The following is a 57,671-nucleotide window of genomic DNA, read 5'->3' as shown; positions in this document are numbered from 1 at the left end:
CGCCGTCCATCCTGTCTGCCGACCTCGCCTGCCTCGGCGACGACGTCGCCGCGGTGATCGCTGCGGGTGCCGACTGGGTGCATTTCGACGTGATGGACAACCATTACGTGCCCAACCTCACCTTCGGCCCGGCGATCTGCGAGTCGCTGAAGAAGTACGGCATCAAGGCGACGATTGACGTACACCTGATGATCGAGCCGGTGGATGCGCTGGCACAGCTCTTTGCCAAGGCCGGCGCCGACGTGATCACCTTTCATCCGGAAGCCACGCGTCACGTGGACCGCAGCCTGCAGGCGATCCGCGACGCCGGCTGCAAAGCCGGGCTGGTGTTCAACCCGGCGACGCCGCTGGATGCGCTGACCTACGTGCTCGACAAGGTCGATGTGGTGCTGCTGATGTCGGTCAATCCGGGTTTTGGCGGGCAGAGCTTTCTGCCGTCGGCCTTGAAGAAACTGGCCGAGGCCCGCGCGCTGTTGGACCGCCATCGCGCCGAGACCGGCCGCGAGGTGCGGCTGGAGATCGACGGCGGGGTCAAGACCGACAATATCCGCGCGATCGCCGCCGCGGGTGCCGACACCTTTGTGGCCGGTTCCGCCATTTTTGGCGCCCCCGACTACGCGGCTACAATTGCGACCATGCGCGAACAGATCGCGCTGGCATGAAAAGCCGGGAGACGGGAGACGTGAGACGGGAGACGCAGACGGAGCAGTGGTGGCGATGGCCCTTCCTCGCCCTGCGTCGCTTTTCCGTCTCCCTTCTCCCTTCTCCCGTCTCCCATGTCCGATAACAACAACGCGTACAACCGCGTCGCGCTCACCCGCGAACTCCCCGCCGACCTGCTGACACCCGTCGGCACCTATCTTTCGCTCGGCAACCGGCCGTACAGCTACTTGCTGGAATCGGTGCTGGGTGGCGAGCGCTGGGGCCGCTATTCCTTCATTGGTCTGCCTGCGCGCGAAGTGGTTCGCATCCTGGGCGAGCAGGTCACGGTGACGGTGGACGGCAAGACCGTGCTGACCTTGAAAACCACCGATCCGATGGGCTGGCTGCGCTCTCATACCCGGCGCATCCGCGTCCAGCCCAACCCGGCGCTGCCGCGGTTTTCCGGGGGCTACGTGGGCTATTTCGGCTACGACTGCGTGCGTTATTTCGAGCCGCGGCTCAAGGCCGACAAGCCCGATCCGCTGGGCACGCCGGATGTGCTGCTGATGCAGTCCGACGAACTGGCGGTGTTCGATTCGCTGCGCGCTACCGTGACGCTGGTCGTGCACGCCGATCCGTCGTCCAAGACCGATCTGGCGCGAGCGCAGGCGCGGCTGGACGTGATCGAGCAGATGCTGGCGCAACCCGAACCACCCGCGGTTGGCGCCACCACGTCGAAGGCGAAGGCGCCTGATTTCGTGTCCAGCTTTGGCGAGGCTGCGTTCAAGCACGGCGTGGAACGCATCAAGGATTACATCGCCGCTGGCGACGTCATGCAGGTGGTGCCCTCGCAGCGCCTGAGCGCGCCGTTCACCGCCGAGCCGCTGGCGCTGTATCGCGCGCTGCGCCGGCTCAATCCTTCGCCCTATCTCTACTGCCTGCACCTGGACGATCACCATGTGGTGGGCTCGTCGCCGGAGATCCTGGTGCGGGTGGAGAACGGCGAAGTCACCGTGCGGCCCATGGCTGGCACGCGCACGCGCGGCGCCACGGTCGAACAGGATCAGGCGCTGGAAGCCGAGTTGCTGGCCGACCCCAAGGAGCTCGCCGAGCACCTGATGCTGATCGACCTCGGCCGCAACGACGTCGGCCGCGTGGCGCAGACCGGCAGCGTCAAGCTCACCGACAAGATGGTGGTGGAACGCTACAGCCACGTGATGCACATCGTCAGCAACGTCACCGGCCAGCTCAAGCCGGAGCTGGACGCGCTGGACGCACTGGCCGCGGCCTTCCCTGCCGGCACCCTGTCCGGCGCGCCCAAAGTGCGCGCGATGGAGATCATCGACGAGTTGGAACCGGTCAAGCGCGGCATCTACGGCGGCGCGGTCGGTTACCTGGGCTGGGACGGCAACATGGATACCGCGATCGCCATTCGCACCGCGGTGATCAAGGACGGCCAGTTGCATGTACAGGCCGGCTGCGGCGTGGTGGCCGATTCGGTTGCGCAGTCGGAGTGGGACGAGACGATGAACAAGGCACGCGCGGTGGTGCGCGCTGCCGCCCAGGCCTGCGGGGACAAGTCGTGAGCGGCGCGGCAGATGAGGGCGAGCTGCTGCAGGTGCAGGCATCAGACGGTCATCGCTTCGCCCTGCGCCGGTTTGCTGCTGCATCCACCGACGCACCGGCCCTGCTGTTCATGCCGGCAATGGGCACCCGCGCACGTTTCTACGCCGGCTTCGGCGCCGCCATGGCGGCCGCAGGCGTGAGCGTTGCGGTGGCTGACTGGCGCGGTATCGACAGCAGCTCGGTGCGCGCTTCGCGAACGCGCAATTTCGGTTACCGCCAACTGTTGGAAGACGATCTGCCGGCGGCCGTGCAGGCGTTGCGCGAGCGCATGCCAGACCGCGCGCTGTGGATTGGCGGACACAGCCTGGGTGGTCAGCTCGGCGCCTGCTATGCCGCGCGCCTGCCCGACACCGTGGCGGGTCTGGTCATGATCGCCAGCGGCAATGTCTATTTCCGCGGCTGGCAGGGGATGGGTGCGTTGCGCATCCTGGGGCTGACGCAGGCCGCGACGGTGATCGCCACGGTGCTGGGACATTTCCCCGGACGTCGTCTGGGCTTCGCCGGCCAGGAGGCGCGCGGGGTGATCCGCGACTGGTCGCGCGTAGCGCTGACCGGCCGCTACCGCGTGCCCGGCTCCAGCTTCGATTACGAAGCCGGCATGGCGCGCCTTCGCAAGGCGGTGCTGGCCCTGGGATTCTCGGGCGATGGTCTGGCCCCAGCACGCGCCACTGAGTTCCTGGTGGGCAAGCTCAAGCAGTGCGCCGTCACCCTGTGGCGGTGGACCGCGGCTGACAGTGACGGCCACGCGCTGGATCATTTTTCCTGGGCGCGTCAGCCCGATTGCGTGGCGCCGCGCGTAGCGGCCTGGATTCTTCATCAGCACACCGGAGCGCGGTCATGATCCTCATGATCGACAACTACGATTCCTTCACCTACAACCTGGTGCAGTACCTGGGCGAGCTGGGGGCCGAGGTACAGGTGTACCGCAACGACGCGATCACCGTCGACGAGGTGATCGAGCTGGCGCCGCAGAAGATCGTGCTGTCGCCCGGCCCGTGCACCCCCAACGAGGCCGGCATCTGCCTGGAGCTGATCGAGCGGGTCAAGGAGCGGATTCCGCTGCTGGGCGTCTGCCTGGGGCATCAGGCCATCGGGCAGGCGTTCGGCGGAACGGTGGTGCGCGCACGCGGCGTGATGCACGGCAAGACCAGCCTGATCCACCACAAGGGTCGCGGCGTCTTCACCGACCTGCCGACGCCCTACACCGCCACCCGCTATCACTCGCTGATCGTGGACCGCCCCGGCCTGCCGGAAGACTTCGAGATCACCGCCTGGACCGAAAACGCCGACGGCGAGATGGACGAGATCATGGGTCTGCGCCACCGCGGCCTGCCGATCGAGGGCGTGCAGTTCCATCCCGAATCCATCCTCACCGAACACGGACATCGGCTGCTGAAGAATTTTCTGGAGGGGGCGCGATGAACGTCGTCGATGGTCTCAAGCAGCTGGTGGAATTCGAGTCGCTCAACCGCGACCAGATGCAGCACTGCATGCGCCAGATCATGAGCGGCCAGGCGACCCCGGCGCAGATCGCCGGATTCCTGGTGGCGTTGCGCATGAAAGGCGAGTCGGTGGAGGAACTCATCGGCGGCGTGCAGGTGATGCGCGAGTTGGTGACGCCAGTGCCGGTACACGCGGATTTCCACAAACACCTGATCGATACCTGCGGAACCGGCGGCGACCGCTCCGGGCTGTTCAACGTGTCCACCGCCACCGCCTTCGTGGTGGCGGCCGCCGGCGGGCACGTGGCCAAGCACGGCAATCGCTCGGTCTCCAGCACCAGCGGCAGCGCCGACGTGCTGGAAGCCGCTGGCGTGAAGCTGGACCTCAACCCGGAAGCAGTGGCGCGCTGCGTGCACCGCGTGGGCGTGGGTTTCATGTTCGCGCCGGCGTTTCATTCGGCGATGAAGCACGCCATCGAACCGCGCAAGGAGATGGGTGTACGCACGGTGTTCAATCTGCTGGGGCCGATGACCAATCCGGCCGGCGCCAAGCGTCAGTTGATCGGCGTGTTCCATCGCGACTGGCTACGCCCGGTGGCGCAGGTGCTCAAGGAACTGGGCGCCGAACACGTGATGGTGGTGCACAGCGAGGACGGCCTGGACGAAATCTCCATCGCCGGTCGCACCCAGTTTGCCGAGCTGCGCGACGGCCAGATCCGCTGCGGCGCCATCATGCCGACGGTGCTCGACATCAAGCTCGGCGATATCTCCAGCCTGCGCGTGGAGACCCCCCTGCAAAGCCTGGCGCTGATCCGTAGTGCGCTCAACAATGTTGAAGGCCCGGCGCGCGACATCGTCGTACTCAACGCCGGGGCCGCCATCCACGTTGCCGGGCTGGCCGAGGATCTGCGCGGCGGCGTCAAGCTGGCGCGCGAGGTCATCGCCAGCGGTCTGGCGGCTAACAAGCTCGACGAGTTGGCTGCCTTCTCTCAAGGGCTGGGAGGGCCCCACAAGGCGTGAGCGATATTCTGGAACGCATCCTCGCCCGCAAGCGCGAGGAAGTCGCCGAGCTGAGCCGCCGTCACAGCGCAGACCGGCTGCGCGAGCGCGCGGCGGCACAATCGGCACCGCGCGGCTTCGCCGCCAGCCTGCGCCGGCATGCCGAGCAGGGCGGTGCCGCCGTCATCGCCGAGGTCAAGCGCGCCTCGCCCAGCAAGGGCCTGATCCGCGCGGATTTCGATGCCGCCTGGATCGCGTCGCAATATCAGGAAGGCGGCGCCGCCTGCCTTTCCGTGCTCACCGACGAGGACTTCTTTCAGGGCTCCATCGCCGACTTCCAGGCCGCACGCTCGGCCACCACGCTGCCCGCGATCCGCAAGGATTTCGTCATCGACGAATGGCAGGTGCTGGAATCGCGCGCGATTGGCGCCGATTGCATCCTGCTCATCGCCGCGGCGCTAAGTGCCTCGCGCCTGGCGGCGCTGCACCATGCGGCCCGTGCCCTGGGCATGGATGTGCTGATCGAAGTGCACGATCTCAACGAGCTCAACGGCGTGCTCGGCGCCGGCCTGGGCGAGGGCCTCCTGATCGGCATCAACAATCGCAACCTGCGCACCTTTCAAACCAGCCTAGACACCACCTTGCGCATGCTGCCGTGGCTACCCTCCGGCCACGAGGTGGTGACCGAAAGCGGCATCGGCAGTGCCGCCGATGTGCAGCGCATGCTGGGTGCCGGGGTGCGGCGCTTTCTGGTCGGTGAATCGCTGATGCGGCAGCCCAATCCGGGTGTGGCGCTAAAGCGTCTGCTCGACCTCTGAGCTCTGCGCGGACCATGCGATCCATACGCTGGGGAATTCTGGGCACCGGCTGGATCGCCGGCGCATTCGCCGAAGGCTTGCGTAATGCGCCCGGCGCCGTTCTTGCGGCGGTTGCTTCACGCAGTGCCGTCAACGCACAGGCCTTTGCACGGCGTTTCGGCGCGACCACGGCGCATGATCGCTACGAGGCGCTGCTCGACGACCCCAGTGTGGACGTGATCTACATCGCGACGCCCAACGAGCACCACAAGACGCACTGCCTGATGGCGATCGCCGCAGGCAAGTCCGTGCTCTGCGAAAAGCCCTTCGCGCTCGATGCCGCGGAGTCGCGCGAGGTGATCGAGGCCGCGCGATCGCGCGGCGTTTTCTGTATGGAAGGGATGTGGTCGCGTTGTGCCCCCGCGTTCAAGCAGGCTTTGGCCGAACTACGTTCAGGACATATCGGCGAGCCGTTTTATCTTGATGCTCAGCTTGGGCTCGCCAAACAGCTCGACCCGGGCAGCCGTCTGTTCGAGGGTCCTGGTGCAGGTGCACTACTCGATCTGGCGGTGTATCCGCTGGCACTGGCACAGGCCGTTTTCGGTCCGCCGCAAAGCGTCGCTGCCACCCGCGTGCGCGGGCCATCGGGCGCCGATGTGCACGTTAGTGCGCTGCTCGGCTACCGCGACGGACACAGCGCGAGCGTCTCTGCAAGCCTGCGCAGCGAGCTGCGCAATGCGGCTCGATTGCATGGCCCGCTTGGGGTGCTCGAACTACATGCACCGCTGTATTTTTGCGAGCGCTACAGCATCACGCCATCGCATCCCGCGGGCGAGCCCGCCGCGGTCATTCCCAGCGCCATGCGCCAGTTCAAGCAACACCGCGCTCTGCGGCCTACGCTGGATCGCCTGCGCGGTCTGCGCAACAGCGCCAGATTGAAGGTGATGCGCCATTATCCGGCGGGAAGCGGCTACAGCGTCGAAGCCATCGAGGTGATGCGCTGCCTGCGTTCGGGCGAAAATGAGAGTCCCGACATGCCGTTGGACGACACGCTGGCGGTGATGGAGACGGTGGACCGCATTCGCGCGGTCTGGAATCGTTGAGCATGCGCATCGCCATCATCGGTTGCGGCTACGTCGCCGACTTCTACATGGCGACCCTGATCAACCATCCCCAGCTCGAACTGCTCGGCGTGCACGACCGCAGCGACGTGCGAGCCAAGGCCTTCGCCGACTTTCATCGCGTGAAACAAATCTACCCGACACTGGATGCCGTGCTGGCCGACGAGCGCGTGCAACTGGTGGTGAATCTGACCAATCCTTCGAGCCATTACGCGGTGTCGCGTGCGGCGCTGGAGGCGGGCCGGCATGTCTACTCTGAGAAACCGCTGGCCATGCGTCTGGATGAGGCCGAAGCGCTGGTGCGTCTTGCCGAGTCGCGCCAACTGCAGATCAACAGCGCGCCGTGCAGCCTGCTCAGCGAAACCGCGCAAACCCTGTGGAAGGCGCTGCGCGAGAATCGCATTGGCACACCGCGGCTGATCTATGCCGAGCTCGACGACGGCAATGTGCCGCAGCGCGACTACTGGAACTGGGCCAGCGCCAGCGGCGCGCCCTGGCCGGCCAAGGACGAATTCGAGGTGGGCTGCACGCTCGAACACGCCGGCTACTACCTCACCTGGCTCACGGCGTTCTTCGGGCCCGCCTCGCGCATCACCTCGTTCGCGAAAATCCTGCAGCCGGACAAGGGCATCGAGCTGGCGGTGCAGACACCCGACTTTGCCACGGCATGCATCGAGTTCCTCAGCGGCCCGGTGGCACGCTTCACCTGCAGCCTGTATGCGCCGCACGACCATCGTCTGCGCATATTCGGCGACCGGGGCAGCTTGAGCACGAGCCACGTCTGGGATTACGGCGCGGCAGTACGCATTACCACACGCAACCGGTTTACCGGCCGTGCGGAAAAATATCCAACGCTGGCTGCACTGGCCGGTCTGGGGCCCAGGACCGTGCCGCTGGTGCGCAAGCGCAATTTCAAATACCGCACCGGCGGCGCCAATCCGATGGACTTCTGTCGCGGCATCGCGGAGACCGCTGCTGCTGCGAGAGAGGACCGCGCGAGTCGGCTGTCGGCGCGCTGGTCGCTGCATGTCAACGAACTGGTGCTCGCGATGCAGGATCCGACGAGCTACGGCTCGCCGCGCGATATCGCCTCGCGCTTCGAGCCGCTGGAACCGATGCCTTGGGCTTGAGGCCCTAACCGGAGAACAGCGGCATGCGGTTCAGCGCACGGCCGAGCACCTGCTGGATGTCGACCTCGCCCTGATGGCGTTGCCACACCGCCTCGGCGTGCGCGCGCCATCCGGCGCGATCCTGCGTCGCCTTCCAGTCCAGCAGTCTCTGACGGAATTGCTCGGGCTCGAAGTGGTGAAAGTCACGGTCGGCCAGCAGGCTGCTGCCACGCACGCCGAATTGCGTGGACATCACCGGCAGGCGCGCGGCGATGTACTCGAACAGTTTCACGTTGGCACCCGAACCCCAACACACCGGATTGAGTCCCGCATCGGCCGCGGCAAAGTAAGGCAGGACCAGCGGCACGCGCCCGGTGGCGATGATCGCTGCCTCTCGCCAGGGGCTTGGTGCGACGGTGCCCACCACCAGAAAGCGCACCCGCTGTTCGGCCAGGAATGCCGCGTGCTCGGCGTTGAATTTGCGCAGCCAGCACAGCGCATCCACGTTCGGCTGAAAGCTGCTGCCGCTGAACACGAACAGCGTCTCGTCGTCGGCTACGCCCAGTTCTCCGCGCTGGCGCTCGCGCATCCCGGGCGGGAAGCGGTAATCCAGCGAATCGACCGCACAGCCCACTGGGATCAGAGGGCACTTCGACTGAGGGTCGTGCGCAGCGTAGAAGGCGCGGTCGTCTTCCGCGCAAGTCAGAACGCCACGATAACGGCCGGGAACGGAAGCTTCCACGCGCTTTAGCCAAGGAGCGAAAGCACGCTCGCGCCAATGGCTTTGTTCGAGCAGGCGATGCTCCAGGTTGTGACTTAGCAACAACCAAGGTTTACGTTGTGCCAATGGCGGCACCGGAACGCACCAGGGCATATCGCTGATGCAGATATCCGCCCACTCCAGCGCCGCGCGCAGGCGCTGCGGCACATGACCGCCGCCCAGCATGGCCAGCACCCAAGCGCGCGGAATCCGCAGATGCCGGGTCGCTGCCTGGGCGAGACCGTAGCCGAGCCCCAGGTGGATCTCCTCGCTCAGATTGGGCTCGATCTGAGCGACTCCGAACCGCGCCGCACCGCGCTCGCGGTAGTCCTCGCGGCGCCCGGCAATCGAGTAGACGCGCACCTCGTGCCCGAGGCGTGCGAGTGCCTTGGCGACCACCGCCGTCCGCAGTTGTCCGCCGCTTTCGGCCGGGAAAATACGGAAACTCGCGAGAATAACGATCTTGCGCGGGCTCACTTGGACCGTCCCGCCGAATCGTTCTGAGCTGTCGTCATCGTGCAACTCCTCGGTCGGGCGGAATACCAGAGTGGGCGTGCGCTGCGGCCTCACCGCAGGCTTGTGTGATCGGGCATGCGTTCCTTGGCGCGTGCATCCGCTCGCTACTGCAGATCGTGGTTGTCCGCGATTCGTCCGCCCACTCGGCCCCAGGATCGCAGACTCGGGCGTCCAGCCGCCGGACCACAGCTTGCCCCTTCCGGGCCCTCCAGCCATCACTCCACGAATCCGGACAAGAGTTTTATGTAGGGCGCCTGATAGACGATCGAACTTTCCGTGATGGCCCACGCCGCCTGGGCGTTGGAATTCCAGTCCAAGAAAGATTTTTGAGCGGGTTGTCCGTTCGGAGGCGCGAGCACAGATGGGACGCCGTCGGATGCCGCGTTGGCGTTGGGGCCGCCGACCAGATATCCGGGCGCGGGACCACATTCGGACATCGAAGCATCGGCCCACCGAGTCCCCTCGTTGAACCAGCCATGCCAGGTCGTGTTGGACGATCGGGTCGCGCCGTCCCCATACATATTGGAGAGATAGACCTGCCCGAAAGGATTCACACCATGCAGATAGTGCAGCGTGTCGAGTGCCCGGGCCCTATAGCTCTCGACGTTATCGGGATCCAGCTTCAGGCGCACCATATCCAGGTTGCTGCCGCCATAGTTGGCGCGAATGGCGTTGCTGCCCCAATGGTATTGCTCCGGGTGCAGAAAATTTCGGTACAGGTCATCGTCGTTGGAGCCGTAAACCCCGTTGCCCTGAGTCGCGTCACCGAGCTTGTCGTCCAGCAGCCGCTGCCTGATCTGTGCGTCAGCATCGGGCAAGGCGACATACGCGAGGAGCGCTTGTCCCACATAGGAGTCGTATCGGGTCCAGCCGATATCGTTGTACGGCCTGGTCGCACGGTAGCCAGACTTGAAGTAGGTCTCGTAGTGTTTTTCCCCGGTGACGGCAAACAGGTACATCGCGGCCAGGGTGGCGAGATCGGCCTGCTGCTCGGGAGTCAGGTCGGCATCGCCGGAAAGCACGCGGCGGCCGTCGATTTCGCGGTCGCAGTCGGCGTCCCGGGTGGGTTCGCTCTGGAAAGCGTTGAAACTACGCACCGCACGCGCCGTCAGATCGTCCGCTTCGTCGGCTAAAGATTCCGTTCCTTTGAACACGTAAGCGGCATGCGCAAACATCCCCGCTGCCGCGATGGTTGAAGAGGTGCATGCCGGCACGTAGTAGCGCGTCTGCGTGTCCTTGCTCGGCTGGCCTGGCTTTCCGTGTCCGAGCGTGCCCACCTTCAACGCCACCGATCCATCCGGGTTCTGCATCTTCTTCAGCCAATCAAGCTCCCACTTCAGCTCGTCGAGCAGGTCGGGAATCCCGTTGCCGGATTCGGGAATGTTGAAGTCATCGGTGAACGCTGCCGGGTGGTCGCGATACGCTGCGAGCAACTGATGCACCGCATTTGCCGCGAACGTGACGTACTTGTTGTTGTCTCCAGCATCGTGCCAGCCGCCGCTGAGATCGCGAATCTTGCCCTCGTCGTCCGGGTCGGTTACGTCACGGACTTCCAGATCCTGTCCAGCGCCAAGATACGAGGCCTGATCGCTCCAGCAGACCTCCGCGTGGGGCGGCTGCTTGGCGTAGCCGCAGCGCTGATAGAAATACATTCTCACCGCCGTCTTGAGAACCTTGCGGTAGACATCTGCATCGATCTGAAAAGCGGCCGAGCGCAGCTTGTTTTGCAGATCGTGCACGTAATACCGGCCCGGCTTTCGCAGTGCCGAAAAGTCGAACCACCATCCCGCATCGCCGGAAGACTCCTGCACCTCGCCGCCCTTCCACGGTTTGATGGGGGCCGAGAACACCACGCTGTCGTCGGCGGCGCTGCGCACTTCGTAGATGGAACCCGGCTCGAAACCCAAATTCGCGTCGAAACCGATCTTGGGATTGCGGATGACCGCGACTTTCCCATCCTGCGGCCGATAGCCGAACTGATCGACCAGGATTCGCGCATCGAAGACCCCACTGGGCGCTGCGGCAGCACGCTGTTTCAACCGATCATGCGCAGCCGGCGAGGGCTTGCCGTCCGCGTCGTCGCTGCACGCCACGACGGAGAGCAAGAGCGCCGCGATGAATGCCGACCGCCTTGCCATGACGCACTCCTTGTATCGACCGGGACTCCGGGCAGCATCACAGAACTTCGGCGCGACTCGGTGAACCGCCGCGCCGAGGCGCCGCCTCGGCCCGAAGCACGCGATCCGGTGGCAACCCTGTCGATGCGCAATTCGGCCCAGCCGCTACGCCGGACGCGGGCGCTGGCCTGCGCCACGGCAAACGCATTGCAAGGTACGCCCAACCGGCGAAGGGGCACGGTCTGCCAGCCGTCGCGGGGCCTGCAGAGCCAAACTCCCGCCGGTTGGAGCCGTGTCGCGATGCCATGCCGCCTCCGGCGACGATCCGGCGGGGCCCGCCACCGACGACAGAATCGCATCGGTCATATTCTTGCCCCGCTCGCGGTACCGCCTTCCGCCGCGGTGCGCCATGCAATGCCGGGGGCGGCTCTCGTCGGCAGTCCCCCGGAGCCGCATCCGGATTGATGATTTGACGCGACTCCGGGAAAGTGTTTCGACGTCTTACCTACAGCCTGACCCACACGAGATCGCCGGCAATGTCATCCAGCCCGAGTTCGGCCCCCAAGCGATCCGGTAGAAGATCGCCGTTGCTGGCGTGGCTGTCCGTATCGGCCATTGATGCCATCGGGCGCATAGGGCTGCAGGTCGTCGGCACAATGCTGTTCGCCCGCCTCCTCGGACCGCAGCACTTCGGCCTGTCGGCGATTACGATCGTCTACGTCGGTGCGATGTCGACAATTGCCACATCGCTATTTGAAGAAGCCTTGGTGCGTCGTGCGAGAGTTCGAAAGGGGCATTTCCGCGCGGCGTTGACGGCTGTCCTGACCCTGTCCACGCTGCTCTACTCGACGATCCTGGCGGTAGCTGCCTGGGCGCCGTTCGCCAAAGGCGGGGCGGCGGCCTTGGCCCTGTCGCTCGCCACGGTCTACGGTCTGACCCTTTTTGCCGACGCGGCCCAGTCGATTTACGTCGCCCTTGCGCGCCGGACGCGCCGCTTCGGGGACCTTGCGCTGGCCAATCTGCTCGGACTGTTTGGCGGCACTGCAATCGGCTTGGCAACGGCGTGGCTCGGCGGCGGGGTATGGGCGCTGCTGGCGGTGCCGTTCGTGTCGCGATTTCTGACTCTGGCGTTACTTGTGCTCCGGACTCCGGTGCGCCTCCTACCCTCTACGGCTTTATCTCCAGCCCGCGAAATGATCCGCTTCGGTGGATTTTTCATGGCCTCGCGCTACGTCAGCAGCTTTACCGATGTCGTGATGCAGAGTCTTGTGACCCGCTACTTCGGGGTGGAGGGGAACGGATACCTGAACATGGCGATGAAAATCGTGGAGCCCCTGCGCGGCATTTCGGGCTCCATCAGCCACAACATCGCAACGGCGTACTTTGCGCCCCTGCAGGCGCAGTCGAAACGCCTCTCGCATGCGGTTCAGCAGACCATCGCCGAAAGCGCTTTGGTGTTGGTGCCGTTATTCGTCGGCGTGGCAGTAACGGCCCCAACGATCCTGCTGGTTATCGCCGGCCCCGATTGGTCTGCGTCTGCAAACATCATTGTGTTTCTGGCACTGGCGAGCGCGCTGGGCAGTGCCGATACCGTTCTGCACACGGGGCTTTCGGCCCGAGGGCGTCCCGACATCTGGTTGGCCTCGGCGGTGATCGAGTTATTAACCGTCGCCGTCGCGATCGTACTGCTCGCGCCGCTCGGACTGGTTGCGGCAGGCCTTGCTCGTCTGGTTGCCTCGCTGGCAGGGGCCGTATTCGCGTCGTTGGCAGCGCGTCGTGTCTATGGGCTGGCCATCGGCACGGTGCTGCGGTCGCTGGCTGCCGTGAGCCTATGCGCGCTGTTGATGTCGCTGCCCGTTCTCGGCGTTCAGTCCCTGGATCAAGATTTGGAGCCGATCTTGCGCCTGACGCTGGAAGTCTTTACCGGCGCAACAGCCTATGCGTTGGCGGTCTTTCTTACTCAACGCGAATTGCTACGCTCGTTGCGCAACCGCCTGTGGCCGCCACCCGCGATTCGATGATTGCGAAGGTAGCAGCGAGCACGGCGCGATCGGTCTTGTAAGCGCAGACGAGCAAGTTCCTGCTGCGGGTCGTCCTCACCTTTCCTCTGGCAGAGTTCTGCCGTTCACTTTTTGCACGACCGCTGGAATAGACTCTCTTACCCATCGGCTCTCTCCACACCCGCACGGCTGCACTCGACATGCTCTCCAATTCGGCATTTGTCACCGTGGGCGAAAGCCGGAAAACGGTGGACGCCATGGCAGCACATACTCACCCGCGCGGTGAATACAGCATATTGCGCGAGTGCTTCTCGAAGACCGTGGCACAGATCGAGACGCCCCACCCGCCCGGCACCTTCGCGGGCGATTTTCGCTTCGCAGTCAAAGCGCAGTTCGCTACCTGGCACACGGACAACGTCTACCTCGGGGAGGAGTTTCCAGGCATCCAGTTTCTAGCGCTCGAGGCGATCCGCCCAAAGAAACGCCGCCGCATCGTCATGCTGATCCACAATGTCAGCAGCCTCAAGCGTGTGTTGCCGCTGACAGCCCTGCGACTCGGTCGTTTGGTCGATCATTTCCTTTGCTTGTCCGAACGCAGCCGCGCCGAGTTGCGGAGTCGTTATGGCGTATCCGACTCTCGCATTACCGTCGTCAACTCCCGCGTCGACACCGACTTCTTTCGCCCGGACCCGTCGGTGCAGATCGAGCGCATGGTCAGTTCCGCAGGCGCGATCAACCGCGATTTCGATACCCTGATCGAAGCCGTGGTCCCGCTGGGAGTGACGACCAAGATCGCCGCCGACACCGCATGGCGCTACTCGGCCAAGACAGAACGTCGGCGAACCCTCCCGGAGTCCGTCGAGATGCGCTCATGGGGAACCTACCTGAACTTGAGGGCGCTCTACGCTCGCAGCGCTGTCGTCGTGGTACCTCTGCACCGCGAGATGCTCAGCGGCGTGACGGTCGCACTCGAGGCGATGGCGATGGGCAGGCCGGTCATCCTTACCCGCAACCCCTACGTCGAGGACTTTATCGCCGACGGCGAAACCGGCTTCTTCGTTCCCGCGCACGACGCGGGGGCCTTGCGCGCTCGCATCAGCGAGCTGCTCGAAGATCCACACCGTGCCGTGGAGATGGGCGCGCGCGCTCGCAAATGGGTGGAGGAACATTTCTCCCTGGAGCGTTACGTATCCCGTATTTTGAGTGCTTGGGGGTAAGTTGCCCTTTCCGCCGGGGCTTCATGATGGATTTGCAGCGTTACGCTGCAGCGCGATCGTTCGCGATCATCACCCCTGATCGACGCCGACAACCGGACACAAGAACCCAGGGTTCATCCGACCTACAGGCGCGGCCCGTCCTCTCGCGCTGTCCGGATCCACCGCGTCGGCGCGCGGCTCAGCAGCATCGACAGCTTCCAGCCCAGGTACAGCGGCGCGGCGGCCAGATCGAGCCAGCCGCGCGCACCCAGTCCGCTGAGCATCACGCCGCGGGCGAGGTGGATCAGCAGCATCGCCAGCGGCAGCAGCGCCAGCGCAGCCAAGGCGGGATCGAGCGCGCGGTTCCAGGCGGCCAGCCCAGCGCCCATGCCCAGCAGCGCCGCAGCAAACCCGAGATAAGCCAGCGGCGGCAGCAATACGTCCAGGGCCAGATCCAGCAACAGGCCACTGCGACGACGCAGCGCCTCCCTGAGCAGCGGTACGCCCTGTGCCCGCGCGAACTGCAGGCGCCCGCCCTCCCAGCGTTGGCGCTGGCTGCGTGCGGCCGCGCCGTAGCTGACCATGTCGGCGCGCACGCTCACTTCGTCGACGTACCAGACCCGGATACCGGCGCGGCCCAGCGCCAGACCGTATTCAAGATCCTCCACCAGCGAGTACGCCTGGTGCGGCACTTGCTCGAGGACTGGCACCGCGAAGCACATGCCGTTCCCTCTCAGCCCGCAGGACACACCCAACCTTTCGCGCGCGCGACCGCGCACGCGGTGAAACAGCGCAAGCGCGATGCTCAGCAGGCGGGTCCGCCACGAGGCCAGCGGATTGCGCACCCCGTAGAACACCTGTATCGCCAGCGCGCCTGCGGCCAGTCGCGGTGCCAGCGCGCGGAGCAGGCCGGGATCGCTGTCGGTATCGGCATCGATCACCACCACAGCATCGGCCCAGCCCTGCTCCAGCGCGTGACCATAAGCGCTCTGCAACGCGTAGCCCTTGCCGCGGCACGAGTCGTTGTGGCGCTCGATGACTTCCGCGCCGGCCGCGCGGGCAAGGGCAGCAGTGTCGTCAGTGCAATTGTCGGCAACGATCAGCAGGCGCACCGCGGTCGGCGGCCAGTCCAACGTTCTGAGGCTGTGCACGGTGCGGGCAATGCCTTGCGCTTCGTCGTGCGCCGGCACCACAAGTAGGAAGCGGGGATAGTCCGTGCACGCGCCCGGTTGTGACGGTTTCCTGCTGAGCAGCGTCAACGCCAGAAGATAACCGCTGCCGAGCAGCAGCGGCACCGCAAGCACTGCGACGATCAATTCGGGGAGCATGGTCGCCTCACCGCCGCGACGCCGTGTTCAGGCCCAGGCGCTGGCGCAACACCAGCCACAGAAACGGGAGGTCGTCGATCAGATAGCGGCGCCACAGCCGGCGCGGCTCCTGCAACAGACGGTAAAGCCATTCCAGCCCGGCGCGACCGACCCAGGGCGGCGCCCGGCGCACCGCGCCGGCCTCGAAATCGATGGTGGCGCCAATGCCCATGAAGATACGCACGCCAGGCAGGTGCGGGCGCCAGCGCATGATCCAAGTCTCCTGCTTGGGCGCGCCAACCCCGACGGCAAGAACCGTGGCGCCGGTTTCTTCGATGCGAGCGACGATGTCGCGGCATTCGGCGTCGTTGCGCTCGAAACCGAAACTGGGGGAATGCGCTCCCACTACCACTTCGCGTCCAAGCCGCCGATTGATGCGCTGCTGTGCCATGGCCGCCACCCCCGGGCGCGCGCCAAGCAGATAGACGCGCACCAGCGCGTTGTCGCGATGATGCGCGCAAAACGCCGGGAAGACGTCAGAGCCGGACAGCTTCGCCCGTACTGGCGTACCCAGGAAGCTGCACGCCCATTGCACGATGCGACTGTCGCAGACGCTGAAATCCGCGCTGTTCAACAGCTCAAGGAAGGCCGGATCGGTACGCGCACGCATGATGATGTCGACGTTGGGCGTCACCAGAACGCCGTGCTGCAGGCGTTCCAGCAACTGCGCAAGGCTCAGGTCGTGCAGGCGCACGCCCAGCACTTCGACCGACGGCGGAGGCGTTGTGTCGATGCCCGTCGACGCCTCTGCCTGGCCGCGGGGCGCCGACATCGTCTCAGGCGTTTCCTGCCCGGGCAGGCGCGTGCGAAGCTCCCCAGATCGCATCCTCCACCAGCCCGCAGATCGCGTGCCCGAGCACGATGTGACTTTCCTGGATGCGCGGCGTGTGCGTGGACGGCACCGCCAGAACGTGATCGCAGACCTCGCGCAGGCGACCGGCACTGCCGCAGAGCGCGACCGTGACGATACCTCCGGCCTTGCAGGCGTCCACCGCGCGCAGCACGTTCTTCGAGTTGCCGGAGGTGGAAATGCCGATGAACACATCGCCGGCACGTCCGTTGGCCTCGACCTGGCGGGCAAAGACGTGGTCATAGCCGTAGTCGTTGCCGATGGCGGTGAGCATCGAAGTGTCGGTATTGAGCGCGATGGAGGCCAGACCCGGCCGGTCGAACTCGAAACGGCTGACAAATTCCGCCGCCAGGTGCTGCGCGTCGGCCGCAGAGCCGCCGTTGCCGGCGAGCATCACCTTGTTGCCGGCACGCAATGCGGCCTCGATCACCTGCGACACGCGCACAACCTGCCCGAGCAGGATTTCATCGGCCAGCACCGCCTGCTTGACGGCGATGGAAGCGCTGATGACCTGTCTGACCGCTGCAATCGACATTGCGCTCATCGGTTACTCGATATTGCGAGGAGATGGCGCAGTATCGGCCACCGCGCGGGCCCCTGCCAGGTGCGCAAATTGCGGGGCGGTTGGCGGCGTGCGCGGCTCCGGTTGGCGGCGACGGCGCAGACCATGTTCGAGCAGCAGGCGCGACACCTCCACCGAGACGTAGGTGCCCACCAGATGCGTGATCGAAATCGGGAAGAACCAGCCGCTCTCGGAGGTATTGGCCAGCACGATGTACGCGAACAGCGGCGCGTGCAGTGCGTACTGACTGCGGCTGATATGGGACAGCCTCCGCAACGCCACGCAATGGAGGATCAGGAACGCGAAGAACAGCGACAGACCGATTAGGCCCAATTCGTTGGCAACGGTGATGTATCCATTGTGGCTGTCGCGTACCGGCCAGCCGACGATGGCGCGCACGCGCATCTCCCCCGCATCCATCTCCCCCCAAAAGCTGGACAGTCCAGTGCCAAGCCAGGGGTGCAGCGCAATCTCCTCCATCAGGGCCTCCCAGATTTGGACACGCCCGGAAAAAGTCATGTCCTTTCCGAAGAAAGCGCCGATGAATCCGAGATAAGGCGTGGCTACCGCCAGATAGGTCGCAGACGGGATCAGCACGATGATCGCGCCAGTGATGGAGCGGCGCAGTAGGGGGCCGACGTTCAACGGCGGGCGCAACAGCGCGACTGTTCCGGCACTGCACAGCACCGCCAGCATCAGCGATGTTGAACTCCGAGACTGCAGCAGTACGAACAGGCTCAGACCCAGGCCCAGCACAGCGATCCACGTCGACACCTTCCGCGCGGCCCAGAGATAAGTCCAAACGATGGTCCCCACCGCACACAGTTGTCCGAGTCCATTCTTCTGTACGGTCACGCCGCGCCAGGAGTTGAGCAGAGACACATCCGTTCCGGAATGGATGCCGCGCTCGGGAAAGACGACTGCGTAGAAAATGGACGCTACGATCAGGACTGTGGCCACTCCCGCCAGACGAAGAGCAAACCGATCCGGCTGCCAGCCGGCCAGAGCAAATGCAGACGCGATGACCGCGACCCCGACAACGGCGATCGCCTGTGTCACGGCATAACCCGGCACTGCTGACCAGGCGGCACTGAACAGTGCCCAGCCGAGCACCAGTAACAGTCCCGGATTGGCGTACCGGAGCAGGACCAGCAGGAGGCGATAGTGCGCGGCGACCACCAATGCCGACATCGCGAGCAATGGCAACCATTGGTCTCGAAAACGCAGATTGATCAGGTCCGAAGCCACAACTGTGAACCCGAACCCGGTCGTCCAAACTGCGGCGGCACTCCAGGCCATGATTCCGGGGCGCGCGCGCGCGCCGTCCGGCACTGTCGCGATCAACCGGGAGTTGTTCTCCATACCGGCGATGTTAGCGTCGCATTCGCCACCTCGCGATTCGCGGCCCAGCGCCGCACATCATCCCGTTCGGCAGGCTGCTCCCTGGTCGGCAGGCTGCCTGGACTGGTCCGAGCCCGGTAGTGCACTCAGCACATAGCCCGGCAGTGCAAACGCTGCCCGGTGGGTGCCGCCGTTGTAGAACCGGGTGTCCATCGCCTGGATGGCCAGGTCATCCAGCCGCTCGGCCAGCGGCACAGCAATCTTGCTGGCAATCGACCCCGACCACCAGCCGGACGGATAGATCACCTGCGGAAAGTGGAACAGATGCGTGCGTGCAAACCCGGCCTCGCGCATCGCGGCGTGCATGTCCCGGATCAGGTCCAGGTGCAGCAGCGGTGACTCGGACTGCTGCACCAGCAGGCCGTCCGGCTTCAGGGCCTTGATGCAATCCAGGTAGAAACGCTTGCCGAACAGGCCCTCGGCCGGCCCCACCGGGTCGGTGGAGTCGATGATGATCACGTCGATGGAGCCCGGCTCGGCGTCCTTCATCCACTGGATGCCGTCGCCGAAGAACAGGGTCGCGCGCGGGTCGGCATTGCGGGTGCACAGCTCGGGGAAATACTGCTCGGCCAGACGCGTCACCCGTTCGTCGATCTCGACCTGGGTGGCCGCTTTGACCTCGGGGTGTTTGAGCACTTCGGAGAGGGTGCCGCAGTCGCCGCCGCCGACGATCACCACGTTCTGCGGATTTGGATGCGAGTTGAGCACCACGTGCGACATCATCTCGTGATAGAGAAAATTGTCGCGGGTGGAGACCATGGTGCAGCCGTCGATGGTCATCAGGTACCCGAAGGTCTCGGTCTGCCAGATCTCGATCTTCTGGTACGGCGTCCGCTCCTCATGCAGCTTGTGGCCCTTGAGCGAGAACGCGGTGCCGGTGGCCTCGACGGCCTCGGAAAACCAGCTCTGATCCAGTGTCATCGTCAACCCCCTACCATCGTCATTGATTTTAGGACGGCGGCATCGCGAATGCCGCCGTCCTAAAATTGGCCGGCGAGTATACGTCTCGCCTCCCAACCTTCGGTGACGCCCTCGTGAATTCCTGGACTCCTGCGCAGGCGCGCAATCTCTACAACATGCCCAACTGGGGCGAGGGCTATTTCGACGTATCCGCCGAAGGTACCGTCACGGTGCGCCCGTTCCGGGATCGCTCGCCGGTGGTCGTCGACCTGCACGCACTGGCGCAGCAATTGCCGCGCGAGGGCCTGGACCTGCCGGTGCTGTTGCGCTTCACCGACATCCTGCGTGATCGGGTCGATGCGCTGGCCGGGGCCTTCGCGGACATCATTGCGGAATATGGCTACGCCGGGCGTTACACGGGCGTGTATCCGATCAAGGTCAACCAGCAGGGCGCGGTGGTGGACGCCATTCTCAGCCACGGCGGCGAGCGGGTGGGCATCGAAGCCGGCTCCAAGCCGGAGCTGGCAGCGGTGCTGGGCCTGGCGCTGCCGGGCAGCGTGATCGTGTGCAACGGTTACAAGGACCGCGCCTACATCCGCCGTGCCCTGATCGGCTCGCTGCTCGGGCACCGCGTGTACATCGTGGTGGAGAAGCTCTCTGAACTGCCGCTGGTGATCGCCGAATCGCGCACGCTCGGCGTGGCCCCGCTGATCGGCCTGCGCGTGCGTCTGGCCAGCCAGTCGGATTCCTCGCAGCAGAACACCGGCGGCGAGAAATCCAAGTTCGGCCTGGCCACGCCGCAGATTCTGGAAGCGCTGGACATGATGCGCGACGCGGGTCATATCGACGCCGTGCGCATGGTGCATTTTCACCTTGGTTCGCAGGTCGCCAATGTGCAGGACGTGGCGCGCGGCATGCGCGAGGCCGCGCGCTTCTACGTCGAGTTGCGTCGGCTCGGCGCGCCGGTGGACGTGCTCGACGTCGGCGGTGGCCTGGGGGTGGACTACGAGGGCACCCGCTCGCGCAGCTACTGCTCCATGAACTACTCTGTGCGCGAATACGCACGCAGCATCGTGCGCACGGTGCAGGAGGTCTGTTCCGAATCCGGCCAGCCTGAGCCCAATCTCATCAGCGAGTCCGGCCGCGCCCTCACCGCGCATCACGCAGTGCTGATCGCCAATGTGGTGGACCACGAGATCATCGGCGCAACCCCGCCGGGCGAATTGCCGCCGGACGCGCCGGCGGTGCTGCAGGAGCTGCGCTCGCTGCTGGCTGAAGTGGCCGAGCGTGGCCCGCTGGAGAGCCTTTTCGAGGCCCGCACCTTGCTGGGCGAGGCGCACGCGCACTACGCCGAAGGCAAGCTGTCGCTGACCGAGCGGGCCTGGGCCGAGCAGGCGCACTACGCGGCCGCGCGCGCGGTGATTCCGCTGCTGGACGCGGATATTCGCGCGCATCGCGAGGCGCTGGACGAACTGCGCGAAAAATTGTCGGCGAAGTACTTCTGCAACTTTTCGGTGTTCCAGTCGGTGCCCGATGCCTGGGCCATCGACCAGGTGTTTCCCATCGTGCCGATCCATCGCTTGAACGAACGCCCCGATCAGCGCACGCGCCTGTGCGATCTCACCTGCGACTCCGACGGCCGGCTCGACGCCTATGTCGATCGCGAAGGCCTGACGCCGACCCTGGCGCTGCACGCGCTACGTGCCGACGAGCCCTATCTGCTCGGCTTTTTCATGGTGGGTGCCTATCAGGAAATCCTCGGCGATATGCACAATCTTTTTGGCGACACCAATGCAGTCAACGTGGTGTTGGATGCGAGCGCACCCGCCGGCTGGCGCTTGCACGAACCCGAGTACGGCGATCGTACCGATGAGCTGCTTCGCTACGTGCATCTGGCACCCGAATCGCTGGCCGAGGCCTACCGGCGCAAGCTCGCTGCCGCCGACATTCGCGCCGATCAACGCGCCGGCCTGCTGGCGGAGCTGGAAGCGGGACTCACCGGTTACACCTATCTGAGTTGAACCGGTTGCGGCGGGCGGGCGCGTCATCGCGTCGTCATCGTCACGTCACGTGAGCGTCACAGCGGCGTCCTACGGTTTGCGATTCGCATTGAATCGAACCGATAGGGAGACACGGGGATGCATCGCAAGACACTCGGCGCGCTGGCGCTGGCTTTAACCACGGTTTTCATGGCGGGCTGCAACGGCGACGATGGCCGTGACGGCGTCGATGGCGCTGACGGCGCGGCGGGACCCGCCGGTCCTGCCGGCCCGGGGGGACCGAGCGGACCCGGCGGTCCCGCGGGCCCCGGCGGTCCGGCCGGCGCCGGTGACGTGTTGCTGGACCTGAGTTTCCTGGGCGCCTACGAAGCCAACGTCTTCGACGACGGCGCCGCCGAAATCGTGGCCTACGACGCCCCGCGCCAGCGCCTGTTCGTGATCAATGCGGCGGCGGCCAGCGTTGACGTGCTGGACATCAGCAATCCTGCGGCGCCGACCCTGATCGACACCATCGACGCTTCCGCCGAAGGCGACAGCGCCAACAGTGTGGCGGTAGCCAACGGCATCGTCGCGGTGGCGATTCAGGCCGACCCCAAGACCGATCCCGGCTCGGTGGTGTTCTACAGCGCCACCAATCTCAACAAGCTCGGCGAGGCGCAGGCCGGCGCGCTGCCCGACATGGTCACCTTCACCCCCGACGGCCTGCGTGTGCTGGTGGCCAACGAGGGCGAGCCCAACGACGATTACAGCGTCGATCCGCCGGGCACGATCAGCATCATCACCGTCAACGGCGGCACCAATCCCACCGCAGTCACCGCCGGCTTCACCGCCTTCAACAGCCAGGCCGCCGCCCTGCGTCAGGCCGGCGTGCGCATCTACGGGCCCAATGCCACTGTCGCGCAGGATTTCGAGCCCGAGTACATCGCGGTATCGCCGGACGGCCAGGAAGCCTTTGCCACCCTGCAGGAAAACAATGCGTTTGCGCGCATCAACCTCAACACCAACCAGGTGACCGAGATTCTGCCGCTGGGCTACAAGGACCACCGCATCCTCGGCAATGAACTCGACGCCAGCGACCGCGACGGCCCGAACATCCGCAACTGGCCGGTGCTGGGCATGTACCTGCCGGATTCGTTGGCCAGCTACCAGTTCAACGGCCGCACCTACTACGTCACTGCCAACGAGGGCGATGCGCGCGAGCACATCGTGGAAGACGACGAAGGCAACGAGACCGAAGTGTTCGTCGAAGAAACCCGTATCGAGGATCTGACCCTGGATCCGGACGCCTTCCCGAATGCTGCCGAGCTGCAGACCGACGCCGCCATCGGCCGCCTCAATGCCACCAACACCCTCGGCGACCTGGACCTGGACGGCGACTTCGACCAGCTCTACGTGCTGGGCGGCCGATCGTTCTCGATCTGGGCCGACGACGGCACCCAGGTGTTCGACAGCGGCGCCGATTTCGAGCGCATCACCGCGATGCGCTACGGCGACAACTTCAACAATGACAACACCGAGAACAGCGGCGATTCGCGCAGCGACAGCAAGGGCCCCGAGCCGGAAGCGGTGACCGTCGCCGAAATCGGCGGGCGCCAGTTCGCGTTCGTCGGGCTCGAGCGCATGGGTGGCATCATGGTCTACGACGTCACCAATCCGCAGAACGCGCGCTTCGTGCAGTACATCAACCGCCGCGATTTCAGTGTTGACATCGAGGCAGAGGCGGAAAACGGTGACTCGGCCGCCGCCGGTGACCTGGGTCCGGAAGGTCTGGTGGTGATTCCGGCCGACCAGAGCCCGATTCCGGGCGTGCCCCTGCTCGCGGTCGGCAACGAGATCAGCGGCACCACCTCGCTGTACCGCATCGACGTGGTCACGCTGGACGACTGAGTTTCCCCGGTCGGTGAGCGACGGGGTTCGCAGGATGGTCCTCGAACCCCGTCGCCGTCAGGACAACTCGCCGCCGCGACCGCGACAGCGTCGTTAGCGCGACACCGGTCCTCCCAACGCCTGCGTCAGCGCGGCGAGCAGCTCGCCCAGTTCGGCGCACATCAGACGGAAATCCGCGTCGAAATTCTCATCGGCGTTGCCACGGCCGTCATGCTCGGCGCGATCCTGTTCGATCATCTCGAACCGCACCCGCCGCACCACGCCGGGTTCCGCCAGCACCAGACGCAGGCGGTCCTTCCACACCAGCCCCAGCTGCGTCACCGACTTGCCGTCCTTGACGTGGCGGCGCACGTCGTCGCCCTCCAGACCGTGCCGGGCGAAGCGCACCGCGGCCGGATCGTCGCCGCCGCTCTTCATCACGCAGTCCTGATCGAGCGCGAAGTCGCCCGGCGCGCGACCGGCCGACAGCCACTGCGTCATCGCCACCACCGGCGACTGCACGGTGTCGAGCGGGAAGAACGGACATTCGCCCAGCGTGTCCCGAAGCTGCGACAGCACCTCGTCGCCGCGCTTGGGACTGGAACTATCCACCACCAGCCAGCCGGCGACCGGATCGATCCATACGCGCGTCATGCGCCGACGTGCGAACGCTCGCGGCAGCAGTTCGGCTTCGATCTGCTCACGCAGTTCGCGCAACTGCTTCTTGCCCGGTTTGAAGCCCATCCGCGCTTCGATCTGCGCAGCCTTGTCCTTGACCGCATCCTTGACCACCGAGGCCGGCAGCAACTTGGTCTCGGTGCCCAGCGCGAACAGCATCTGCCGCTCCTGACCGTAGACCAACTGCGCGTTGTCGCGCGGCGACACCCAGCCACGGCTTTCGGCCGCAAGCCCGGTGCAGGCCAGCAGCGGACGTTCGGCCAGACGGGCTTCCAGCGCGCCGGGCGCCAGATTCCAGCTTCCTTCCAGTCGATAGGGCAACAGATTTCTGAACCACATCGGGGCCGTCCGGTCGTAAAAGGGCGGCGATCATAGCCGCCATGGCCGCATCGGGGGACCCTTGATCAACCATCGTCGTCGCGGCCTGCTCCAGGCAGCCGCCAGCAGTCTGGCCCTGGGCGTGCTGCCGGCCCGGGCTGCGCTGGCGCCTACACCGCGGCAAACGGTGGGGCCGTTCTACCCGCAGCAACTACCGCTGGATCATGACAACGATCTGGTGCGCATCCACGGTCGCGCCAACGCCGCGCTGGGCGAGGTTTCGCACCTGAGCGGCCGCGTACTCGACATGCAGGGTCAGCCACTGGCGCACACGCGCGTCGAAATCTGGCAGTGCGATGCGCAAGGGTTTTATCACCATGCCGACGACCGCGGTCGCGCCGCGCCTGATGGCGGCTTTCAGGGTTTCGGCCAGACCTTGACCGACGTGCAGGGCCGCTACCGGTTCCGCACCATCAAGCCGGTGCCGTACCCAGGCCGCACCCCGCACATCCACGCGCAGGTGGTTCCGGCTTCCGGTCGGCCGTTCGCCACCCAGATCTACATCCGCGGCCATGCGGCCAACGAGAAGGATTTTCTGTTCAGCCGCCTCGACGTGGCGGAACGCAAGCGCGTCGAGGCCGCGTTCGAACGCTGGGACGGTGATGATGCAATTTGGACGGCGCGCTTTGATCTGGTGGTGCCGGGCACCTGAACTGCCACCACCGCCGCGCAGTAGCAAGCTGATCGACGCAGATTCGCCGACCCGACTGATATCCGCGTGATCCGCGTCCTCGCTTTTTCGCAGCGCCCTCAGTCCGCCACCTTGACCACCGTCTTGCCCAGATTCTTGCCTTCGAACATCGCCTGCAGCGCCGCCGGTGCGTTCTCCAGGCCCTCGAAGACATGCTCCAGCGGCTTGACCTCACCGCTGTCCAGCCAGCCCAGCATGTCGCGCTTGAAATCCGAGTAACGCGCTTTCATGTGATCGAACACCACCAGGCCCAGCACCTGCAGGCGCTTGAGATTGATCTCGTTGAGCAACACCATGGTACGGTCCGGGCCATCGGGCAGGGAGTTGGCGGTATACATCGTCATCAGCCCCGCCACCACCATGCGCGCGCGCAGCCTCAACAACGGCAGCGCCGCGTCGTAAACGCGCCCGCCGACGGTTTCGATGTAGACGTCGATGCCCTGCGGACAGGCCTTCTTGAGTTCCGCCGGCAGCGCGCTGCGCAGATGCCGGTCCAGGCACATCTCGTAGCCGAAGTTCTCGGTCGCCAGCCGGCATTTTTCGGCGCTGCCGGCGACACCGACCGCGCGGACTCCCTTGATCCGCGCGATCTGGCCCACCATCTGGCCCATGCCGCCCGAAGCCGCACCGGTCACCACGGTCTGCCCGGGCTGAGCATCTCCCAGGTGGGTCAAGGCCAGGTACGCACCGAATCCCGAGTAGCCCAGCGCGCCCAGCGCATGCGAAGCCTGTTTGAGTTCGGCCGGCAGCTTGCGCACGTGATTGCTGTCCGACAGGGCGCGTTCCTGCCACGCCCACAGGCCGGTCACCCGATCGCCGACCTGCAGCTCCGGATTGCGCGAAGCCTCGACCACCCCGACCGCAGGCCCTTCCATGGCATCGCCAAGTTGCACCGGCGCCTGCCCGCTGGCGCGTTTGACCTTGCCCAGCAGATAAGGCTCGATACCCAGCCATTGAGTGCGGATCAGGACCTGGCCCTCGGCCGGCTCGGGAATCTCCGAGCTGCCCAGCTTGAAGCAATTGGTCGTGGGGAAGGTATAGCGGGGACGCTCAGCCAGAACGATACGTCGATTGCCAGCCATGGACCGGTCTCCTTATTCGATTCTGGACGCCCCTGGCGGACGTCGGTGTCAGCCTGCGATCACGGCCCGACTATACGCCCGCAAGAGGATTTGACCAGCCATCGGCGGGCTATTCGCCGCGCCCCACCGCATGCAGGGCATCGATCAACAGCGCGCGCGATACGCGCTGCTCCAGGCCACTGGCGCGATCCAGTTGCACCCGCTGCAGGTCGGCGCCCACTGCCGTCGAGACCGCACGCGGACGCAGGCCGCTGAGCAGCAGCTTCCATCTGGGCGTGGTCGCGGCCTGACGTCGCACTTTCTGCAAAGCCTGCGCCAGGCGCCATTCCTGGTCGGTGAAGTCGCTGCCAAAAGGGAAGGTCGGCAGATGGCCCTGCACGCGGGCCGCGGCCAGGCGCTGCTCCAGCCGATCCGGCGTGTTGTGCCGATGCGCTTCGGGAATCACGTAGCCGGCTTCGATGCGACCGGCGGCCTGCAGTTGGTGCAGCAGCGCGGGCTGAAAACGCGAGTCGCAGACATTCAACATGCGCTTGGCGATGCTGCTGTCGGTCTGCGCACGCAGGTCGGCGATGCCGTATTCGGTGATCAGGATGTCGCGCAGATGCCGCGGAATGGTGCAATGCGCGTAATCCATGACCACGTTGCTGCTGGGCTCGCCCTTGCCCTCCGGATTGCGCACCGCGCGCACCATCAGAATGGAGCGACCGGTGGCCAGTTGATGCGCCTGCGCCACAAAGTTGTACTGGCCGCCCACGCCCGACACCACGCGGCCATCGGCCAATCCGTCGGACACCACCGCGCCGTTGATGGTGGCCATCATGCCGCTGTTGATGAAGCGCGCGTGCACACGCTGGGCCTGATACAGACGCGGGTTGAGATCGAGCTGATTGACCTTGTTGACGCCGGTCATGCAGATGCGGTCGCGCTGCTCCGGGTCCATCTCGCGCAGACCCTGGTAGAAGTCGCGCGGCCCAAGAAAAAACCCTGCGTGCAGCACGGTGCCCTTGCGCAACTGCGTCCCCATGCCGCTGCGTGCGATGGCGGCCCGAGTGCGCGGCTCGGCGAGGTTGGCGATCACCCGGCTGCCATCGGCAAATTGCAGGTAGCCTTGGTCGTAACGCACGTCGTCGCGAAACAGGCCGTGCTTCTGCAGTGCTGCGAAGTCGTGTCCGCGTAGCGCGCGCACGCCGTGTTCGTCAAGGTGATCGAGCACCTCCGGGCTGAGCTGGCCGGGATCGCACAGGCCTTGATTGACCAGTTGCTGCAAGGCCCAGAAATCGTAGACGCCGCGCTTGAGCACACCGGCACCCATCAACTGCAGAAAGCCGTCGACGAACATCTCGGTGGCGCCGTACAGGCCCTGCTCGAAGGACGCGGTAGCGCCGAAGTCGGCGATCAGCCTGGCATGGTTGTCCATGACACCCAGCGCATCCAGGGCCTCGACATAGGCACTGTTGTTCTGCTGGCGCAGCACCAGCGCGTGGGCGACCGCATCGCCCAGACTGCCGATGCCGATCTGCAGAGTGCCGCCGTCGGGGATCAAGGCGGAGGCGTACAGGCCGATGGCGTGGTCGGCCGACGCCACCGGCGTGCGCGGCGTGGAGAACAACGCGCCGTGGGTACGTGCGTCATCCAGGATGAAGTCGAAGGTTTCGACCCCCACCTCCGCATCGTTGACCATGAACGGCAACGCGGGATCAATCACCCCCACCACCGCCACGCGGCGCTCGCGGCGCGCTTCGGCGGCGCGCAGGAGGGCGATCAGTTCCGGTGCGGTATCGGGATTGCAGCTGAGGCTGTAACGGGTGCCCTGCGCGCCCTCGCAGGCGGCGATGGACTGCAGCACCACGTTGCAGCCTTGGGCAAACACGTCGCGCGCAGCGAAGGTGTAGTTGGTGCAGATGTAATCACGCTGGGCGGCGGCGTTGGACAGGCGGCTCCCGGGACGAAAGAAGAATTCCACGACGCGCACGTTGGCGGGCAACTGGCCGGCCGTGACGTCACGCGCGTAATCCAGGTCCTGCACGCCTTCGAACACACGGTCGAGAAAGGGCTGCAAGAAGGCCGCTTCCAGCGCCGAGCCCGGCACCGGCTTTTCCAGGGTCAGCGCCGTCAGCAGGGTCAGGCGCAGACGCGAATCCGAGCGCACGCGGGCGTATAGCGCGTTGACCAGCGCCACCGGCTTGCCCAGACCCAGCGGCAGCGCCACGCGCAGGTCCGGACCGTAGCGCTCGATCAGCAGATCGGCGCAGGCCTCGACGTCGGAGAGATGCCGCGGATTGGGAATCATGGACAGGTGGATAGCGCCAAAGCGTCCAGTTTGCCCGGCCGCGCCGTGTTCGTGTCGTACCGGCGGCCTGGCGCGCCCAATAAAAAACCCTCCTCCGGGAACGGAGGAGGGCTCTTGAACCCGCGAGCTTTCAGACGCGGATCAGCCGCGCATGCCGACCTGCTCCCAGGCCGGGTGCAGACTGCCCTTGGCGCTGGGACGGGCTTCGACGCGCTTGAACCAGGCGTCCAGATTGGTCAGCGAGGTGTCGCGCGGCTGGCCGACGCCGTTGGCGAAGTCCAGGCAGCAGTACAGGATGATGTCGGCCAGACGCAACTGGTTGCCGCAGATGTAGTCACGGCCGCCGATCAGGCCGTCCAGCCACTTGAGATTGTGCTTGGCGATGGCCTTGAGCCCCGGTGCGGCTTCGGGCACGCAGTGCACGCGGGTCTTGAACAGTTCCAGGCCCTCGGCGAAGCGGAAGCCGTTGTAGGTGGCCTCGGTGATGTTCAGTTCCACGCGACGCTGCCACATGCGCGAAATGGCCTTTTCTTCAGCGTTGTTGCCGACCAGCGAATTGCCGGGGTTGATCTCGTCCAGGTATTCGCAGATGGCCACGGTCTCGCCGATGACGGTGCCGTTGTCCAGTTCCAGCGCCGGCGACTGGCCGGCAGGGTTCTTCGCCTTGAAGTCGGCCGCGCGATTTTCGCCGCCCAGCAGGTCCATTTCCTGGGTGGGAATGTCGATGCCCTTTTCCAGCATGAACATGCGCACCATGCGCGGGTTGGGTCCAAACGAGCTCAGCAGTTTCATGTAGCGTTTCTCCTCGGTGCATTGTTGCAAGCAGATGATCCGCGCGGCAGACGTGGATCGGGGGACCCCAATACTCCCCCGAACCCGGCTCAGGCCGCCATAAGGAAACGCCCTAGTTCCGCCACGAAGCGGCGCGGCTGCTCGAACGGAACGGCGTGGCCGCAGTTGTCGATCGGCAGCACCCTGGCGTGCGGCACCAGCTCGCGCAGCGCCAGTTGCCCGGCAGCCGGATACATGGTGGATTGCAGGCCTACCAGCGCAGTCACCGGCACTTTCATCTCCGGCAGCGAGGCGCGCCAGTCGTAGCCGTCGCGTGCGTAGCTGCGCACGCAGTCCAGGTAGATCGACCAGTTATCCACCCGAGCAATGCGCCGGATCAGCAACTCGTGTTGCGCCAGGCCGGCGAGGTGCTGCCAGTGCTTGCGGTGGAAGGCATGTCGATAGAACGTGGCCAGATGCGCCCACATCCGCCTTCGCAGGGCGCGGGGCAGAGCGCGATAGGGCTCGCCGCGATACGGCTCCAACTGGTCGGCCAGGGCCAGCATGTCGAGCAGACCCTGCGCCTGCTCGGCGCCGAGCAGGCCGTGGGTCCAGTCCGGCCCGTTGAGCACGCAGGGGGACTGGTCGATGTGCAGGTAGGCGCGTACGCGATCAAAGCCGTGCCGTCGATGAAACTGCATGGACGTACACGCACCCATCGACAGTCCGCCCAGATGAACGCGGTGAAGATCCAAGGCCTGCAGCAGATCAGCGAGGTCGTCGGCGTGCTGGTCCAGCAGTACGTTCTGCGACAGGCGCAGACGATGCGAGCGACCAAAGCCGCGCAGGTCCGGCAGGATGAAGCGATAGCGCGCCAGCAGCGGCGCCACAAACGGCAGCCAGGCCGCGCCGGTCATCGCAAAGCCGTGCAGCAGCACGCACGGCGGTGCGCGGCGGCGGCCCAGATCGTAGTAATGCAGCGGTGCGCCGTCGCGCATCGTGGCGTAAGGCATGTCAGCGTCTCCCCAGGGACGCGCGAAGCTTGGCGGGAATCCGGATTGTTGCAAGCCACGTATCGCCGCCCGCAGTCCGATTGTGCGCCTGCCGTTGCCACGGCTATGGTCGTGTCGCGTGCCGCGCCACCGCGCCCGGCACATCGAACAAGGACATCGCGTTCGGCTTGGGGGCCACATGACGCAGAAACCTCGCATGGTCATTCTCGGGGGCGGGGTGGGTGCACTGACCGCCGCCTGGCACCTGACCGCTTCGCCCGACTGGCAGGAACGCTACGAGGTCGTGGTCTACCAGATGGGCTGGCGCCTGGGCGGCAAGGGCGCCAGCAGCCGCAATGCAGAACACGGCGCGCGCATCGAAGAGCACGGCCTGCACGTGTGGTTCGGCTTCTACGAAAACGCCTTCGCCCTGATGCGCGCGTGCTACGCCGACCCGCTACTGCCGCCGGCGTCGCTGTACCGCTTCGAGCACGCGTTCCGCGGCCAGGACTTCCTGTGCATGATGGAACAGCGCCAGCAACAGTGGTCGGTCTGGCCGCTGACCATGCCGCAGCGCAACGGCGAGCCCGGCACGCCGCGTAGCGAACCCGGCGTCTGGAGCACGCTGTGGGAACTGGCCGCGTTCCTGCGCGAGCACTTGCGCGAACACCTGGCGGCGCTCCCCGCCCACCAGCATCCGCAGACCCACCTGATTCCGCCGCAGACCGCCGCGACACAAGCTGGCACCGCGACCGCATCGCCGCTGGAACGGGCGCACGACCTGCTGCAGCAGTTGGCGCAAGGCCTCAAGCACGAGACGCCGCACGACACCTGGATCGAAACCTGGATGCGCGAACTGCGGGACTGGGCGCGCAGCCGCTGGGAACACCTGATGGACCACGAGCCACGCCTGCGTCGCGCGCTCGAGGTGGTCGAGCTGGGCAGCACGGTGCTGATCGGCATCGTCGCCGACGATCTGATCAAGCGCGGACTGTCGGCCATCGACGATCTCGAGTTCCAGCAATGGCTCAACCGCCACGGCGCCCGCGACTTCTCCCTGCGCTCGGCACCGCTGCGCGCGCTGTACGACTGCTGTTTCGCCTTCGAAGACGGCGACATCGACAAGCCCAACTTCGCCGCTGGCGCCGCGCTCGGCTGTGCGCTGCGCATCGGCCTGTGCTATCGCGGCCACGTGCTCTACGAGATGTGCGCGGGCATGGGCGATGTGGTGATCGCACCGCTATACCAGGTGCTCGAATCGCGCGGCGTGCAGTTCGAATTTTTCCAGAAGGTGAAGTCGCTGGAGCTGAGCGAGGATCGCCGTCGCATCGCGCGCATCCACTTCGGTCGTCAGGCCACGGTGCGCGAGGGCCGCTACCAGCCGCTGCAGAACCTGCCCGGCATCGCCCAGCCGGTGTGGCCGGAACATCCCCTGTACGACCAGTTGCTGGAGGGCGACGCGCTGCGCGACGGCGACATCAATCTGGAATCGCACTGGGCACAGTGGCCGGAGCCTGAGACGTGGTCGCTGCAGCTTGAATCCGAAGATCGCGTGGTGCTCGGCATCTCGCTGGGCGCGCTGGCGCCGATCTGCGCCGAGCTGGCCGCGGCCCGTCCCGAGTGGCGGCAACTGCTGGCCGAGCTGCCCAGCATGCAGACTCAGGCAATGCAGCTGTGGCTCACCGAAGACCTCCAGGGCCTGGGCTGGCGCCTGCCGCTGCCGGCGATGGTCGCGGCGCCGGAGCCCTTCGACGTCTGGGCCGACATGAGCCATCTGCTGGCACAGGAAAACTGGCCGCAGCACAACGCGCCGCGCGGCCTGCACTATTTCTGCGGCCCCTTGCGCGGCGACTATCTGCGCGATGCGCCCGACGATCCGACCGTGCCTGCGCGCGCCGCCGCCCAGGTCCGCGCGGAGACCCGCGACTGGCTCGACCGCTACACACGCTGGCTGTGGCCGGCATCGCAGTCGGAACACGACGGCGGCGGCTTCGACTGGAGCCTGCTCTACGGCGACGGCGGCGCCCGCGGCGAAACGCGCCTGGACAGCCAGTACCTGCGCGCCAACATCGATCCCAGCGAGCGTTACGTGCTGTCGCCGGCCGGCGCCAATCTGCGGCGCCTGGCGAGCGATGCCAGCGGCTTCGACAACCTGGTGCTGGCCGGCGACTGGGGCCGCACCGCCATCAATGCCGGCTGCGTGGAGGCCGCGGTGATGTCGGGCATGGCGGCCAGCCGTGCGCTGTGCGGCCAGCCGCAAGGCATCGTCGGCGAACATTTCCTGAAGGCTTGAAGACCGCTATGAGCGAAGCGAATCCTGTGCGGCGAGTGGCCATCCTCGGCGGCGGTTGCGGCGCGCTGTCGGCAGCGTGGTGGCTCACCGCCACGCCGGCGTTGCGCGCGCGACACCAGGTCACCGTCTACTGCCAGGGCTGGCGGCTGGGCGGCAAGGGCGCCAGCGGCCGCGACGCCGACCAGCACGAGCGCATTGTCGAACACGGCCTGCACATGATGATGGGCTTCTACGAGGTGGTGTTCCGCACCTTGCGCGACTGCTACGCCGAGCTGGCGCCGGGACCGGACCAGGCCTTCCGTAGCTGGACCGACGCCTTCGAGCCGCAACGCCAGGTGACGCTGTGGCTGCGCCCGCCGCAGGACGATGTGCCGGGACCCTGGCAGCCCTGGAACCTGCAGTTTCCGCAACTGCCCGGCACGCCGGGCGACGGCCCGCTGCCGCTGCGGGCCGATGCGGAGTTCCAGCACAAGGCCCTGGCCGGCGTGCTCGATCACCTGCTGCGGCATACCTTGGTGCAAGCCGAGCAACACATCTCGCAAGGTCCGCTCGGCGAGACCTTGATGCGCCTGCGCGAGGCCCTGAGCGCCGCCGTCGAGCGCCTCGCCGATGCGGCCGAGGCCGGTGCGCGCGATGCCCTGGTGCTGCTGCTGGAAGGCGCGCAGGCGCTGTTCGTCAAATGGATCGCGCCGCATCTGCGCGTGGCGATGTCGTCGCTGGGCTACAAGCTGTGGCTGGTGATCGACCTGGCCCTGGCCGGCAGCATCGGGTTGCTGCGCGAGGTGCTGCCGCACGGCGCAAACGGCTGGTCGCGCATCGACGATCGCGACTTCAAGGACTGGCTGGTCGAACACGGCGCCAGTGCCGAGGCTGCGCAGTCGCCGGTCATCCTGTGCCTGTACGACCTGGCGTTCGCGTATCCCGGCGGCGCGTCGAACGATCCGGCGCAGGGCCGCGCTGCCGCGGGCGCGATGCTGCACCTGCTGCTGCGCATGAGCCTGGGGTATCGCGATGCACCGCTGTGGAAGATGCGTGCCGGCATGGGCGATGCCATCTTCACGCCGCTGTACCGCGTGCTCGAAGCGCGTGGCGTGCGGTTCGAATTCTTCTCACGGGTCGAAGCGCTGCGCCTGTCGTCCGACCGTCAGCAGATCGAGCGCATCGAGCTGGCACAACAGGCGCGCGTGCTGCGTGGCCCTTACCAGCCTCTGCGCGATGTGCGTTTCGCCGACGGCCGGTCATGGCCGTGCTGGCCGGACCAGCCCCGCTGGGAGCAACTGGAAGATGGCGCCGCGCTGCGCGACGCCGGCACCGATTTCGAAGACCCCTGGACCCCGACGCGGGTAGCCGAGCGCTGCCTGAAGCTGGGTGAGCACTTCGACGGCGTGGTGCTGGCGATTCCGCCCGATGCGGCCGCGCCGCTGACCGCGGACCTGCGCACCCACGCCGGCTGGGCCGCCATGCTCGATCACGCCGCCTCGGTGCCCACGGTGTCGTGCCAGCTGTGGCTGCGCCCCACCCTCGAACAGCTGGGCTGGACCCACGGCCAGACCGTGGCCACCTGCTACGTCTCCGCGCTGCAATCCTGGGCGTCGATGGACCAGGTGCTGCCGGCCGAGAACTGGCCCGCACCGGGCGCGCCGCAGTCCTGCGCCTATTTCTGCGGCAGCTTCGAGGCCGATCGCGCGCCGCCGCCCGGCACCGACGCGCCGACTTATCTGCCCAGCCAGAACCGGCTTGCCGAAGACCTGTCGCGGACCTGGCTGGCGCAGCATCTCGGCCCGATGTGGCCGCAGGCGGTCGACGCCAACGGTGGCCTGGATCACTCGCTGGTGGTCTCGGCCTATTTCCGGGCCAATGTGCAATGGTCGGAGCGCTACGTGCTGAGCCTGCCGGGCAGCCTGTCGTATCGCCTGGACCCGGCCGACAGCGGCTTTGCCAACCTGTACCTGGCCGGTGACTGGACCGTGACGTCGATCAACGGCGGCTGCGCCGAGGCTGCGTTCGAGTCCGGACTGCGGGCGGCGTTGGGGATACGCGGGGAGTAGCTCGTCGCATCGGATTCCGCGTTCGCCGGGGGAAATCACTGGCGTCGCGGCATGAGTCGGCGCGACCGTGCGGCATTTCACGGATGCATGGCCGCACTCCCCAATTCATGTGAAGCGCGTGCCGGATGGCCGCTGGTAGCGTTCCACTGGTGCAAACGACGACCGTCACCAACCTCGGCCCGCCCGGAATCGCGACGGTCCGCGGCCCCGCCTCCGCCACCAAGGACACTCATGAGCAAGATTGCGGCAATCTACATGCTGACCAATGCCAGCGGCCGTGGGCCCGGACACAGCGCGATCGCGTTCGGCGCCAAGGTCTACTCGTTCGAGCCGGCGGCGCCGGGCAGCATGGACGATCTGTTTGGCGATTCATGGAAGATCTTCGACACACGCAAGTACGTGCTGGAGATCAACCCGTCCCGTCCCGCCCTGGTGCAGGAACTCAGCGGCGCGGTGGGCCTGCGCCCGCTGGGGGCCTACCTGATGAAATCGATACAGGACAGCCAGCTCTATGCGAGAAGGGGCGTCTGCAGCGATCAGGCGGCGGCAGCGATCAGCGCGGGAACCGAGGGTGCCTGGGCACCGCGCAAAGGCCTGGTTACCACGCCCAAGGCGCTTTACGACCAGTTGATCTGGGCCGGTCTGGTGACGCGGACCTACTACTACTGGCCGCTGGCGCCCAAGGCGGCTCCCGCGCCGGATTCGGCGGACGCTCGAATCCTGAATCGACTGCGGCTGGAACACGCCGGCGTGCCGCAAGCGCCGATGAACACCGGAATTCTGAGCTGGGGCAACGCGCCCTTGCCGACCCCGACGCCGGCACCCGCCCCGCCCGCAACCCCTGCCAACGACTACCAGGCGGACTACCCGGTCAACAAGGCCGGCATCATGCTGTCGAACGTTTCCAACGAGCGCTACCAGACCTTCGAGTACTGGCCGCTGATCTATGACGACAATCGAGCCCTGCTTCCGAATGGCCCGAACAAGGTGCCGTTGAACATCAAGCTCAAGATTCGCAAGCCCGAGAAGTTCACTGCTGCGGAACTTGCGCACGCCAGGAAGCACTGGAAAAACTGGCAGACCTATCGTTGACCGCAGGTTTGCATCGGCAGGCGGTGCGCGGCTCTCGCTGCACGGAGCCAGCATCCGGAGCCTGAATGGTTACGGCTCCGACTCACCCGCCGACAGCCGCAGCACCCGCCCGCTGTCGGCGTCGAACACCGCGATCATGCCTTGGCCGAGTTCGCGCGCCAGCCCGCCGCCCATGACGATCCAGTGGCGGTTTCGTCGATAGGCGCGATACGGCGCCTGCGCGCGCACCGCGTCGGCGCCGTATTGCTGCGCCCACAGTTCGCGCGCATGGGCCATCGCGGCCTTGCCGCCTTCAATTGCACCAACGGGCGCAATGCCGTCCACCGCTTCGTGGGCGCCGATGCCGTCCAGGTAGCGTTCCACCCAGGGCTGCCATTGCGCCTGATCCACTGGCGCCGGAGTGGGGCGATCAAGCAGATCGCTCTGCTTTTTCAGGTGCAGGTCGTAAGGCGGCGGATACGAGGCCGGCAACGGCACCGCCCGGTCGCCGAGCAGATCGTTGAGGGTCTGGCGAACCGCCTTGGCGACGTCGATGGGCGAGGGCGGATTGGGCGGACGCGTGTAGACGATGCGCTGCCCGGCGTCGATCACCACCAGCCAGGGCGTGCGCGTGATGCCGTAGGTGTTGCGCAGCGCATCGCCTTCCAGCAGCAGCGGAAAGCTCAGGCCGCGTTCCTGCATCGCCTGCAGCGGATCGCCGCGTTCGAGGATGTTGATGGTCCAGAGCTTGACGCCGCGCTCGCGATAATCCTCCCAGATGTCCTGCACGTAGGGCTGCAGCGCGCGGCTGTAGGGACACCACGAAGGCCAGAACAGCAGCACCGCGGGCTGGCCGGCAGCGTCCTGCGGAAAACGCACGGTCTGCCCTTCCGGCGTGCGCAGTTCCCAGGCCGGTGCGACCGCAGCGCGCTCGGTCGGCGCGTCGATCTCGGCGCCGACCAGCCCCGTTGAACAAACCAGGATCAGGCCGGCGATGATCCGGGCGAGGAATGCCTGCATCGAGATGACTCGTTGTGTCCGCAAGACGCGGACGGCAACAGTGTGACGCAGTAGTGGCGCGCGCTCAGACCTTCTGCCAGATCACGCTGCCCGGCAGCGTGCTGAAATCGAACTGCGCATACAGGCCGAACAGCGGTTTCACCGTGGTGGTATCCGCGCCCGCCGCGGCGGCCAGGCCCAGGTCCTGCACCACCTGGTGGCTGGCGCAGGTGGTGATGTCCAGCTCGAAGTCTCCGCCCAGCCAGCCGCCGTGCCGCCACAGGTCCATGCGACAGGGGCTTTCCACCAGCGCCTGGTAACAGGCGCGGGTGCTGTCTTGCACGTCGCGGAACTGCTTGAGATTGACGATGGGGATGGTCGGCAGCTTGAGCAGAGGCTCCAGCAGTTTGGCCAGCAGCGCCAGCACCTCGCCGCCGACCTCGCCGGCCAGGCGTTCGATCACCGCGCCGATCGCCTCGCCGTGATCCTTCCAGTCCTGCGCCTGCGCCGCTGCGGCGGAGGTCTGGCGTACCTGCACCAACGTCTGCCACAGGCCTTCGGTCTGCGCCGAGAAGGTCTTGAACACCGTGGTCTGCGCCGCAAACGCGGTCGGCTGCTGTGGATCGTCCGGCACCTGGATGGCGCCCAGCGACTTGCGATAACCCCAGACCTCGCGCCCGGTGACCATGCCGGCCATCTGGTCGATCAACAGATACGGCACCCAGAGCTTGATCCGCGGCAGCAGATGTCCCGCGCGGTGTTCGAGCACCGGCACCAGGAACGCCGACTCGCGATCCGGCAGCCAGCCGATGACCTCGGCGGTGGAGGTGCAGTGTTTGGCCTGCAGGTAACAGTGAAACAGGAACGGCAGCGCCTCGTAGCGCACCGGGCTGCCGGCGATGGCGTTGAGCTGGCTGTCCAGCAGCGTCTGCACCCGCGCGGTCTCGCACTTGAGCACGAAGGCGTAGCTGGTGACCTCGCGGATCGCCAACGGCACCGCGTAGCTGATCTGGCCGTGGCCGAGATCGGAGATGTAGGGCGGCAGCTTGGACATGGCGTGGACTTGTCGGTACGGGGATGGGTATTCGGGATCAGGGCCCCAGCGTGCGCCGGCCTGCGGCCAGCGCCAGTTCGGATGACGGCGGCGGCGGCCGCGAAGGCCCGGCCGGGCGCATGGCACCGGTCGCAACCATGCGTTCGGCAGCGCGTTCGAGCAAGGACGCCCGCACCTGCGAATCAGGCTCCAGCGAGGCCAGCTGATTCAACGCCTGCGCCTCGCTGTAAGGCATCTCGAACCCTTGGGCTGAACTCAGCGCCTGACGCAGGCGCTTGCGCGCCGCCGCGGTCTTGCCGTCCAGCAGGTGACGCCTGGCGGCGACCAGCGCGGCCCGGGGCGCCGCCACCGGCGACTTGGAAACGTAACGCGTCAGAGCGGCGCAGGCGGCGTCCATGCGGGGTCGCAGGTCCGCAACATCGGGCTGCAGCGCGATCAGGTCGATGCAGGTTTCGGCCAGCGCGGCCAGACCGTCGGTGACGTGCCAGGCGGTGGGCACATCGTCGGCCAGGGTCGCCAGCGCCGCATCGACGAGCGTCAGCGCACGTTGCGGTTCGCCCAGGCGCAGCCAGGCTTGCGCCATCAGGCCCTGGCTGCGGACACGGTCGGCGCGATGCAACTCCGGCGTCAGCACTTCGGCCAGGGCTTCGATCGATTCCGCACGCGGTTCGTCGCAGGCCAGCGTGATGTTCATGTCGCTGCACAGAATCCACGAACGCACCTGCGCCGGCGTGTCGCGAGACAGGTCGGCGCGGACTTCGTCGAGCACGTAGCGACCGCGCGCGAAGCGACCGCGCAGGACATCGGCGTGGTAGCGCAGGGATTGGGTCTGGTGCCAGCGCACCGGCGCGCCGAGCTGACGGTAAATCGGCAATGCGATGGCGGCAGAGGATTCCAGCGCCTCCCATTGCCCGATGGTGGCGCAGTACACCATGTCCACCAGGTGCGCATAGGCGCGGTCCGCCGGCGTGCCCCGCTGTTGCGCCAGTTCCAGCGAACGTCGGTTGTAGAACTGCGACAGGCGCCGCAGGCCGGCCACCAGATACCCGATGGACAGGGCGGCGAAGCCGTCCACGGTTTCGCGCACGGCGCCGCAGCGCTCCGCGAGATTCAGCGACGACAGCGTGTGATAGAGCAACCACATCGGGCGATTGTCGAAATACGCGATCTCCGCCAGACGTTCGTGGATATGCGAAGCGCGCTGGGCGCCGGCGGTATCGTTCTCGGCCGCACCGTTCTGAGGCTTCATGCGCAGCAGGGTCTGGTGGCCCAGTTCGCGCAGCAGCGCGCCCGCCAGCCGCGCCTTGCTGTCGGGTGTCGGCCGGCCCAGCCGCAACAGGCTGCGATTGAAATGCCGCGCCGCGCTGGCGTATTCGAACAGCTCGTGATGGGCGTCGCCGAGCAGGCCTTCCCACAATGCATGTTGTGCTTCGTCCACCGCCAGGCGGTGTGCTTCGGCCAGCGCCTGCGCGCGGTGCAGGTGCGCGATGGCGTCGCGATTGGCGTAGCGCGCCACCGCCTGCACCCCCGCCCGCTCCAGATGATGCAGCGCGCGCTGCGGATGGCCGGCGTGCTCCCAGTGCAGCGCCAGCTCGGCATGGCGCATGCGCAGATCGTCGCCGGAATGCTCGATCCAGGCGGCGACGCGGCCATGCAGCTCGCGACGGTGCGAGAACGGCAGCAGGTCGTAGAGCACGTCCCGCAGGATGGCGTGCTTGAATTCGTACATCGGCGCCGCCGCCGTCGTCGCCAGCCGCAGCAGGTCGTCCTGCAGCAGGGTTGCCAGCACCGCTTGCAGCGATTCGCCCTGCGCGGGCTCGGCCTGCAGATCGCCCAGCGCGGCCAGCGCGAACTCGCGTCCGATCACACTGGCCAGCTTGAGCGTCCACTGCTGGGTGGAGCTGAGTCGGTCGACGCGGCTCACGATCAGGCCGTGCAGGGTCGAGGGCATGGTCGCCAATGCCTCGTCGCCGAAGCGATCGGACAGGCGACACTCGCCATTGTCGACCGCGAGCATGCGCGCGCCGCGCAGGGCGATGAGCAGTTCCTCGATGTAGAAGGGATGGCCGCCAGCGCGCGTCCACAGGAAATTCACCAGCTCGGGCGGCACCTGGCGCACCTCAAGCGTCAGGCAGGCCAGATCGTGGATGGCGTCGCGATCGAGCGTGTCCAGTCTCAGCGTCGCGCGCAGGCTCTGCAGCATCTGCCCCACCTGCGGCACCACGGCGTGTTCCGCGGGCCGCGCGCCGACCATGATCAGCAGCTGCGGCAGCTTGTCGTGGACCACCTGCAGCAGCGCGCATGACGCCGCGTCGATCCAGTGCAGATCGTCGAGCACCAGCAGCATCGGCCGCCCCGCGGCGCGACGTGCGAGCAGCTCGCAAACCAGCTCCTGGATCGCCAGCGCGCTGCCGGCGCTGTCCATATGCCGCGTCACTTCGGTGGGCGGCAGGCCCAGCGGCACGATGGCTTCCAGCAAAGGCAGCCACGGCTCGCGTCGTTCGTCGTCGCGCAGCTGCTGGCGCAGAAAGGCGATCCGCTGCGCCGGCTGGCCCGGCAACAACTGCTCCAGAACGCGCCGCCACGGAAAGTACGGCGTGGCCGGCTCCATCGCCGAGCCCGCGGCGGTCAGCACTTCCGCCCCTTGCGCATGCGCCAGCCGCACCGCCTCTGCCAGCAGACGCGACTTGCCGATGCCGGCCTCGCCGGTGACGGCCAGCATCCCGCCCTGGCCAAGTTGCAGCCGATGCAGGTCGTCGGCGATGCGTGCGCGCTCCGGCGCACGTCCGACCAGGCCGCGCTCGAAGCGCAGCATCTGCCGGTCCGCGCGTGCCCGCGGCTCGAACACCGGCACCGGCACTTCGATGCCCTTGAGCGTCATCGGTGGCAGCACCGAGCAGGTGTAGCGCGGTGCATTGCGCCGCACTTCGGCATCGCACAGCACACGGCCGTGGGCAGCGCTCATCAGTCGCGCCGCCAGGTTGATCGGCGTGCCGACCAGGCCGAGGCGGCGCCGGTTGGAGCCGCCACTGTCGCCGTAGAAGGCACGCCCGGTGGTGACGCCGATGGAGCCCTCGATGCCATGTTCGCGCAGCCCCTCGATCAGCTCGATGGCCGCACCCAGCGCGCGCTCGGCATCGTTCTCGTGCGCCGCCTGCGGCAGGCCGAATGCCGACACCGACACCACCCCTTTCTCGTCCGCGGAAAAATGCAGGTGGGTGCCACCGTGGCGTCGTAGCACGCGGTGCAGCGCCGCGTCGGTGTGGCTCAAACATTCGAGCGCGCCAGGATGGGCAACGTCGAGCTCGGTCAGTCCCAGAAACAGCACGGTGACGTTGCGGAACTCGCCCAGCCACGGCCAGCGTCCCGCCTGCGCATGCTCCAGCAACGGCCGCGGCACGAACGCCAGCACAGGCTCGGCGGCAGTCGACGGCAGCGGACCGACCGGTGCCGGCAAAGGCGCACGTGCGATATCGGTCAGGTGGAACTCGCCACCGGGTCTGATCTCGCCCACTGCAGCCTCGAGCACCCGCGCGTACGCCGACGGGCACAGCAGCACCTCACCGGGATCGGCACGATAGTTGGCATCGCTGGCCTGGTTCAGCGCATCGCCCGCCAGCAGCCAGTGACTGCGCTCGTCGTTGCACAGAACGAACAGGCGCAGCTCGCCCGCACCCACCGCCAGCCGTTGACGCAAGGGCAGCGCGGTCTGCGCGATGACCTCGTCCAGGGTGCGCTGCAGTTCGAGCGCACAGGCGGCTGCCTGGCCAGTGGCCATGGCCGGGTCATCGCCCGACAGCCACACGGCGACGATCGAATCGCCGACGAAATCGGTGACGTCGCCGCCCCAGCGGCACACGATGTCGGTCATGCGGCCGAAATAGGTGTCGAGCACCAACGACAATCTTTCGGCGCCCTCAGGGCCTGCCGCGGCGAAATTTTCGGTGAGCCGGCTGAAGCCGACGATATCGGTGAACAACACCGCGCCGTCGAAGCACGCCATCGCCGGTCGAGCCGGGCGGCCGTCACGCAGCCGCTGCAGCACCATGCGCGGCAGGTAGCGCGCGGGCGAAAACTCCCCGGTGACTCCCGGCGCGATCACGCCTTGATCCTGCGATGACTCAAGCCAGTTTCCCCCGCCCGATCCGTGTCATCAGTGTCGGGCCGGTTCCGCGCCGTGGCAGCCACGGGGTCCGATCCGGCCGCTGCGCGGCTTTGTGCAGGCGATTATCCGCATGGTGCAGGGATCAGGCCAGCGGCGCCGATCCAAACGCATACGAAGGTCGAAACGCAAAGGTGGCTTTGATCCTTCTCTCGCAAGCGGGACGAGGCATGGGTCTTCCGTTTTCCTGCTTGCAGGAAAAGGTGGCGCAAAATGTCTATTGAGGGTCTCTCAGACAAGGACGAGATTCCAGATCCTGTGCATCGCTGCTTACGCGCCAGCGCGGCGGAACCCGTGCAGGCGAGGCAACATTCTTCGAGGCGGCGGCTTCGATCCGGCGAAGCGACTGGCGATTCTATTCAAGGCGACAGCGCTGAACATCGGTCCAAATGGACGGAGCTGGAGGCGCGCTGGCTGCGAACGTCGAGCCTTCTGCCCCTACTCCTGCCGATGCACGGCCACCGGCCCGAAGCCCTGGCACACGGGGGTGATCGACAAGGTATTGACGTTGACGTGCGGCGGGCGCGAGGCCACCCAATAGACGGTGTCGGCGACGTCCTCGGGCGTCAGCGCCTGGGTGCCGGCGTAGACCTGTGCAGCGCGGGCGTCGTCGCCGAAACGCACGTTGGAGAATTCGGTGCCGCCGGCCAGGCCCGGCTCGACGTCGGTGACGCGCACTGCGGTCTGGTACAGATCGGCGCGCAGGTTGAGCGAGAACTGCCTCACGAACGCCTTGCTGGCGCCGTAGACGTTGGCACCGGGATAAGGCCACTCGCCGGCGGTGGAGCCGATGTTGATCACGTGCCCGCGATGGCGCGCCACCATGCCCGGCAGCACCGTTCGCGTCAGCGTCATCAGGCCCTTGATGTTGGTATCCACCATCTGCTCCCACTGGTCCAGCGAGGCGCGGTGCGCCGGCTCCAGCCCCAGCGCCAGGCCGGCATTGTTGACCAGCACGTCGATGGCGGCGAAGTCCGCCGGCAGGGTGGCGACGGCCGCTTCCACCGCGCGGCGGTCGCGCACGTCCAGCCGCAGGCAGAAACAGGGCACCGCGAGTTCCGCCGTCAGCGCCTGCAGACGCTCGTGCCGACGCCCGGCGAGGATCAGATGGGCACCCTCGCGGGCAAAACGGCGGGCAATGGCGGCGCCAAAACCGGCGCTGGCCCCGCTGATGAAAACGATCACGTCAGGCTCCGTTGCGGGCTGTCAGAAGTGCGGCAGGAATCTTCCGGTACGCAGCGCGTAATCACGATAAGGCTGACCCAGCTCCACGCGCAGGCCGCGCTCTTCAAAGTGCACGCCGATGAAGATGTAGATCGACATGCCCGCGCTGAACATCAGGTGGCTGACGCTCATCACCGGCACCGACCAGAATGCGATGAACAACCCCAGCATCATCGGATGGCGAATCCAGCGGTATAGAAAATACTCGCGGAACGGCACCGGGGTGTAGCTACGGCGCACCCAGTTCAACCACACCTGGCGCAGCCCGAACAGGTCGAAGTGATTGGTCAGAAAGGTGGCGACCAGCACCAGCAGCCAACCCAGCGCATTGAGACCCCACAAGGTCCACACCAGGGCCGGCGTCTGCGCCTGCCACACCATGCCGGGCAATGGCTGCCAGTAGGCGAAGGTAAGGATCAGCACGACGCTGGTCGCCAGCACATAGGTGCTGCGCTCCATCGCCTGCGGCAGCCACTGGGTGATCCAGCGCTTGAACGCCGGCCTCGGCATCACGCTGTGCTGCACCCCGAACAACAGCAGCAGGCCGAGATTGATCGCCAGCGCCGGCAGCAACGGGCCGGGCACGCCGCTGCTCACGGTCTTCGGTACCACCAGGTCGCAGGCAAAGCCGATCAGGTACAGGAATACCCCGAAGAACAACGCATAGCTGGCAACCCCATATCCCAGAATCAGCATTCGACTCATGTCCATCCCCGGTTATTGAGCGGCCAGTGGCTACGCTCGCCTGTTGTTCCGCCCGGTCACGGTAGCTTCCGCGCGCGGGGCGCGGCAAGGCGTCCGAACCCTTACCGAGGCCGGTCACGCTAGGCTGTGCACACAAGCAGAAATCCCTGGGAGAACGACATGCAGACCGCCGAGTTCAATCACCTCGAATCCACCTTTCTCAACATGGACCGCCGCCCCGATACCTGGAGCGTGCAGGTCGAGGTGCGCGTGACCGGTCGCATCGAAGAAACGCGACTGCGCGACAGCATCCGCTACGCCACCGAAAAACATCCCATCGCGCGGGCCCGCATCCAGCCCTATGGCGAAGGCGCAGTGCGCTACTTCTGGGACATCCCCGAGCAGATCGATCACCTGCCGCTGACGGTCTACGACGCCAGGACCGACAAGGACGTCGCCGCGCATCGCTCGCGGCTGCAGAGCATCCAGGTGCCGCTGTCGCTGTCGCCGGGTTTCATGATCTACCTCGTGCATCACCCCAAGGGCGACTGGCTGATGATCAACGTCAACCACACCATGGGCGACGGACTGAGCACCTTCCGCATCATCCAGTCCATCGTGCGCCACTACGCGGGCGAGCCGGACCCGGTGCCCGCGCTCGATCCGCTGTCGGTGCGCGATCTCAAAAAGCTCGCCGGATCGAAAACGCTCACGCAGCGCATCGAGCGCATTAAGCTGCTGCTCGATCATCTGGACAAGGCGCGCAACCCGCCGACGCGCATCAAGGGTCGCGGCGTCGAGGTGAAACACCCGGACACGCTGCCCGGCTACGGCTTCGAGCTGCTGGCGTTCTCGCCCAAGGAAACCAAACAGTTCATGGCCCGGCGCGTCAAGCCGGCAACGGTCAACGACATGCTGCTCGCCGGCCTCGCTCTGACCATCAAGCAATGGAACGCGCAGCACGGCGCACGCAATGGGCGCACCAGCATCATGATGCCGGTGAACCTGCGGCCCGAGGACTGGTGGTTCGAGGTGGTGACCAACTTCTCGTCCTACGTTTCGGTGTCGCTGCCGGCCAGCGCGCAGACCGATTTCGCCGCGACGACCCAAGCCGTGTGCAGGCAGACCACCGAGTACAAGGAAGCCGGCGCCGCCGGCGTGCTGATCGATCTGCTCGAACTGCCGAAGCTGTTCCCCGCCGTGCTCAAGGCGCGGCTCAAGGAACTGTTCCCGCTGTTCGCCGGCAGCCTGATGGAAACCACCATCCTGTCCAACCTCGGCCGCCTCGCCACCAGCCCGAGCATGGGCGACGCCGGCAAGATCACCGACCTCTACTTCACCCCGCCCGCGCCGATGCCCGCCGGGGTATCGGTGGGCGCGGCCTCGATGGAAGACCGCATGTTTCTCACCGTGCGCTACCGGCTCGCGCATTTCGACGCCGCGGCGGCGAAGGATTTCGGCGCGCTGTACCGGCAGGTGCTGCTGATCGGATAGCCGCCCGGAAGCCAAAGCGCGGGCCCGATGCGTGACCGCGCCGCCGCCCGATCAGAAGGGAATCTGCAGCTCGGAGCCGGGCCGAGGTGCGTCGGTGTTCGGCCACAGTGCGCGATTGTGTCGAAGGATCACGTCCCAGAATGAAAAGGAACCGTAGTACAGCTTGGATATGCCGCTGAGCGTTTCGCCCCGCGCCACCTGGTGACGGTCGCCCGTTTTGACCCGGCGCAGCCCCTTGGGCGGGTGCTCGACCGCGTCGCCGCCCATCTCGATGCTGATGTTTTCGATCTTTTGCATCGCGACGAAGTTGTCCGAGGTCGGGCTGTTGCGGAAGCGCTTTTCCGCCGCCTGCAACTCGTGGTCGACAACGCCCAGCGCCTGCCCATGGAGCGCGGATACATCGACCCCGATCAGCGATGCATCGGCCAGGCTATCGAACAGCGCTCGCGCGCTTTCGGCGGTGACCTTGCCGCCCTTGTTCAGATTCTTCAGCCCCTGCTGCGCGCGGGCCTTCGCCACGGACCCGGCCACCTCCATGCCCTTCCGAGCGGCGTCCGTCTCGACTCCATCAACCGTGTACAACTCCGCCACCAGGCCCACCAGCTTGGCGACAGCGGCTCGATTCTGATCGAGCTTGGCAACGATGATGGCCTTGTCGATGATGCCACCCAGGGCGGATTGGATCGCCTCGGTTTCCTCGCCCGAAAGATGGCCGCGTTTTTCGGCGTTGCGAATGATGCGATCGATATCCTGCCGCACCCGCTGCTCGGAAATTCGCAGATCGTCCCGCGCATTGCGGATACGGTTGGTCCGGTTCGGAACGCGCCGGGCACGTGCCAGCTCGGATTCCAACAGCTTCATATGCTTGTTGATCCGTTCGATGTCGCTGGTCAGCAGCTCCCTGACCTTCGAACCGGCGATGAATACATGAAGCAGATCGCCCGAGCGTTTCTGAGGCCGCGTGTCGAACCACGGCATATTTTCCCAGAGATCGTTGCGGTCGCAGTAATCCAGGATGCGCTTCTGGCTCTCCAGTATCCGGGTCAGCTGCGCCCGCCTTTCGCGGATCGTGGCAATCCGCCGCTGGGTGTCGATGTTCGAGGAAGACATGGTGCATCACGCTCCGGCGATGACGACGGGATGCGCGTTGCGCCGAAGGCGGGCGCAACCCAGCAAGTCGGGCGCAACGCTAAATCGCCGTCGGTCGACTGCACATCACATGAATTGGGGAGCCACGCAGCGGGGAACTCGCACCGGCTGCGCCACCGGTTCGCGCGCGCAGCGGACCGCGCTACAACGCGGGATCAACTTTCACGGGTTGCGGAAGGCGTCGAAGAGCCGCCCCTACCGGCACTGGAAGCTGCATCGCCCAGCGGCAAGCGGATGCCCACGCGACTGCCGCCGGGCCCGGTGTCCACCACGAGCCGCGCGTCGATCAGCACGGCGCGCTCGCGCACGCTGCGCAGCGCCTGCTCCGGCGGCACGCCGAAGCCCTGACCGTCATCGTGCAGACCGATCTCGATGCCCGCGCCGTCGGCGCGTGCGCTCAGCGTCAGGCTTCGCGCGCCGGCGTGCTGCAGGGCATTGGAGAACAGCTCGAACAGCATGTACTGCAGGTGACGCATCGCCGTACCGTCGCCCTGCGGCCACAGCGGCAGTTCGTCGACCTGCCAGTCCAGCTCCAGACCGGAGGCGCGCAGGCGCGGCTGCAGGCGGTAGCGCAGCGCGGCGAGCAGGGCGTTGACGTCGCCGGGCGGCAGGTTCATCGCGTCCACCGACAGCTTGAGCTGGTCGAGCGAGTCGCGCAGCGACTGCGCCACCTCGGCCGACGAGGCGCTGCCGGTCTCGATCTGACGGATCGCCGCCGACAGATGGGTGCCGACACCATCGTGCATGTCGCGCAGGATGCGCGCGCGTTCGGCGATCACCGCGCGCTGACGCTCGCTCTCGCCGAGCTGAGCGTAGGACTCGCGCAGTTCGCGTTCGCGCGCCTCGACGCGGGTGCCCAGTTCGCGGTTGAGCTGGGCCAGGTCTTGCTGCGCACGGGCGAACTCTCCGGCGACCAGCCAGGCCATGGCGCCGAGCAGCACCGGGGCAATGAAGGGCAGGGCGTAGGCATGTTCGTAGGGCAGGTGACCGGCCTTGAGCAGCCAGTCGTGCGCGCCCATGCCCAGGGTGGTAGCCGCGGCAACGGCAAACAGCACATGGTCGTGCAGCGGCCGCGGGCGGATGGCGCGGGCCACCGACACCATCCCGAAACACCCGAGCGCAATCACCGGCACCAACAGCACCAGGTCCACCGCATCGCGCCAGGTCTCCGGCGCCAGTGCCAGCGCAGCGCCGCCGGCCAGCGCGAAAACCAGCACCGCCCATTCCAGGCGCAGCCGGCGCTGGCCGCCGAAGCGCAGGCCGAACAGGCCCAGCAGCAGCAAGCCCCAGATCAGCATCATGTGGGCGAACCATTCCCACACGGCATCGGCGAGCGGCGGCTCGGCGGTGGCCATGTTGGTATTGGCCAGCCCCCACAGCAGCGTGCCGGCTGCGAAGTAGCCGTAGTGCACGTCCTGGCGCTTGCGTGCCCAGATGAACAGAAAGAACAACCCGAGGGCGAACACCGAGATGTTGGCGATCAGCACCAGGGTGGACTGGCGGAAGCGGCGCCGTTCGTAGAGCGGCGCCGTACTGTCGGCCGGTCCGATCCACAGACGCCCCAGGCCACCGTCCTGACCGGCCCGCGCCTTGACCCGGATGTGCACCTCGTTGGGACCGGTCCGCCACGCGGTGAGCGGCGGCTGGAACATCAGCGGGCGGTTCCAATGGCGGCTCAGCGGGGGGTCCATGCGACCGTGCCGGCCCGTCAGCATGCCGTCGATCCACAGGTCGGCATTCATCGACAGCTTGGGCAACACCAGCGCGATCGGCGCCTGCGGCGCGGCGTCGAGGATCACCGCAAAGCGATACCAGACGGTGCCGGCGTAGTCGGGGCGGGTGTGTAGCCAGCGGTCCGGCAGCGTGGTGTCCTGCCAGGCCGCGCGGGCGCCCGGTGGCCGCGCGGCATCGTTTGCCAGCGCCTGCACCTGTCCGACCGGCTGCGGTGTCGCCTGCGCATGCAGGGTCACCGACGGTAGCGCGGCGGCAAGGCAGGGCCGCAGGAACAGCACGACGCCGAGGACCCACGCGGTCGGCAGGTGCCGGTGCACCGGCTCTCAGGTGTCCGCAGTCTTCATGCTGCGGATCAGTCCCATGCGACTGGCCTCGAACACCGCCTCGCTGCGCGAGTGCACCGCAAGCTTGCCGTACAGGTTCTTGATGTGCGTCTGCACGGTGTGGATGGAGACCGCCTGCGAGCGCGCGATCTCGGCATACGAATAGCCGCGCGCCATCAGTTCCAGCACCTCGGATTCGCGCGGCGACAGCAATTGCGGCGCCGGCCGCGGCACCGCCGGGACCGGGCCGCGCAGGTGCGCGAGCATCTTGCGCGCGATCATCGGCGAGATCGGCGAGGCGCCGTGCTTGACGTCGATGATGGTCTGGCCGACGTCGTCGGGCGCCGAGTCCTTGTGGATGTAGCCCAGGGCGCCGGCCTTGATGCAGGCGATCACACTGTCTTCGTCGCCGAACACCGACACCACCAGAATCTCGCAAGCCGGCTGGCTGCGCGACAGCTCGCGGATCAGGGTCAGGCCGTGACCGTCGGGTAGCGCCAGATCGGTGAGCAGGACGTCCGCGGTGTGCTGCTCGAACCATTGCCTGGCTGCGCCCAGGGTAGCGAAGGACGCCACCAGTTCGAGCTGGTCGTGCGCCGCCACACAGGATTCGAAATAACGGCGCGCCACGCTGTCGTCTTCGAGCAGCGCGACGCGCCAGGGCGTGACGGATGCAATGGGCATGGCGGGCGGATGCGGCGAAACACAGGTTGCGGACGACGCCACTGTAACGCGCGCCGTCGGCGGCGCCAGCCCATGAATATGGGATTCCAGGCGCGACCGGGAATGGGCTCGGACAGGGGTTGGCATGCGCCGCATCAGAAGCGCGCGCCCAGAGTGACAAACAGTTGCCGCCCGCGCGCCTGGATCGCATTGTGGGTGCCGGGAAAGAAGGCCGAATCGACCACTTGGTTGAGCACCCGACGGTCGCCGAGATTGGACCCGCCCAAGGTCAGCGACCAGCGCGCGTCAACCGTGCTTACGGTGGCACGGGCATCGATGCGGGTATGCGCCGGACTGCGCGTGGCCGGGTCCAGATCGGCATCGGTGAACTGTTCGCCCTGGTGCAGCAGGTCCACCGCTACGCGCACCCGGGCCGCGCGCAGCAGTCCCTGCCAGGATGGACTGAGCGACGCGGTATGCCGCGGGGCAAAGGCGATGCGGCGGCCGCTCAGATCCTGCCGGGCGCCGATACCCTGGGCCACCGGGGCCGGTGCGTCGCGATATTCGTCGTAACGCGCGTCGAGCAGGCCGAAGCTGCCGGCCAGGTTCAACCCCGGCCAGCCGGTGGCCCATTCGAACTCGGCCTCCAGGCCCTGCGAGGTGGCCGAGGCGGCGTTGCCGACATCGAAGAACACGCCGTTGAAGGCCAGCACCTGCAGGCGATCGAAGCGGGTGCGGTGCACCGCAACAACCAGGCGCAAGCGGCCGTCCGCAGTGCGCAGCTTGCCGCCCAGCTCGGTGGCGCCGGCGCGCTCGTCGTCGAACTCCAGATCCTCGCCGGTCAGCGAGATGGCATTGAAGCCGCCGCTCTTGAAGCCGCGTGTGTGCGACAGATAGAGCTGGCCGGCCTCGAAGCGGTACTGCGCCACCAGCCGTGGCGATACCTCGGTGACGCTGCGGCGCAGATCGCCCCGCTGGTAATCGCGCGCGCCGATCAGGGTCTGCAGCGCGCAGGGCCTGGGCAGTCCGGCCGCGCGCCCCGGACAAATGGCGCTGCCGCTGGCGGTGGCGCGCTTGCGCTCGTGATTCAGGCGCAGGCCCAGGGTGTAGGCCCAGCGCTCGCCGAGATGCCAGCCAAGCTGCCCGAACAGGGCGCTGGAGGCCACGTCCTGGCGGTAATCGAAACGGTAGCGGTCGTCACCGATCAGCAGCTCGCCCAGTCCGCCCAGCACCGGCAGGCCGGGCACGCCGGCGCCACCCGGCAGCGCGAAGCGGTGGTTGGCGCTGGCCAACTGGAGGAAGTCGGGGGTCAGCAGAAATGAGGGCAGATCGCGGCCGGCGCGGGCGTTGGCCAGCAGGCCGAGCTGCGCGTCGTAGGCATAGAGACCGACCAGGAATTCCAGGCTCTGGCCGCGATCACCGAGGTCGTCCCGCGCGCCCTGCACGCGCAGCTCGACCGAGCGCTGGCGGTGATCCTCGCGGCTGTCCAGTTGCGCGATATCGGCAGGCGATACGTCGAGATCATCGAGCTGGTCGAGATCGAAATCCGAGTGCGCCAGCACCAGCAGCGGCGCCAGCCGGTCCAGTCCGGCGCTGCCATCGAGCCGCCAGTGCGTGCGCATGCCGACCGTGGTGGCGCCGCGCTCGATGATGCCGGGCGTGTTCATCGAGGTGCGCTGGTTGCGCGGATCGTCCTCGACCTGTGCGTCGAAAGCCTGCAGGTAGGTGCGGGTGTCGGCGTCCAGTCCCAGAAGCTGGAACGGCCAGTACGCCGCGCGGGTGTCGGACGTCTGCGCCAGCACCTGCGTGCTCAGGTCCGCAGCGGGCGACAGCAGCAGGTTCAGACGCCCGGCGCGCTGGCGCAGCGCCTGCTCATTGCGCGCCAGCAAGGTGTTGAACAGCTCGCCGTCCTCCTCGCGATACAGCCCGGCGACGCGTACCGCCCCCCAGTCGGCAAAGCGGCCGCCAGCACCGCCCTCCAGGCGCTGTGCCGCGTGCTCGCCCAGGGTCAGCCGTGCGTCGCCGCTCCAGTGCACGCCGGGCAGGCGGGATTGGACACCGAACAGGCCGGCGCTGGTGTTCTTGCCGAACAGCGTGCCCTGCGGGCCGCGCAACACTTCCACCCGCGCCACGTCGAACAGGGGTTCGTTGAAGTAGCCCGGGCGGCCGAGGTAGATGTCGTCCTGCACCAGCCCCACCGAGCTTTCGAAACCGGGATTGAAGGGATTGGTGCCGAAGCCGCGGATGTAGACCTGCGGCAGGCCCGGGTCGTTGGACACCGCGCGCACCGCCGGCAGCAGCGGCACCACGTCGGCCAGCTCGCGCACCGCCGCCGCGCGCAGGTGCTCACCGTCGAGCGCGCTCACCGACACCGGCACATCCTCGATCGGCTGCTCGCTGCGCTGGGCGTTGACCACGATGTGGGGAACCTGCGCGACGCAATCGGGTGCCACCGCCGCCGCGCAACAGGCCGCAGTCGTAGCGAGCATCACCCCGATGCGCAGGCCCATCGATCGTTCTCCCCGGCCCCACCACCCGCCAGCGCGATGCCTGACCGCCCGGCACCGTATTGAACCGGTGATCAAGGGTTTCAACAAGCTGCGGATATCTGGCTGTGGCGCCGGCGCGCTAGGCTGCGCGACCCTCCGCCGCCATCGCGTCGCCCGGTGACGCTCCATGCGCCTGAACAAGTTCATCTCCGAGACCGGCGTGTGTTCGCGGCGGCAGGCCGACCAGTGGATCGAGGCCGGTCGCGTGCGCGTCAACGGCGTCATTGCGACCCTCGGCACCCAGGTGCTGGACGGCGACGAGGTGCGGGTCGACGGCCGCGTGGTGGGGGCCAAAAGCAGCGCGGTCTACCTCGCGCTGAACAAGCCGGTCGGCATCACCTGCACCACCGAGCGGCACGTGGCCGGCAACATCATCGACTTCGTCAACCACCCGCAGCGCATCTTTCCCATCGGCCGGCTGGACAAGGATTCGGAGGGCCTGATCCTGCTCACCAACCACGGCGACATCGTCAACGAGATCCTGCGCGTGGAGAACCGCCACGAAAAGGAGTACGCGGTGACGGTCGACCGGCCGTTCCCGGACCGCTTTCTGGCCGACATGGCGCGCGGCGTGTTCCTGCGCGAACTGGGGGTCACCACCCTGCCCTGCACCCTGACGCGCAGCGGCGCCCGCAGCTTTCGCATCGTGCTCACCCAGGGCCTGAACCGGCAGATCCGCCGCATGTGCGAGACCTGCGGCTACCGGGTGCAGCGCCTGCAGCGGCTGCGCATCGTCAACATCCGGCTGGGAAATCTGGCCAGCGGTCGCTGGCGCGATCTGAGCGAGGCCGAACTGCGCGGCCTGCTGCCGGCCCGCTTCGGCCAGGGCGGCACCCTGCGTTGAGGGCGGGGGAACGCGTCACCGGCCGCAGCCGATTTGCAGATCGACTGATTCGACCGCAAGCACCGGAGTGCGGCACCGCCCCCGGTCTTCAAGAATAGGTTCCGAGGCCCACCGCCAGGAGCAGGACATGAAAGCGAAACCCGACCGATTGATGCGCGCGAGGCACACCGAAACCGATCCGCGCTGGCCGCGCGTGCTGGCGCGCGACGCCAGTGCCGATGGCAAATTTTGGTACTCGGTCCGCAGCACCGGCGTGTATTGCCGGCCGTCCTGCGCCGCACGACCGGCACGACCGGAGAACGTCGAGTTCCACCTCAGCCAGGACGCAGCGCGCGCGGCGGGGTTCCGGCCGTGCAAGCGCTGCAAGCCCGATCGGCCGTCGCTGCAGCAGCAGTACGGCGCGCTGGTAACCGCGGCCTGCCGCGAGCTCGCGAGCGCCGAGACCCTGCCCTCGCTCGATGTGCTGGCCGCGCGTGCCGGGCTCAGTGCCTTTCACTTCCATCGGGTGTTCAAGTCGGTCACCGGCCTGACCCCGCGCCAATATGCGCAGGCGCATCGTGCCGATCGGATGCGCACGCAACTGGGTCGCAGCGGCACGGTCACCGAGGCGATCTTCGACGCCGGCTACAACTCCAACAGTCGCTTCTACGAAAAATCCACCGAAGTGCTCGGCATGAAGCCGACCCACTACCGTCGCGGCGGCGCGCAACAGGACATCCGCTTCGCCGTCGGCCAGTGCTCGCTGGGCGCGGTGCTGGTGGCCAGCAGCGCCCAGGGCGTGTGCGCGATCCTGCTCGGCGGCGATCCGGATGCGCTGGCGCGCGACCTGCAGGATCGCTTTCCGCAGGCCAACCTGATCGGCGGCGATGCCGGTTTCGAAGCGCAGGTGGCGGCGGTGGTCGGGTTGGTGGAAGCACCGACAGGTTCGCTGGACCTGCCGCTGGACGTGCGCGGCACCGCGTTCCAGCAGCGTGTATGGCAGGCGCTGCGCGAGATTCCGGTGGGCACCACGGCGAGCTACGCGGACGTCGCGCAGAGAATCGGAATGCCCAAGGCGGTGCGCGCGGTGGCACAGGCCTGCGGCGCCAACAAGATTGCGGTGGCCATCCCCTGCCATCGCGTGGTGCGCAACGACGGCGCGCTGTCCGGTTACCGCTGGGGCGTGGAGCGCAAGCGCGAGCTGCTCGAACGCGAGGCGCGAGCCTGATGGACGGGTCCCGATCGTTCGATGCAACGGCGCGCCTTGCGGCCTTTGACTGGACGCGGATCGAAATCGATCTCGACACACGCGGCTGCGCCAGACTCGAAGGTCTGCTCGACTCGGCCCAATGCGCCACGCTGGCAAACCTGTACGACATCGACGCACGCTTTCGCAGCCGCGTGGTGATGGCGCGTCACGGTTACGGGCGCGGCGAGTACCGTTACTTCAACTATCCGTTGCCGGACCTGGTCGCGAACCTGCGCAGCGCTGCGTATCCACGTCTGGTGCCGCTCGCGAACCGCTGGATCTCGGCGATGAAACTCGACGTGCGCTACCCCGACACGCATGCCGAATTCCTCGCCCGCTGCCACTCCGCCGGGCAGACGAGGCCGACGCCGCTACTGCTGCGCTACGGGCCCGACGACTACAACTGTCTGCACCAGGACCTGTACGGCGAACACGTGTTTCCGCTGCAGCTCGCGATCCTGCTGTCGCGACCGGGCGAGGATTTCAGCGGCGGCGAATTCGTGATCACCGAACAGCGGCCGCGCATGCAGTCGAGCGTCGAAGTGGTGGACCTGCAGCAGGGCGACGCGGTGATCTTCGCCGTGCACCAGCGCCCCGTGGAGGGCAGCCGCGGCACCTATCGGGTGAACCTGCGCCACGGCGTCAGCCGCGTCCGCAGCGGCCGGCGGCACACCGCCGGCATCATCTTTCACGACGCCAGATAGGCATTGCGATCCGGCAGCGGGCAGCTGAGCGCCGATGTATCCGGCGCCGGCGACCTTGGAGCCAGTGTCGTGTGTTCCCAGCACAATCTGGCGGCAGCGCTCTGTATAAATCCTACCGTCGTGTCGTCTACGCGCGCGCGGTTCGCGCTGAATCGTATACGCCGTGCCCTCCATGCCCCCGACGACATGTGTATGTTCGATCCTCGAACGCACAACACTCTCTCTGCGAATCGCAGAGGGAGAACGATTCACGCCTGATGCACCGTGTCGTGCGCGTCAGAGGCGAAAAGCTTCCGCACAATCAACTGCGTTCCGACGGAGTGCGTTGCACACTCCAAACAGCACAGGACAACTTCGCGTCGAATTATAGCGTCCCGCACGTGCTCGGAGTGCTCCTCGAATGCCGGATGACGATGAAAGAAGCCACGCCGTTCAGATCCTCGGCGAGTGTGCCAGACGCGACCGTCTGGGAAGGCTGCAACACGCGCTCGCCTTCTCGTCGCCGATCAGTTTCAAGACCCAAGCGAGATGCTCCGGGAACACGCGCATACGCCCAATCTGAAGGGCGTTTACAACGGCTGTGACCATGCGTACCTCCCCTAAGGCCTGGTGCAGCGACGCATGTTGGAGGATTTCGACAGAAGATCGCATCGGTATGCCGCTGAACCGCTCACGGCAAATCCGGCGCGCCTTGCTGTCATCCATCACGATGCCGAGCGAAGTCTCAGCGGCGTACGCGATTGTCGCCGCTTCGCCGTCGTCGAGGGTCTCGCTAGCGGCTCCCGCAACGAGCTGCTCAAACAGTAGCTCGCCTCGTTCACCCAGACCGACAACCTCCACGAGCCCGGCCTTGCGCAGATCCGCCAGCAAGTCGGCATCGGGACGTCCGTTCTTGCGCCCTCCGTCGAGTTCGCTAGCAGCAACATCGACGACGACGGCGCGCTCGGGCAGTGCAGATACCCGACTACAACGACGGGTGTTCAGTGGTACTGCGTGGTTTAGCGCGGCAGGGCACCGGATTCACGGAACGGGAGGTGCAGGAGAGGCCGCGACTTCTATAGCTGTTGCCACAGTCTCGAGTCGCTTGACGAGGGCGATGGAGTCCTCGATCTCCTTCTCGTACAACGGTGCCTCACCGCCGTGAGCACCCGGATTAAGGACGCGCTCAGTAGCCTTGAGCACCTCGTCCATTAACTTTACGTTGTCAACAGCACCTGACTCGATTCCAGCGCCAGATTTGAGGTGATCGCCCATCATGAAGGCGATCCGAACCGAGATGGTTTCCGCACGATATGGTCTATGCGAAGCCGAATCCGTCGTAAGGCGTAGTGTCTCGACGAGACAGCTCGTACGAAGCCACCATCCAGACGTCTGCATGACAGAAGGTCATTCAGATCACAGCCATGACAACAAGTTGCCCACAAGTTTCCGCCTGGTCCGATATTCCCGGCGCAGGTCAAATCGCCGGGGGCAAGCTGCGGCCCTCGGCTGGGCGAGATTCCGGAAGCGGCCTATCTGAGCCCGGACGTGGAACGCGCGCGCAGTGGCGCCGCGGCCGCGTGAGACGGCGGCTGCAACGAAAACGCCCCGGTTTCCCGGGGCGTTTCCATGCTCGATTCCACGTTCCGGCACCCGTGAAGGCGCGGTTCCCGCGGCGTTACCGCGTGCTGGCGAAGCTCATAGGCTGTAGTACAGCTCGAACTCGATCGGATGCGTGGTCATGCGAAAACGCGTGACCTCCTGCATCTTCAGTTCGATGTAGGCGTCGATCAGATCGTCGGTGAACACGCCGCCCTTGGTGAGGAAGCCGCGGTCCTGGTCCAGGGCTTCCAGCGCCATGTCCAGGCTGTGGCAGACGCGCGGGATCTTGGCGTCTTCTTCCGGCGGCAGATGGTAGAGATCCTTGTCAGACGGATCGCCGGGGTGGATCTTGTTCTGAATGCCGTCCAGGCCCGCCATCATCATCGCGGTGAACGCGAAGTAGGGGTTGGCTGAGCTGTCGGGGAAGCGTATCTCGATGCGGCGGCCCTTGGGGTTGGCGACGTACGGAATGCGGATCGACGCCGAGCGGTTACGCGCCGAGTAGGCCAGCATCACTGGCGCTTCGAAGCCGGGCACCAGACGCTTGTAGCTGTTGGTGCCGGGATTGGTGAACGCGTTGAGCGCCTTGGCGTGCTTGAGGATGCCGCCGATGTAGTACAGCGCGGTCTCGGACAGACCGCCGTAGCCGTCACCGGAGAACAGGTTCTTGCCGGCCAGGCTCAGCGACTGGTGCACATGCATGCCGGAGCCGTTGTCGCCAACGATGGGCTTGGGCATGAAGGTGGCGGTCTTGCCGAACTGGTGCGCCACATTCTGCACCACGTACTTGAGCTTGAGCACTTCGTCGGCCTTGCCCACCAGGGTGCCGAACTTGACGCCGATCTCGCACTGGCCGGCGGTGGCCACTTCGTGGTGATGCACTTCCACTTCCATGCCCACGGCTTCCAGCGTCTCGCACATGGCCGAGCGGATGTCCTGCAGCGCGTCGACCGGCGGCACCGGGAAATAACCGCCCTTGACGCCGGGACGGTGGCCGATGTTGCCGGCCTCGTAGACCTTGCCGGAGTTCCAGGCGGCATTCTCGGCATCGATCTCGACAAAGCAGCCCTTCATGCCCGAATCCCAGCGCACCGAGTCGAACACGAAGAATTCGTTCTCGGGGCCGAAGAAGGCGGTGTCGGCCAGACCGGTGCTCTTCAGATAGGCTTCGCCACGCTTGGCCAGGCTGCGCGGGTCGCGCGTGTAGCCCTGCATGGTGCTGGGCTCGATGACGTCGCAGGTGATGCACAGGGTGGGCTCTTCGAAGAACGGATCGACGAAGGCGGTGCTGGCGTCGGGCATGAGGATCATGTCGGACTCGTTGATGCCCTTCCAGCCGGCGATGCTGGAGCCGTCGAACATCTTGCCGTCGGTGAAGACGCTGTCGTCGACCGTCTTGGCCGGGACCGTGACGTGCTGTTCCTTGCCGCGCGTGTCGCAAAACCGGAAATCGACAAATTTGATGCTTTTTTCGCTGATGGTTTTCAGTACATCTTTGCCCGATGCCATTTAGGTCTCCTGGGTAGGGGGTTGGAGCAGGGAAAAGCAGACGAACGCGAGGCCGCGACCGTTCGCACGGTCTGGCCGGAATCGCAGGATTTGTGCCACGCCCCAGGCGCGGCGATGCCTAGCCTAGCCCATTTGTGGAGCACCCATTGACGCACTGTTTGTGTGCGTTGCGCGCCTTCGCGAGACATTTTGCACATGTTTGGTG

At 66.4% G+C, this 57,671-nt stretch carries 44 protein-coding genes (1 of these 44 cut by a window edge); 20 read left to right on the top strand and 24 right to left on the bottom strand.

The window, feature by feature from the left end:
• From rpe to ACOOHP_RS15230, 8 genes are all read left to right on the top strand, one after another.
• Positions 1-662: the 3' portion of a ribulose-phosphate 3-epimerase gene (rpe, locus tag ACOOHP_RS15265; RefSeq protein WP_420467343.1), read on the top strand. It extends 31 nt beyond the left edge of the window; 662 of the gene's 693 nt are visible here — the last part of the coding sequence; the start codon falls outside the window, past its left edge; it ends in the stop codon at positions 660-662.
• A gap of 114 nt (positions 663-776) precedes the next feature.
• Positions 777-2,228 (top strand): anthranilate synthase component I, encoded by a 1,452-nt coding sequence (gene trpE / locus ACOOHP_RS15260; protein WP_420467342.1) that lies wholly within the window; start codon positions 777-779, stop codon positions 2,226-2,228.
• Positions 2,225-3,109, top strand: coding sequence for an alpha/beta fold hydrolase (locus tag ACOOHP_RS15255; protein ID WP_420467341.1), 885 nt, complete (start codon positions 2,225-2,227; stop codon positions 3,107-3,109). Before trpE ends, ACOOHP_RS15255 begins: the two co-directional genes overlap by 4 nt.
• Positions 3,106-3,690, top strand: a complete 585-nt coding sequence (locus ACOOHP_RS15250; protein ID WP_420467340.1) for an anthranilate synthase component II — start codon at positions 3,106-3,108, stop codon at positions 3,688-3,690. The genes ACOOHP_RS15255 and ACOOHP_RS15250 overlap by 4 nt, the downstream gene beginning before the upstream one ends.
• Positions 3,687-4,730 carry an anthranilate phosphoribosyltransferase gene (trpD, locus tag ACOOHP_RS15245; protein WP_420467339.1) on the top strand — a complete coding sequence of 348 codons (1,044 nt, stop codon included), beginning with the start codon at positions 3,687-3,689 and terminating at the stop codon, positions 4,728-4,730. The genes ACOOHP_RS15250 and trpD overlap by 4 nt, the downstream gene beginning before the upstream one ends.
• Entirely contained in the window at positions 4,727-5,527 is an 801-nt protein-coding gene (trpC, locus tag ACOOHP_RS15240; protein ID WP_420467338.1) for an indole-3-glycerol phosphate synthase TrpC, read from the top strand. The genes trpD and trpC overlap by 4 nt, the downstream gene beginning before the upstream one ends.
• 14 nt (positions 5,528-5,541) lie before the next feature.
• Positions 5,542-6,609 carry a Gfo/Idh/MocA family protein gene (locus ACOOHP_RS15235; RefSeq protein ID WP_420467337.1) on the top strand — a complete coding sequence of 356 codons (1,068 nt, stop codon included), beginning with the start codon at positions 5,542-5,544 and terminating at the stop codon, positions 6,607-6,609.
• Between the two features lie 2 nt (positions 6,610-6,611).
• On the top strand, positions 6,612-7,757 hold the full coding sequence (locus tag ACOOHP_RS15230) for a Gfo/Idh/MocA family protein (protein ID WP_420467336.1): 1,146 nt from the start codon (positions 6,612-6,614) through the stop codon (positions 7,755-7,757).
• A gap of 4 nt (positions 7,758-7,761) precedes the next feature.
• Here ACOOHP_RS15230 and ACOOHP_RS15225 read toward each other — a convergent pair whose 3' ends face one another.
• Together ACOOHP_RS15225 and ACOOHP_RS15220 are read right to left on the bottom strand one after the other, a co-directional pair.
• Positions 7,762-8,973 (bottom strand): glycosyltransferase, encoded by a 1,212-nt coding sequence (locus ACOOHP_RS15225; protein WP_420467335.1) that lies wholly within the window; start codon positions 8,971-8,973, stop codon positions 7,762-7,764.
• A 254-nt stretch (positions 8,974-9,227) separates the two neighbouring features.
• The gene (locus ACOOHP_RS15220) at positions 9,228-11,150 is read right to left on the bottom strand and encodes a glycoside hydrolase family 9 protein (protein WP_420467334.1); all 1,923 of its coding nucleotides are present in this window, start codon (positions 11,148-11,150) and stop codon (positions 9,228-9,230) included.
• Between the two features lie 566 nt (positions 11,151-11,716).
• Between ACOOHP_RS15220 and ACOOHP_RS15215 the strand changes: the two genes are divergently transcribed.
• Both ACOOHP_RS15215 and ACOOHP_RS15210 read left to right on the top strand, forming a co-directional pair.
• Complete coding sequence (locus ACOOHP_RS15215) at positions 11,717-13,150, top strand: oligosaccharide flippase family protein (protein WP_420467333.1); 1,434 nt, start codon at positions 11,717-11,719, stop codon at positions 13,148-13,150.
• A 179-nt stretch (positions 13,151-13,329) separates the two neighbouring features.
• Positions 13,330-14,346, top strand: coding sequence for a glycosyltransferase family 4 protein (locus tag ACOOHP_RS15210; protein ID WP_420467332.1), 1,017 nt, complete (start codon positions 13,330-13,332; stop codon positions 14,344-14,346).
• Between the two features lie 122 nt (positions 14,347-14,468).
• Here the strand turns inward: ACOOHP_RS15210 and ACOOHP_RS15205 are convergent, their stop codons facing one another.
• From ACOOHP_RS15205 to speE, 5 genes are read right to left on the bottom strand one after another with little or no spacing between them, the layout of a single operon-like run.
• Positions 14,469-15,653 carry a glycosyltransferase family 2 protein gene (locus tag ACOOHP_RS15205; RefSeq protein WP_420467331.1) on the bottom strand — a complete coding sequence of 395 codons (1,185 nt, stop codon included), beginning with the start codon at positions 15,651-15,653 and terminating at the stop codon, positions 14,469-14,471.
• A gap of 7 nt (positions 15,654-15,660) precedes the next feature.
• Positions 15,661-16,464, bottom strand: a complete 804-nt coding sequence (locus tag ACOOHP_RS15200) for a WecB/TagA/CpsF family glycosyltransferase (RefSeq protein ID WP_420467330.1) — start codon at positions 16,462-16,464, stop codon at positions 15,661-15,663.
• 4 nt (positions 16,465-16,468) lie between these two features.
• A complete protein-coding gene (locus tag ACOOHP_RS15195; protein WP_420467329.1) occupies positions 16,469-17,086 on the bottom strand; it encodes a D-sedoheptulose-7-phosphate isomerase in 618 nt (205 codons plus the stop codon).
• Between the two features lie 3 nt (positions 17,087-17,089).
• Positions 17,090-18,466 (bottom strand): O-antigen ligase family protein, encoded by a 1,377-nt coding sequence (locus tag ACOOHP_RS15190; protein WP_420467328.1) that lies wholly within the window; start codon positions 18,464-18,466, stop codon positions 17,090-17,092.
• Positions 18,467-18,523: 57 nt separating this feature from the next.
• Positions 18,524-19,426 carry a polyamine aminopropyltransferase gene (gene speE, locus ACOOHP_RS15185; protein ID WP_420467327.1) on the bottom strand — a complete coding sequence of 301 codons (903 nt, stop codon included), beginning with the start codon at positions 19,424-19,426 and terminating at the stop codon, positions 18,524-18,526.
• 113 nt (positions 19,427-19,539) lie between these two features.
• On the opposite strand from speE, the gene speA reads away from it, so the two are divergent.
• Complete coding sequence (gene speA / locus ACOOHP_RS15180) at positions 19,540-21,426, top strand: biosynthetic arginine decarboxylase (protein ID WP_420467326.1); 1,887 nt, start codon at positions 19,540-19,542, stop codon at positions 21,424-21,426.
• A gap of 117 nt (positions 21,427-21,543) precedes the next feature.
• Positions 21,544-23,292, top strand: coding sequence for a choice-of-anchor I family protein (locus ACOOHP_RS15175; protein ID WP_420467325.1), 1,749 nt, complete (start codon positions 21,544-21,546; stop codon positions 23,290-23,292).
• 93 nt (positions 23,293-23,385) lie between these two features.
• Here ACOOHP_RS15175 and ACOOHP_RS15170 read toward each other — a convergent pair whose 3' ends face one another.
• Entirely contained in the window at positions 23,386-24,288 is a 903-nt protein-coding gene (locus ACOOHP_RS15170) for a recombination-associated protein RdgC (protein ID WP_420467324.1), read from the bottom strand.
• 61 nt (positions 24,289-24,349) lie between these two features.
• On the opposite strand from ACOOHP_RS15170, the gene ACOOHP_RS15165 reads away from it, so the two are divergent.
• Positions 24,350-24,979, top strand: a complete 630-nt coding sequence (locus tag ACOOHP_RS15165; RefSeq protein ID WP_420467323.1) for an intradiol ring-cleavage dioxygenase — start codon at positions 24,350-24,352, stop codon at positions 24,977-24,979.
• A 98-nt stretch (positions 24,980-25,077) separates the two neighbouring features.
• Here ACOOHP_RS15165 and ACOOHP_RS15160 read toward each other — a convergent pair whose 3' ends face one another.
• The 4 genes from ACOOHP_RS15160 to ACOOHP_RS15145 form a co-directional block, all read right to left on the bottom strand.
• On the bottom strand, positions 25,078-26,100 hold the full coding sequence (locus ACOOHP_RS15160) for an NADP-dependent oxidoreductase (protein WP_420467322.1): 1,023 nt from the start codon (positions 26,098-26,100) through the stop codon (positions 25,078-25,080).
• A gap of 109 nt (positions 26,101-26,209) precedes the next feature.
• Complete coding sequence (locus tag ACOOHP_RS15155; protein WP_420467321.1) at positions 26,210-28,390, bottom strand: acetyl-CoA hydrolase/transferase C-terminal domain-containing protein; 2,181 nt, start codon at positions 28,388-28,390, stop codon at positions 26,210-26,212.
• Between the two features lie 141 nt (positions 28,391-28,531).
• On the bottom strand, positions 28,532-29,182 hold the full coding sequence (locus tag ACOOHP_RS15150) for a glutathione S-transferase family protein (protein ID WP_420467320.1): 651 nt from the start codon (positions 29,180-29,182) through the stop codon (positions 28,532-28,534).
• 89 nt (positions 29,183-29,271) lie between these two features.
• Complete coding sequence (locus tag ACOOHP_RS15145) at positions 29,272-30,174, bottom strand: alpha/beta fold hydrolase (RefSeq protein WP_420467319.1); 903 nt, start codon at positions 30,172-30,174, stop codon at positions 29,272-29,274.
• 178 nt (positions 30,175-30,352) lie between these two features.
• Between ACOOHP_RS15145 and ACOOHP_RS15140 the strand changes: the two genes are divergently transcribed.
• The 3 genes from ACOOHP_RS15140 (at position 30,353) to ACOOHP_RS15130 (ending at position 35,586) form a co-directional block, all read left to right on the top strand.
• On the top strand, positions 30,353-32,446 hold the full coding sequence (locus tag ACOOHP_RS15140; RefSeq protein ID WP_420467318.1) for an NAD(P)-binding protein: 2,094 nt from the start codon (positions 30,353-30,355) through the stop codon (positions 32,444-32,446).
• Positions 32,447-32,454: 8 nt separating this feature from the next.
• Positions 32,455-34,494, top strand: a complete 2,040-nt coding sequence (locus ACOOHP_RS15135) for an FAD-dependent oxidoreductase (protein WP_420467317.1) — start codon at positions 32,455-32,457, stop codon at positions 34,492-34,494.
• 231 nt (positions 34,495-34,725) lie between these two features.
• Complete coding sequence (locus ACOOHP_RS15130) at positions 34,726-35,586, top strand: hypothetical protein (RefSeq protein ID WP_420467316.1); 861 nt, start codon at positions 34,726-34,728, stop codon at positions 35,584-35,586.
• Positions 35,587-35,655: 69 nt separating this feature from the next.
• Here ACOOHP_RS15130 and ACOOHP_RS15125 read toward each other — a convergent pair whose 3' ends face one another.
• The 5 genes from ACOOHP_RS15125 to mddA form a co-directional block, all read right to left on the bottom strand.
• Entirely contained in the window at positions 35,656-36,585 is a 930-nt protein-coding gene (locus ACOOHP_RS15125) for an NTF2 fold immunity protein (RefSeq protein ID WP_420467315.1), read from the bottom strand.
• Between the two features lie 64 nt (positions 36,586-36,649).
• On the bottom strand, positions 36,650-37,618 hold the full coding sequence (locus ACOOHP_RS15120) for a hypothetical protein (protein ID WP_420467314.1): 969 nt from the start codon (positions 37,616-37,618) through the stop codon (positions 36,650-36,652).
• A 37-nt stretch (positions 37,619-37,655) separates the two neighbouring features.
• Entirely contained in the window at positions 37,656-41,720 is a 4,065-nt protein-coding gene (locus ACOOHP_RS15115; RefSeq protein ID WP_420467313.1) for an AAA family ATPase, read from the bottom strand.
• Between the two features lie 498 nt (positions 41,721-42,218).
• Positions 42,219-42,965 (bottom strand): SDR family NAD(P)-dependent oxidoreductase, encoded by a 747-nt coding sequence (locus ACOOHP_RS15110; RefSeq protein WP_420467312.1) that lies wholly within the window; start codon positions 42,963-42,965, stop codon positions 42,219-42,221.
• Positions 42,966-42,986: 21 nt separating this feature from the next.
• Positions 42,987-43,709, bottom strand: coding sequence for a methanethiol S-methyltransferase (gene mddA, locus ACOOHP_RS15105; protein ID WP_420467311.1), 723 nt, complete (start codon positions 43,707-43,709; stop codon positions 42,987-42,989).
• Between the two features lie 159 nt (positions 43,710-43,868).
• Between mddA and ACOOHP_RS15100 the strand changes: the two genes are divergently transcribed.
• Positions 43,869-45,182, top strand: coding sequence for a condensation domain-containing protein (locus ACOOHP_RS15100; RefSeq protein ID WP_420467310.1), 1,314 nt, complete (start codon positions 43,869-43,871; stop codon positions 45,180-45,182).
• 51 nt (positions 45,183-45,233) lie between these two features.
• Here ACOOHP_RS15100 and ACOOHP_RS15095 read toward each other — a convergent pair whose 3' ends face one another.
• From ACOOHP_RS15095 to ACOOHP_RS15080, 4 genes are all read right to left on the bottom strand, one after another.
• Positions 45,234-46,292 carry a LysM peptidoglycan-binding domain-containing protein gene (locus ACOOHP_RS15095; protein ID WP_420467309.1) on the bottom strand — a complete coding sequence of 353 codons (1,059 nt, stop codon included), beginning with the start codon at positions 46,290-46,292 and terminating at the stop codon, positions 45,234-45,236.
• Between the two features lie 194 nt (positions 46,293-46,486).
• Complete coding sequence (locus ACOOHP_RS15090; RefSeq protein WP_420467308.1) at positions 46,487-48,382, bottom strand: sensor histidine kinase; 1,896 nt, start codon at positions 48,380-48,382, stop codon at positions 46,487-46,489.
• Between the two features lie 6 nt (positions 48,383-48,388).
• Positions 48,389-49,072, bottom strand: coding sequence for a response regulator (locus ACOOHP_RS15085; RefSeq protein WP_420467307.1), 684 nt, complete (start codon positions 49,070-49,072; stop codon positions 48,389-48,391).
• A gap of 134 nt (positions 49,073-49,206) precedes the next feature.
• Entirely contained in the window at positions 49,207-51,561 is a 2,355-nt protein-coding gene (locus tag ACOOHP_RS15080; RefSeq protein ID WP_420467306.1) for a TonB-dependent receptor, read from the bottom strand.
• A 166-nt stretch (positions 51,562-51,727) separates the two neighbouring features.
• Here ACOOHP_RS15080 and ACOOHP_RS15075 point away from each other — a divergent pair, with 166 nt between their 5' ends.
• The 3 genes from ACOOHP_RS15075 (at position 51,728) to ACOOHP_RS15065 (ending at position 54,376) form a co-directional block, all read left to right on the top strand.
• Positions 51,728-52,444 (top strand): pseudouridine synthase, encoded by a 717-nt coding sequence (locus tag ACOOHP_RS15075; protein WP_420467305.1) that lies wholly within the window; start codon positions 51,728-51,730, stop codon positions 52,442-52,444.
• A gap of 127 nt (positions 52,445-52,571) precedes the next feature.
• Positions 52,572-53,651 carry a bifunctional DNA-binding transcriptional regulator/O6-methylguanine-DNA methyltransferase Ada gene (ada, locus tag ACOOHP_RS15070; RefSeq protein ID WP_420467304.1) on the top strand — a complete coding sequence of 360 codons (1,080 nt, stop codon included), beginning with the start codon at positions 52,572-52,574 and terminating at the stop codon, positions 53,649-53,651.
• On the top strand, positions 53,651-54,376 hold the full coding sequence (locus ACOOHP_RS15065) for a 2OG-Fe(II) oxygenase (protein WP_420467303.1): 726 nt from the start codon (positions 53,651-53,653) through the stop codon (positions 54,374-54,376). The genes ada and ACOOHP_RS15065 overlap by 1 nt, the downstream gene beginning before the upstream one ends.
• Positions 54,377-54,808: 432 nt before the next feature.
• Here ACOOHP_RS15065 and ACOOHP_RS15060 read toward each other — a convergent pair whose 3' ends face one another.
• The 3 genes from ACOOHP_RS15060 to glnA all read right to left on the bottom strand — a co-directional run bounded on the left by ACOOHP_RS15060 (position 54,809) and on the right by glnA (position 57,466).
• A complete protein-coding gene (locus ACOOHP_RS15060; RefSeq protein WP_420467302.1) occupies positions 54,809-55,246 on the bottom strand; it encodes a hypothetical protein in 438 nt (145 codons plus the stop codon).
• Positions 55,247-55,396: 150 nt separating this feature from the next.
• Positions 55,397-55,633: a hypothetical protein gene (locus ACOOHP_RS15055; RefSeq protein WP_420467301.1), complete on the bottom strand. Its 237-nt coding sequence runs from the start codon at positions 55,631-55,633 to the stop codon at positions 55,397-55,399.
• Between the two features lie 420 nt (positions 55,634-56,053).
• Complete coding sequence (gene glnA / locus ACOOHP_RS15050; protein WP_420467300.1) at positions 56,054-57,466, bottom strand: type I glutamate--ammonia ligase; 1,413 nt, start codon at positions 57,464-57,466, stop codon at positions 56,054-56,056.
• Positions 57,467-57,671 lie beyond the last annotated feature (205 nt).

Source organism: Panacagrimonas sp., from assembly GCF_965216805.1.
Lineage (GTDB): Bacteria > Pseudomonadota > Gammaproteobacteria > Nevskiales > Nevskiaceae > Panacagrimonas.
Note: the sequence above shows the minus strand (reverse complement) of the source record. Positions and strands in the feature narration are given on the sequence as shown.

Coding starts and splice junctions, on each gene's coding strand:
- trpE (WP_420467342.1), top strand. CDS start 777: ATGTCCGATAACAACAACGCGTACAACCGCGTCGCGCTCACCCGCGAA.
- ACOOHP_RS15250 (WP_420467340.1), top strand. CDS start 3,106: ATGATCCTCATGATCGACAACTACGATTCCTTCACCTACAACCTGGTG.
- trpD (WP_420467339.1), top strand. CDS start 3,687: ATGAACGTCGTCGATGGTCTCAAGCAGCTGGTGGAATTCGAGTCGCTC.
- ACOOHP_RS15235 (WP_420467337.1), top strand. CDS start 5,542: ATGCGATCCATACGCTGGGGAATTCTGGGCACCGGCTGGATCGCCGGC.
- ACOOHP_RS15230 (WP_420467336.1), top strand. CDS start 6,612: ATGCGCATCGCCATCATCGGTTGCGGCTACGTCGCCGACTTCTACATG.
- ACOOHP_RS15220 (WP_420467334.1), bottom strand. CDS start 11,150: ATGGCAAGGCGGTCGGCATTCATCGCGGCGCTCTTGCTCTCCGTCGTG.
- ACOOHP_RS15210 (WP_420467332.1), top strand. CDS start 13,330: ATGCTCTCCAATTCGGCATTTGTCACCGTGGGCGAAAGCCGGAAAACG.
- ACOOHP_RS15205 (WP_420467331.1), bottom strand. CDS start 15,653: ATGCTCCCCGAATTGATCGTCGCAGTGCTTGCGGTGCCGCTGCTGCTC.
- ACOOHP_RS15200 (WP_420467330.1), bottom strand. CDS start 16,464: ATGTCGGCGCCCCGCGGCCAGGCAGAGGCGTCGACGGGCATCGACACA.
- ACOOHP_RS15195 (WP_420467329.1), bottom strand. CDS start 17,086: ATGAGCGCAATGTCGATTGCAGCGGTCAGACAGGTCATCAGCGCTTCC.
- ACOOHP_RS15190 (WP_420467328.1), bottom strand. CDS start 18,466: ATGGAGAACAACTCCCGGTTGATCGCGACAGTGCCGGACGGCGCGCGC.
- speE (WP_420467327.1), bottom strand. CDS start 19,426: ATGACACTGGATCAGAGCTGGTTTTCCGAGGCCGTCGAGGCCACCGGC.
- ACOOHP_RS15175 (WP_420467325.1), top strand. CDS start 21,544: ATGCATCGCAAGACACTCGGCGCGCTGGCGCTGGCTTTAACCACGGTT.
- ACOOHP_RS15170 (WP_420467324.1), bottom strand. CDS start 24,288: ATGTGGTTCAGAAATCTGTTGCCCTATCGACTGGAAGGAAGCTGGAAT.
- ACOOHP_RS15160 (WP_420467322.1), bottom strand. CDS start 26,100: ATGGCTGGCAATCGACGTATCGTTCTGGCTGAGCGTCCCCGCTATACC.
- ACOOHP_RS15155 (WP_420467321.1), bottom strand. CDS start 28,390: ATGATTCCCAATCCGCGGCATCTCTCCGACGTCGAGGCCTGCGCCGAT.
- ACOOHP_RS15150 (WP_420467320.1), bottom strand. CDS start 29,182: ATGAAACTGCTGAGCTCGTTTGGACCCAACCCGCGCATGGTGCGCATG.
- ACOOHP_RS15145 (WP_420467319.1), bottom strand. CDS start 30,174: ATGCCTTACGCCACGATGCGCGACGGCGCACCGCTGCATTACTACGAT.
- ACOOHP_RS15140 (WP_420467318.1), top strand. CDS start 30,353: ATGACGCAGAAACCTCGCATGGTCATTCTCGGGGGCGGGGTGGGTGCA.
- ACOOHP_RS15135 (WP_420467317.1), top strand. CDS start 32,455: ATGAGCGAAGCGAATCCTGTGCGGCGAGTGGCCATCCTCGGCGGCGGT.
- ACOOHP_RS15130 (WP_420467316.1), top strand. CDS start 34,726: ATGAGCAAGATTGCGGCAATCTACATGCTGACCAATGCCAGCGGCCGT.
- ACOOHP_RS15125 (WP_420467315.1), bottom strand. CDS start 36,585: ATGCAGGCATTCCTCGCCCGGATCATCGCCGGCCTGATCCTGGTTTGT.
- ACOOHP_RS15120 (WP_420467314.1), bottom strand. CDS start 37,618: ATGTCCAAGCTGCCGCCCTACATCTCCGATCTCGGCCACGGCCAGATC.
- mddA (WP_420467311.1), bottom strand. CDS start 43,709: ATGAGTCGAATGCTGATTCTGGGATATGGGGTTGCCAGCTATGCGTTG.
- ACOOHP_RS15100 (WP_420467310.1), top strand. CDS start 43,869: ATGCAGACCGCCGAGTTCAATCACCTCGAATCCACCTTTCTCAACATG.
- ACOOHP_RS15095 (WP_420467309.1), bottom strand. CDS start 46,292: ATGTCTTCCTCGAACATCGACACCCAGCGGCGGATTGCCACGATCCGC.
- ACOOHP_RS15085 (WP_420467307.1), bottom strand. CDS start 49,072: ATGCCCATTGCATCCGTCACGCCCTGGCGCGTCGCGCTGCTCGAAGAC.
- ACOOHP_RS15080 (WP_420467306.1), bottom strand. CDS start 51,561: ATGGGCCTGCGCATCGGGGTGATGCTCGCTACGACTGCGGCCTGTTGC.
- ACOOHP_RS15075 (WP_420467305.1), top strand. CDS start 51,728: ATGCGCCTGAACAAGTTCATCTCCGAGACCGGCGTGTGTTCGCGGCGG.
- ada (WP_420467304.1), top strand. CDS start 52,572: ATGAAAGCGAAACCCGACCGATTGATGCGCGCGAGGCACACCGAAACC.
- ACOOHP_RS15065 (WP_420467303.1), top strand. CDS start 53,651: ATGGACGGGTCCCGATCGTTCGATGCAACGGCGCGCCTTGCGGCCTTT.
- ACOOHP_RS15055 (WP_420467301.1), bottom strand. CDS start 55,633: ATGATGGGCGATCACCTCAAATCTGGCGCTGGAATCGAGTCAGGTGCT.
- glnA (WP_420467300.1), bottom strand. CDS start 57,466: ATGGCATCGGGCAAAGATGTACTGAAAACCATCAGCGAAAAAAGCATC.